At 62.9% G+C, this 54889-nt stretch carries 56 protein-coding genes and 1 tRNA gene (2 of these 57 running past the window's edge); 36 read left to right on the top strand and 21 right to left on the bottom strand.

Going from position 1 to position 54889, the window contains the following annotated elements; genetic code table 11:
* Positions 1–145, top strand: partial view of a class II glutamine amidotransferase gene (locus B2P87_RS14670; RefSeq protein WP_058286854.1) — the 3' portion only. The gene continues 638 nt to the left of window position 1, outside the view; 145 of the gene's 783 nt are visible here — the last part of the coding sequence; the start codon falls outside the window, past its left edge; the stop codon is at positions 143–145.
* A gap of 24 nt (positions 146–169) precedes the next feature.
* On the opposite strand, the gene B2P87_RS14665 is transcribed toward B2P87_RS14670, so the two are convergent.
* From B2P87_RS14665 to B2P87_RS14655, 3 genes are read right to left on the bottom strand one after another with little or no spacing between them, the layout of a single operon-like run.
* Complete coding sequence (locus B2P87_RS14665) at positions 170–1339, bottom strand: HD domain-containing protein (protein WP_141890291.1); 1170 nt, start codon at positions 1337–1339, stop codon at positions 170–172.
* The gene (locus B2P87_RS14660) at positions 1336–1578 is read right to left on the bottom strand and encodes a hypothetical protein (RefSeq protein WP_058286856.1); all 243 of its coding nucleotides are present in this window, start codon (positions 1576–1578) and stop codon (positions 1336–1338) included. The genes B2P87_RS14665 and B2P87_RS14660 overlap by 4 nt, the downstream gene beginning before the upstream one ends.
* Positions 1578–2231: an alpha/beta hydrolase gene (locus B2P87_RS14655; RefSeq protein ID WP_058286857.1), complete on the bottom strand. Its 654-nt coding sequence runs from the start codon at positions 2229–2231 to the stop codon at positions 1578–1580. Before B2P87_RS14655 ends, B2P87_RS14660 begins: the two co-directional genes overlap by 1 nt.
* 187 nt (positions 2232–2418) lie before the next feature.
* On the opposite strand from B2P87_RS14655, the gene B2P87_RS14650 reads away from it, so the two are divergent.
* From B2P87_RS14650 to B2P87_RS14600, 11 genes are all read left to right on the top strand, one after another.
* Positions 2419–2877 carry an Rrf2 family transcriptional regulator gene (locus tag B2P87_RS14650; protein WP_058286858.1) on the top strand — a complete coding sequence of 153 codons (459 nt, stop codon included), beginning with the start codon at positions 2419–2421 and terminating at the stop codon, positions 2875–2877.
* Between the two features lie 129 nt (positions 2878–3006).
* Positions 3007–4050, top strand: a complete 1044-nt coding sequence (locus B2P87_RS14645) for a cysteine desulfurase family protein (protein WP_141890292.1) — start codon at positions 3007–3009, stop codon at positions 4048–4050.
* Between the two features lie 14 nt (positions 4051–4064).
* A complete protein-coding gene (sufB, locus tag B2P87_RS14640) occupies positions 4065–5588 on the top strand; it encodes a Fe-S cluster assembly protein SufB (RefSeq protein WP_141890293.1) in 1524 nt (507 codons plus the stop codon).
* An 8-nt stretch (positions 5589–5596) separates the two neighbouring features.
* Entirely contained in the window at positions 5597–5971 is a 375-nt protein-coding gene (locus B2P87_RS14635; protein ID WP_260013574.1) for a hypothetical protein, read from the top strand.
* On the top strand, positions 5968–6282 hold the full coding sequence (locus B2P87_RS14630; RefSeq protein WP_039183172.1) for a heavy metal-binding domain-containing protein: 315 nt from the start codon (positions 5968–5970) through the stop codon (positions 6280–6282). Before B2P87_RS14635 ends, B2P87_RS14630 begins: the two co-directional genes overlap by 4 nt.
* Before the next feature lie 17 nt (positions 6283–6299).
* Entirely contained in the window at positions 6300–6902 is a 603-nt protein-coding gene (locus B2P87_RS14625) for a hypothetical protein (protein ID WP_244940804.1), read from the top strand.
* A 41-nt stretch (positions 6903–6943) separates the two neighbouring features.
* Entirely contained in the window at positions 6944–7699 is a 756-nt protein-coding gene (gene sufC / locus B2P87_RS14620) for a Fe-S cluster assembly ATPase SufC (RefSeq protein ID WP_058286862.1), read from the top strand.
* Positions 7700–8980 carry a SufB/SufD family protein gene (locus B2P87_RS14615; protein WP_141890296.1) on the top strand — a complete coding sequence of 427 codons (1281 nt, stop codon included), beginning with the start codon at positions 7700–7702 and terminating at the stop codon, positions 8978–8980. It abuts the gene before it with no gap.
* Positions 8980–9465 carry a YIP1 family protein gene (locus tag B2P87_RS14610; protein ID WP_141890297.1) on the top strand — a complete coding sequence of 162 codons (486 nt, stop codon included), beginning with the start codon at positions 8980–8982 and terminating at the stop codon, positions 9463–9465. The genes B2P87_RS14615 and B2P87_RS14610 overlap by 1 nt, the downstream gene beginning before the upstream one ends.
* Complete coding sequence (locus B2P87_RS14605) at positions 9462–10046, top strand: YIP1 family protein (protein WP_141890298.1); 585 nt, start codon at positions 9462–9464, stop codon at positions 10044–10046. Before B2P87_RS14610 ends, B2P87_RS14605 begins: the two co-directional genes overlap by 4 nt.
* On the top strand, positions 10039–11259 hold the full coding sequence (locus B2P87_RS14600) for a cysteine desulfurase (protein WP_141890299.1): 1221 nt from the start codon (positions 10039–10041) through the stop codon (positions 11257–11259). Before B2P87_RS14605 ends, B2P87_RS14600 begins: the two co-directional genes overlap by 8 nt.
* Before the next feature lie 100 nt (positions 11260–11359).
* Here B2P87_RS14600 and tmpB read toward each other — a convergent pair whose 3' ends face one another.
* On the bottom strand, positions 11360–11965 hold the full coding sequence (gene tmpB / locus B2P87_RS14595; protein ID WP_141890300.1) for a (R)-1-hydroxy-2-trimethylaminoethylphosphonate oxygenase: 606 nt from the start codon (positions 11963–11965) through the stop codon (positions 11360–11362).
* 3 nt (positions 11966–11968) lie between these two features.
* Entirely contained in the window at positions 11969–13102 is a 1134-nt protein-coding gene (gene tmpA, locus B2P87_RS14590) for a 2-trimethylaminoethylphosphonate dioxygenase (protein WP_141890301.1), read from the bottom strand.
* Positions 13103–13200: 98 nt separating this feature from the next.
* On the opposite strand from tmpA, the gene B2P87_RS14585 reads away from it, so the two are divergent.
* Positions 13201–14070: a LysR family transcriptional regulator gene (locus B2P87_RS14585; RefSeq protein ID WP_141890302.1), complete on the top strand. Its 870-nt coding sequence runs from the start codon at positions 13201–13203 to the stop codon at positions 14068–14070.
* A 36-nt stretch (positions 14071–14106) separates the two neighbouring features.
* Here the strand turns inward: B2P87_RS14585 and B2P87_RS14580 are convergent, their stop codons facing one another.
* The 3 genes from B2P87_RS14580 to B2P87_RS14570 form a co-directional block, all read right to left on the bottom strand.
* Complete coding sequence (locus tag B2P87_RS14580; protein ID WP_141890303.1) at positions 14107–14439, bottom strand: PilZ domain-containing protein; 333 nt, start codon at positions 14437–14439, stop codon at positions 14107–14109.
* A gap of 103 nt (positions 14440–14542) precedes the next feature.
* Positions 14543–14619 (bottom strand) — tRNA-Arg (locus B2P87_RS14575).
* 169 nt (positions 14620–14788) lie between these two features.
* The gene (locus B2P87_RS14570) at positions 14789–15358 is read right to left on the bottom strand and encodes a YcbK family protein (protein WP_141890304.1); all 570 of its coding nucleotides are present in this window, start codon (positions 15356–15358) and stop codon (positions 14789–14791) included.
* Between the two features lie 348 nt (positions 15359–15706).
* Between B2P87_RS14570 and B2P87_RS14565 the strand changes: the two genes are divergently transcribed.
* From B2P87_RS14565 to B2P87_RS14550, 4 genes are read left to right on the top strand one after another with little or no spacing between them, the layout of a single operon-like run.
* Positions 15707–17332 (top strand): L,D-transpeptidase family protein, encoded by a 1626-nt coding sequence (locus B2P87_RS14565; RefSeq protein ID WP_141890305.1) that lies wholly within the window; start codon positions 15707–15709, stop codon positions 17330–17332.
* Positions 17333–17371: 39 nt separating this feature from the next.
* Positions 17372–18445: a UDP-3-O-(3-hydroxymyristoyl)glucosamine N-acyltransferase gene (lpxD, locus tag B2P87_RS14560; RefSeq protein ID WP_260013562.1), complete on the top strand. Its 1074-nt coding sequence runs from the start codon at positions 17372–17374 to the stop codon at positions 18443–18445.
* A 48-nt stretch (positions 18446–18493) separates the two neighbouring features.
* Positions 18494–18751 (top strand): acyl carrier protein, encoded by a 258-nt coding sequence (locus tag B2P87_RS14555; RefSeq protein ID WP_008556312.1) that lies wholly within the window; start codon positions 18494–18496, stop codon positions 18749–18751.
* A gap of 8 nt (positions 18752–18759) precedes the next feature.
* Positions 18760–19968, top strand: a complete 1209-nt coding sequence (locus B2P87_RS14550; RefSeq protein WP_141890306.1) for a beta-ketoacyl-[acyl-carrier-protein] synthase family protein — start codon at positions 18760–18762, stop codon at positions 19966–19968.
* A 70-nt stretch (positions 19969–20038) separates the two neighbouring features.
* Here B2P87_RS14550 and B2P87_RS14545 read toward each other — a convergent pair whose 3' ends face one another.
* Positions 20039–20713, bottom strand: coding sequence for an invasion associated locus B family protein (locus B2P87_RS14545; RefSeq protein ID WP_058286875.1), 675 nt, complete (start codon positions 20711–20713; stop codon positions 20039–20041).
* Positions 20714–21213: 500 nt separating this feature from the next.
* Here B2P87_RS14545 and B2P87_RS14540 point away from each other — a divergent pair, with 500 nt between their 5' ends.
* Complete coding sequence (locus B2P87_RS14540; protein WP_141890307.1) at positions 21214–22758, top strand: helicase HerA-like domain-containing protein; 1545 nt, start codon at positions 21214–21216, stop codon at positions 22756–22758.
* Here B2P87_RS14540 and B2P87_RS14535 read toward each other — a convergent pair.
* The 7 genes from B2P87_RS14535 to B2P87_RS14505 form a co-directional block, all read right to left on the bottom strand.
* Positions 22745–23422: a DUF2306 domain-containing protein gene (locus tag B2P87_RS14535; RefSeq protein ID WP_141890308.1), complete on the bottom strand. Its 678-nt coding sequence runs from the start codon at positions 23420–23422 to the stop codon at positions 22745–22747. The two genes, B2P87_RS14540 and B2P87_RS14535, sit on opposite strands and share 14 nt — an antisense overlap.
* 23 nt (positions 23423–23445) lie before the next feature.
* The gene (locus B2P87_RS14530; RefSeq protein ID WP_141890309.1) at positions 23446–24768 is read right to left on the bottom strand and encodes a branched-chain amino acid ABC transporter permease; all 1323 of its coding nucleotides are present in this window, start codon (positions 24766–24768) and stop codon (positions 23446–23448) included.
* A complete protein-coding gene (locus B2P87_RS14525; RefSeq protein ID WP_141890310.1) occupies positions 24765–25775 on the bottom strand; it encodes a branched-chain amino acid ABC transporter permease in 1011 nt (336 codons plus the stop codon). Before B2P87_RS14525 ends, B2P87_RS14530 begins: the two co-directional genes overlap by 4 nt.
* Positions 25775–26185, bottom strand: a complete 411-nt coding sequence (locus B2P87_RS14520) for a hypothetical protein (RefSeq protein WP_141890311.1) — start codon at positions 26183–26185, stop codon at positions 25775–25777. Before B2P87_RS14520 ends, B2P87_RS14525 begins: the two co-directional genes overlap by 1 nt.
* Before the next feature lie 3 nt (positions 26186–26188).
* Entirely contained in the window at positions 26189–27019 is an 831-nt protein-coding gene (locus B2P87_RS14515) for an ABC transporter ATP-binding protein (RefSeq protein ID WP_141890312.1), read from the bottom strand.
* Positions 27016–27804, bottom strand: a complete 789-nt coding sequence (locus B2P87_RS14510) for an ABC transporter ATP-binding protein (RefSeq protein WP_058286880.1) — start codon at positions 27802–27804, stop codon at positions 27016–27018. The genes B2P87_RS14515 and B2P87_RS14510 overlap by 4 nt, the downstream gene beginning before the upstream one ends.
* Before the next feature lie 99 nt (positions 27805–27903).
* On the bottom strand, positions 27904–29097 hold the full coding sequence (locus B2P87_RS14505; protein WP_141890313.1) for an ABC transporter substrate-binding protein: 1194 nt from the start codon (positions 29095–29097) through the stop codon (positions 27904–27906).
* A gap of 189 nt (positions 29098–29286) precedes the next feature.
* On the opposite strand from B2P87_RS14505, the gene B2P87_RS14500 reads away from it, so the two are divergent.
* Positions 29287–30390 carry a PQQ-dependent sugar dehydrogenase gene (locus B2P87_RS14500; protein ID WP_141890314.1) on the top strand — a complete coding sequence of 368 codons (1104 nt, stop codon included), beginning with the start codon at positions 29287–29289 and terminating at the stop codon, positions 30388–30390.
* A 20-nt stretch (positions 30391–30410) separates the two neighbouring features.
* On the opposite strand, the gene B2P87_RS14495 is transcribed toward B2P87_RS14500, so the two are convergent.
* Complete coding sequence (locus B2P87_RS14495; protein WP_058286883.1) at positions 30411–31415, bottom strand: GlxA family transcriptional regulator; 1005 nt, start codon at positions 31413–31415, stop codon at positions 30411–30413.
* A 180-nt stretch (positions 31416–31595) separates the two neighbouring features.
* On the opposite strand from B2P87_RS14495, the gene B2P87_RS14490 reads away from it, so the two are divergent.
* Entirely contained in the window at positions 31596–32966 is a 1371-nt protein-coding gene (locus tag B2P87_RS14490; RefSeq protein ID WP_141890315.1) for a class II 3-deoxy-7-phosphoheptulonate synthase, read from the top strand.
* A gap of 141 nt (positions 32967–33107) precedes the next feature.
* Here B2P87_RS14490 and B2P87_RS14485 read toward each other — a convergent pair whose 3' ends face one another.
* Complete coding sequence (locus B2P87_RS14485) at positions 33108–33947, bottom strand: PAS domain-containing protein (protein WP_058286885.1); 840 nt, start codon at positions 33945–33947, stop codon at positions 33108–33110.
* A gap of 238 nt (positions 33948–34185) precedes the next feature.
* On the opposite strand from B2P87_RS14485, the gene B2P87_RS14480 reads away from it, so the two are divergent.
* The 10 genes from B2P87_RS14480 to phoB all read left to right on the top strand — a co-directional run bounded on the left by B2P87_RS14480 (position 34186) and on the right by phoB (position 43820).
* Entirely contained in the window at positions 34186–35082 is an 897-nt protein-coding gene (locus B2P87_RS14480) for a YicC/YloC family endoribonuclease (RefSeq protein WP_141890316.1), read from the top strand.
* Positions 35083–35098: 16 nt separating this feature from the next.
* Positions 35099–35740, top strand: coding sequence for a guanylate kinase (gene gmk / locus B2P87_RS14475; protein WP_058286887.1), 642 nt, complete (start codon positions 35099–35101; stop codon positions 35738–35740).
* On the top strand, positions 35737–36258 hold the full coding sequence (locus tag B2P87_RS14470) for a gamma carbonic anhydrase family protein (RefSeq protein WP_141890317.1): 522 nt from the start codon (positions 35737–35739) through the stop codon (positions 36256–36258). Before gmk ends, B2P87_RS14470 begins: the two co-directional genes overlap by 4 nt.
* 101 nt (positions 36259–36359) lie before the next feature.
* The gene (locus B2P87_RS14465; protein WP_141890318.1) at positions 36360–37400 is read left to right on the top strand and encodes a sensor histidine kinase; all 1041 of its coding nucleotides are present in this window, start codon (positions 36360–36362) and stop codon (positions 37398–37400) included.
* Between the two features lie 206 nt (positions 37401–37606).
* On the top strand, positions 37607–38647 hold the full coding sequence (locus B2P87_RS14460) for a substrate-binding domain-containing protein (protein ID WP_058287278.1): 1041 nt from the start codon (positions 37607–37609) through the stop codon (positions 38645–38647).
* A 109-nt stretch (positions 38648–38756) separates the two neighbouring features.
* On the top strand, positions 38757–40229 hold the full coding sequence (pstC, locus tag B2P87_RS14455) for a phosphate ABC transporter permease subunit PstC (protein WP_141890319.1): 1473 nt from the start codon (positions 38757–38759) through the stop codon (positions 40227–40229).
* Positions 40229–41587 (top strand): phosphate ABC transporter permease PstA, encoded by a 1359-nt coding sequence (pstA, locus tag B2P87_RS14450; protein ID WP_141890320.1) that lies wholly within the window; start codon positions 40229–40231, stop codon positions 41585–41587. Before pstC ends, pstA begins: the two co-directional genes overlap by 1 nt.
* A gap of 14 nt (positions 41588–41601) precedes the next feature.
* Entirely contained in the window at positions 41602–42399 is a 798-nt protein-coding gene (pstB, locus tag B2P87_RS14445) for a phosphate ABC transporter ATP-binding protein PstB (RefSeq protein ID WP_141890321.1), read from the top strand.
* A gap of 17 nt (positions 42400–42416) precedes the next feature.
* Positions 42417–43127, top strand: a complete 711-nt coding sequence (gene phoU, locus B2P87_RS14440) for a phosphate signaling complex protein PhoU (protein WP_058286893.1) — start codon at positions 42417–42419, stop codon at positions 43125–43127.
* A gap of 3 nt (positions 43128–43130) precedes the next feature.
* Positions 43131–43820, top strand: a complete 690-nt coding sequence (gene phoB / locus B2P87_RS14435) for a phosphate regulon transcriptional regulator PhoB (RefSeq protein WP_141890322.1) — start codon at positions 43131–43133, stop codon at positions 43818–43820.
* Positions 43821–43893: 73 nt separating this feature from the next.
* On the opposite strand, the gene B2P87_RS14430 is transcribed toward phoB, so the two are convergent.
* Positions 43894–44805: a LysR family transcriptional regulator gene (locus tag B2P87_RS14430; RefSeq protein WP_141890323.1), complete on the bottom strand. Its 912-nt coding sequence runs from the start codon at positions 44803–44805 to the stop codon at positions 43894–43896.
* A 99-nt stretch (positions 44806–44904) separates the two neighbouring features.
* On the opposite strand from B2P87_RS14430, the gene B2P87_RS14425 reads away from it, so the two are divergent.
* Positions 44905–46125 carry an acyl-CoA dehydrogenase gene (locus tag B2P87_RS14425; protein ID WP_141890324.1) on the top strand — a complete coding sequence of 407 codons (1221 nt, stop codon included), beginning with the start codon at positions 44905–44907 and terminating at the stop codon, positions 46123–46125.
* A 678-nt stretch (positions 46126–46803) separates the two neighbouring features.
* On the opposite strand, the gene B2P87_RS14420 is transcribed toward B2P87_RS14425, so the two are convergent.
* Complete coding sequence (locus B2P87_RS14420) at positions 46804–48354, bottom strand: trimethylamine methyltransferase family protein (RefSeq protein ID WP_058286897.1); 1551 nt, start codon at positions 48352–48354, stop codon at positions 46804–46806.
* A 440-nt stretch (positions 48355–48794) separates the two neighbouring features.
* Here B2P87_RS14420 and B2P87_RS14415 point away from each other — a divergent pair, with 440 nt between their 5' ends.
* From B2P87_RS14415 to B2P87_RS14395, 5 genes are all read left to right on the top strand, one after another.
* Positions 48795–49322: a hypothetical protein gene (locus B2P87_RS14415; protein ID WP_141890325.1), complete on the top strand. Its 528-nt coding sequence runs from the start codon at positions 48795–48797 to the stop codon at positions 49320–49322.
* A gap of 261 nt (positions 49323–49583) precedes the next feature.
* Positions 49584–50165, top strand: coding sequence for an outer membrane protein (locus B2P87_RS14410; RefSeq protein WP_058286899.1), 582 nt, complete (start codon positions 49584–49586; stop codon positions 50163–50165).
* A gap of 298 nt (positions 50166–50463) precedes the next feature.
* Positions 50464–51846, top strand: coding sequence for a cysteine--tRNA ligase (gene cysS / locus B2P87_RS14405; RefSeq protein WP_141890326.1), 1383 nt, complete (start codon positions 50464–50466; stop codon positions 51844–51846).
* Positions 51846–53480: a citramalate synthase gene (gene cimA, locus B2P87_RS14400; protein WP_141890327.1), complete on the top strand. Its 1635-nt coding sequence runs from the start codon at positions 51846–51848 to the stop codon at positions 53478–53480. Before cysS ends, cimA begins: the two co-directional genes overlap by 1 nt.
* Complete coding sequence (locus B2P87_RS14395) at positions 53470–54246, top strand: squalene/phytoene synthase family protein (RefSeq protein ID WP_141892070.1); 777 nt, start codon at positions 53470–53472, stop codon at positions 54244–54246. The genes cimA and B2P87_RS14395 overlap by 11 nt, the downstream gene beginning before the upstream one ends.
* Positions 54247–54311: 65 nt before the next feature.
* Here B2P87_RS14395 and B2P87_RS14390 read toward each other — a convergent pair whose 3' ends face one another.
* On the bottom strand, positions 54312–54889 hold the final stretch of the coding sequence (locus B2P87_RS14390; protein WP_141890328.1) for an MFS transporter. It continues 640 nt past the right edge of the window; the window shows 578 of its 1218 coding nt (coding positions 641–1218); its start codon lies off the right edge, out of view; it ends in the stop codon at positions 54312–54314.

Genomic DNA, 54889 nt, shown 5'->3' with positions numbered 1-54889 from the left:
GAGCAGCAGCATGGGCGGCTGGGCGGTGGTGTCGGAACCGCTGGAACAAACCGGGGAAGCCTGGAACGAGCTGAAGCCGGGCGCCTTTCTGACGCTGACCGGCGACGGAGCGGAAATCGAGCCTTTTCAACCGTTTCTGGAGTGAGGTTCAGCGGCCGGGCGGCTGGTGTTACAGGCGCCCGGTCTCGCGGAACCAGGGTTCGATCGTTGCGCGCACATAGTCCCAAACGCCGGGCGTGCCGCGGCTGACCTTTTCGCCGACGCGGGCGTCAAGCTGCGGCAGGGTCACGTTGTAATCGACCCAGCTGCCGCCGCCGTTCAGCAGGTTCAGCAGAACCGGCTGCACCCGGTCGATGGACTTGGCATAGACCGCATCTGCGCTGCCTGCGGCCTCGAACTCTTCCCAGATCGCGCGCATCAGCCCGCCCTGGTCCGCGGGCAGCAATCCGAACAGGCGGTCAGCTGCGGCCTGCTCCTCGGCGGCAAGCGCCGCAAGCGCGGCGGGATCCACAACCCCGTGAATCGGCGCATCGCCTGCGTCGATTTCCACCAGGTCATGCAGCAGCAGCATTTGCAGCACCCTGTCCACATCGGCGGTATCCGCGCCGTGTTCGGCCAGAACCCAGGCGTAAAGCATGATATGCCAGCTGTGCTCTGCCGAGTTTTCGTGCCGCGAGCCGTCACCCAGCCGGGAGGCGCGGGTGATCAGCTTCAGCTTGTCGGCTTCATTCAGGAAGGGCAGGCGGGCCGTCAGGCGGCTGCAGTCATATCCGGTGTCCTCACCCAGCAGCGCCAGCGCATGATGGAAGGCTTCCGGCAGGTCATGCTCCAGCGCGGCGGCGCGGCCGCCGAACAGGTTCTGGCGGACCACATCGACATGCCAGTCCAGGGGCTCTGCGCCGTACAGGGTCTGAAACACCGGCTGACAATGGTCCAGCCGCTTGGCAAACCGCGCATCCGGGCTTTGCGCCGCTTCGAACTCCTGCCACAGCGTGATGAATTCTGCGCCCTGATCCGCGGGCAGCAGGCCGAACAGCCGGTCTGCCGCAGCCAGTTCCGCCTGCGCCACTGCGTCCCAATCCACCGCGCCGGTGATCGGGTGGTCGCCTGCGTCGATCTCGACCAGATCATGCAGCAGCAGCATCCGGATGGTGCGGAAGACGTTCACCTCCGGCTCTGCGAAGGGCGCCAGCACCAGCGCGTACAGCGCCAGATGCCAGCTGTGCTCGGCTGAGTTTTCGCGGCGGCTGCAATCCAGGATCAGGTTCTGGCGCTCAACCCGGCGCAGCTTGTCAGCTTCCAGCAGGAAGGCGAATTGCGCTTGCAGCCGGACGCTCATGTCTCAGCCCTTGTTTCCAGCTGCGCTTGCAGCGCGGCGACTTTCTTATTGAGAAACTCGCGCGCCTTGCGTTCCGCCAGGCGCACGCGCATCTCCGTGAGGAACGCCTCTTCGAGCGACTGGGAGGCGGCGCCCAGCACCTGGCCCACCTCCACATACAGCCTCTCCTCGCCGCTGGCGTCCTGAACTTTGAGCGTATCGACCGCCAGTTTTTGCGCCAGCGTCTCGATTGTGCTCATCAGCGGGTGGTCTCCGTCAGGCGGCGCTTCACATAGTCGGTCACGGTGCCGATCATCGTGTCCATATACGGATCCTGGAAGAAGTGGTCCGCACCCTCGACCTCGGTATGGGTGATGGTGATACCCTTCTGCTCATGCAGCTTGCTGACCAGGTTGGCGGTATCGGCAGGCGGCGCCACGCGGTCGGCGGTGCCATTGATGATCAGGCCCGAAGACGGGCAGGGCGCCAGGAACGAGAAGTCGTACATGTTGGCCGGCGGGGCGACCGAGATGAAGCCGGTGATCTCGGGTCGGCGCATCAGCAGCTGCATACCGATCCACGCGCCGAAGGAGAAGCCCGCAACCCAGCAATGCTTGGAGTTGGTGTTCATCGACTGCAGGTAATCCAGCGCCGAGGCGGCATCGGACAGTTCGCCCACGCCCTGGTCGTATTCGCCCTGGCTGCGGCCGACGCCGCGGAAATTGAACCGCAGAACCGTGAAGCCCATGTTGTAGAACGCATAGTGGAGGTTGTAGACCACCTTGTTGTTCATGGTGCCGCCGAACTGCGGATGCGGGTGCAGCACGATGGCGATCGGGGCGTCTTTTTCTTTTTGCGGGTGATAGCGGCCTTCGAGGCGGCCTTCGGGTCCGGGAAAGATGACCTCGGGCATGGGCGGTTTAAATCCTAATCTCGTTTTCGGGTCTGCCGGCAGAATACTTGACGGGTTCCGTCAGGCATCTTAGAACGGTTCTAATCAAGGGCGCAGGCCTGGGCCGAACACCGTCAGGGTGAGATACGCACAGACGCGGCGAAGGTCAATGTTTTCGCATCCGTGCCCTGATTTCGAGGAGACATAGATGAAGCTTTCCACCAAGGGGCGCTATGCTATGGTCGCATTGGCCGACATCGCGCTGCAAACGCAGGGCGATCTGGTGCCGCTGGGCGATATTTCCAAGCGCCAGGACATTTCCTTGCCCTACCTTGAACAGCTGTTCGTCAAACTGCGCCGTGCCGGTCTGGTTGAATCGGTGCGCGGCCCCGGCGGCGGCTACCGTCTGGCCAAGCCAGCGTCGGAGATCCGGATTGTCGACGTGCTGTCTGCCGTGGATGAAACGGTGGATGCGATGCACAAGGGGGCCGGTGCCTCCGGGGCGCTGTCGGGCAGCCGGGCGCAATCGCTGACCAACCGCCTGTGGGAGGGCCTCAGCGCGCATGTCTATGTGTTCCTGCACCAGACCCGCCTGTCGGATGTGATCAAGAACGATCTGGCGCCGTGCCCGGCGGTGCCCAGCTTGTTTGCGGTTGTCGATGACTGAGGTGGCCCGCGGAAGGCGCATCCTCCTGTGCCAGGGCAGGGCGCTTCCCGCGCTAAAGCGGCCGGAAAGCTTTGCGCATTCGTGCCGAGCCGCGTATGAGGCGGCAATGATCTGTAAAAAGATGCATCCATGAAACGCGTTTACCTCGACCACAATGCCACTGCCCTTCTGCGCCCCGAGGCGAAGGCCGCGATGATTGCGGCGATGGAGGTTTGCGGCAACCCGTCTTCGGTGCATGCCGAGGGCCGGGCCGCCAAGGCGCTGGTCGAGAAGGCGCGGGCGCAGGTGGCCGCCGCGTTTGGCGCGGACGGGGCGGATATCGTGTTTACCTCCGGCTCGACCGAGGGCGCGTCGCTGGCGCTGGCCGGCCGCGGCCTGCATGGCGCGCCGGTGGAGCATGACGCGGTGCGCGCCTGGACTGTCGAGGATCTGAAAGTGGGGTCCGATTGTGCGGTCGAAATCACTGATCCTGCAGCCTCCACCCTGCAGCTGGCGAATTCCGAAACCGGGATCGTGCAGCGCCTGCCGGACGGTCTGGCGGTAACGGATGCGACCCAGGCCTTCGGCAAACTGCCGGTGGCGTTCAACTGGCTGGGCGCCCGGATGGCGCTGATTTCGGCGCATAAACTGGGCGGTCCCAAGGGCATTGGTGCGGTCGTCATGAAGCGCGGCACCGATCTGCCTGCTCAGATCAAGGGCGGCGGCCAGGAGATGGGCCGCCGGTCCGGCACCGAAAATGTCATTGGAATCGCAGGGTTCGGCGCCGCAGCTGAAGCAGCCGCCAAGGATCTCGCCAATGGTGTCTGGGACAGGGTTGCAGAACTTAGAAATATTCTAGAGAAGGCGCTTGTGTCTGGCGCAAGCCATACTATTTTTGTCGGGAAGGATCAGAAGCGGCTGCCGAACACCCTGTGTTTTGCAACGCCGGGCTGGAAGGGGGAGACCCAGGTCATGCAAATGGACCTTGCGGGATTTGCCATCAGCGCCGGCAGCGCTTGTTCCAGCGGCAAGGTGCGCGCCAGTGCGGTGCTGACCGCCATGGGATATGACGAGGCCACAGCCCAGGGCGCGGTGCGCGTGTCGCTGGGGCCGGAGACAACGGAAGAAGACGTGCTGCGCTTTGCCGAGGCGTGGCTGCAGAAAGAAAAGAAACATCGCGCCCGTGCAGCGTGAGTGAGGAGAAGACGATGGCCGCTTTGGACCAGACCCAAGTCAAGGAAGGTGTTGACCAGGAAACCGTGGACGCAGTCCGCGAGGTTGGCGGTGCTTATAAATACGGCTGGGAAACCGACATCGAGATGGAATACGCCCCCAAGGGGCTGACCACGGATATTGTCCGGCTGATTTCGGAAAAGAACGAAGAGCCGGAATGGATGCTGAAGTGGCGTCTGGAAGCCTACGAGCGCTGGCTGCAAAAAGAAGAGCCCACCTGGGCGATGGTCGAATATCCGGAAATCGATTTCCAGGATCAGTACTACTATGCCCGTCCCAAATCGATGGAAGTGAAGCCCAAGTCGCTGGATGAGGTCGACCCCAAGCTGCTGGCCACTTACGAAAAGCTGGGTATCCCGCTGAAAGAGCAGATGATCCTGGCAGGCGTCGAAGGTGCGGGCCAAACCCCTGAAGAAGGCCGTAAGGTCGCCGTGGACGCGGTGTTTGATTCCGTTTCTGTCGGCACAACCTTCCAGAAGGAACTGAAAGAGGCGGGCGTCATCTTCTGCTCGATCTCCGAAGCCATCCGCGAGCATCCCGAACTGGTGAAGAAATACCTCGGCACCGTAGTGCCGGTCTCCGACAACTTCTATGCCACCTTGAACTCCGCCGTGTTCTCTGACGGCTCTTTTGTCTACGTGCCGCCGGGTGTGCGCTGCCCGATGGAACTGTCGACCTACTTCCGTATCAACGCGGAAAACACCGGCCAGTTTGAACGCACCCTGATTATTGCCGATAAAGGCAGCTATGTCAGCTACTTGGAAGGCTGTACCGCACCTGCGCGCGATATCGCACAGCTGCATGCCGCAGTGGTGGAAATCATCATCGAGGAAGACGCCGAGGTGAAATACTCCACCGTCCAGAACTGGTATCCGGGCGACGAGAACGGCAAGGGCGGCATCTACAACTTCGTGACCAAGCGGGCCGACTGCCGCGGCGACCGCGCCAAGGTGATGTGGACCCAGGTGGAAACCGGCTCTGCCGTGACCTGGAAATACCCGTCCTGCATCCTGCGCGGCAACGAAAGCCAGGGCGAATTCTACTCGATCGCCATCGCCAACAACATGCAGCAGGCCGACACCGGCACCAAGATGATCCATCTGGGCAAGAACACCAAGTCGCGCATCGTGTCCAAGGGCATCTCTGCCGGCAAGGCGCAGAACACTTACCGCGGGCTGGTGTCGATGCACCCGAAGGCCAAGAATTCGCGCAACTACACCCAGTGCGACAGCTTGCTGATCGGCGACAAATGCGGCGCCCACACGGTTCCCTATATCGAGGTCAAGAACAACTCCTCCCGCGTGGAGCATGAGGCGACCACGTCCAAGGTTGACGACGATCAGCTGTTCTACTGCCGCCAGCGCGGCATGGACGAGGAGGAGGCGGTGGCCCTGGTGGTCAACGGCTTCTGCAAGGACGTGCTGCAGGCGCTGCCGATGGAGTTCGCCATGGAAGCCCAGCAGCTGGTTGCGATCTCGCTGGAAGGGTCTGTGGGCTGAACCAACCAATGATGATTGACGGACGGACATATTCCTCAAGGGAGCGCCAGAAAATTGCTCGCACGGCGAGGCGCCGTGTGGGTAGTGAAGTTGCTCTTGTTGCAACCTTCGGGGGGGTGGTTTTGTTCGTAATGCTTTTCTGGTTTGGACCTTACGTGGTTTTTCCTGTTGCCAGCGCTCTCGGAATGACCATTTCCGCGACTGGTCTCGTTCTCGCGTTCGGAACGAGTATTAGTTGTGCTCTTTTGCACGGCTTGAGGCTGAAGAAAAAAGTGAAGAGCGCAAAAGAGCTAGATGCCGCTTTTCTTTATTCGTATGCGCGCAAAAGAGCGGAAGACCTTGAAAGTAAAGAGTATCCAGAACAACAAGAGGCACGTTCATGATCATCACAACCACACCAAACGTCGAAGGCTACCAGATCGCCGAATACAAGGGCATCGTGGTGGGCGAGGCGATCATGGGCGCCAATGTGGTGCGCGATGTCTTTGCCTCGATCACAGACATCGTCGGCGGCCGCTCCGGCGCCTATGAAAGCAAGCTGCAGGACGCGCGCGAAACCGCGCTGGCAGAGCTGGAAGACCGCGCCCGGGCCAAGGGTGCAAATGCGGTTGTGGGCGTCGACCTCGACTATGAAGTGGTCGGGCAGTCGATGCTGATGGTCTCGGCCAGCGGCACCGCCGTGGTGCTGGGCTAAGGGGCCGGGAGTTGGACGTGGCCAAGGACGAGCAGCTGATCGAGCGCCCGGCGCTTACCCTGCCGCCGGAAGAGGCGGAGTGGGTGTGCAGCCAGTACCAGGAGGCAAATGTCATCCTGGAATACGGCAGCGGAGGATCAACCGTGCTGGCGTCTGAGCTGAGCGGGAAGAAGGTCTTTTCCGTCGAGTCCGACAAGATGTGGTACCGCATGATGAAGCGGTACTTGCGTCAGGCCGGGTCCAAGTCCGAGGTGCATCTGCACCACGCCAATGTCGGAAAAACCGGCAAGTGGGGACGGCCGCTGAACAATGATATGTGGCGGCGGTTTCACCAGTATCCGAATTCGGTCTGGGATCTCGATACTTTCGAGGCGCCGGATCTGGTGCTGATTGACGGCCGCTTCCGGGCGGCCTGCTTTCTGACCGCCATGCTGCGCACGGAACGGCCCGTCACCGTGCTGTTTGACGACTACGCGGGGCGGGCGCTGTACAAGCAGGTCGAAAGATGGGTGAAGCCGGTTGAAATCCGCGGCCGCATGGCCCGGTTCGAGCTGCTCCCCGATGAACTTCCGCGCCGGGATCTGACCCAGATCCTGACGCTTTACACCAAAACCTTCTAGGCGCCGACGGCTGCCGGAACAGTACTATGCGAGAGGCAAAAATGCTCGAAATCAAAAACTTGCACGTCAAGCTTGAAGACGAAGACAAGCAGATCCTGAACGGCGTCGACCTCACCGTCGAAGCGGGCAAGGTGCATGCGATCATGGGGCCGAATGGCTCGGGCAAATCCACCCTGTCCTACGTCCTGTCGGGCCGTGACGGATATGAGGTGACGGAAGGCTCTGCCGAGCTGGAGGGCGAAGACATCCTGGAGATGGAGCCGGAAGAGCGCGCTGCGGCGGGCATGTTCCTGGCCTTCCAGTACCCGGTTGAAATCCCCGGCGTCGGCAACATGACCTTCCTGCGCACCGCGGTAAACGCGCAGCGCAAGGCCCGCGGCGAGGAAGAGCTGTCGGCTTCCGACTTCCTGAAAATCATCCGCGCCAAGGCGAAGACCCTGAAGATCGACGCCGACATGCTGAAGCGTCCGGTCAACGTCGGCTTCTCCGGCGGTGAGAAGAAGCGCAACGAGATCCTGCAGATGGCGATGCTGGAGCCGAAGCTGTGCATCCTGGACGAGACCGACTCCGGCCTCGACGTGGATGCGATGAAGCTGGTGGCCGAAGGTGTGAACGCCCTGCGCGACGAAGGCCGCGGCTTCCTGGTGATCACCCACTACCAGCGCCTGCTGGATCACATCAAACCCGACGTGGTGCACATCCTGGCCAATGGCCGCATCGTCAAGACCGGCGGCCCCGAGCTGGCGCTGGAAGTCGAAAACAACGGTTACGCCGGCATCCTGGCAGAGGAGGCGTAAATGGGCCTGCCCGAAGTCAAGCAAAGCGCAACCGAGGCGCGGCTGTCGGCGCTGAGGCTGCCGGAAAGCGGCTGCCTTAAGGCGGCACGCGAGGCCGCGCTGTCGCGGGTTCAGACCATGGGCCTGCCCAGCCGCCGCGACGAATACTGGAAATACACCAAGCCGGACACGCTGGTGCAGGCAGACGCGCCTAAGGCGGCGGTGTTCAACGCGGACGAAGCGCCGATGTTCAGCGCCTTTGAGCGTCTGAATATTGTCTTTGTCGATGGCGTGTTCGATGCCGAGGCCTCTGACGATCTGTCTCTGGAAGGTGTGACCATCGACCGGATCGAGGATATCTGCTGCAAGGATATCCATTGGGCCAAGGACTTGTACGGTGTTCTTGAAGCACGCGGCCAGACCCCGGTCGAACGTCCGCTGGCAGCGCTGAACACCGCCTTTGCCAGTGATGGCGTGGCGATCCGGGTGACTGGCAAGGTCTCCAAGCCGATCAACTTCACCTATGTGCATTCGGACGAAAACTCCGACGCGATCCTGCACCATGTGATCCGCGTCGAGACCGGCGCCGAGGTGACGATCCTGGAAAACGGCCCGGCGGCGTCGCGCTTCAACAAATGCATGGAGATCGACATTGCCGACGGCGGCAAGCTGCACCTGGTGCGCGCCCAGGGCCGTGACCATGAGCGCCGCGCGGCCACCCACTTGTTTGCCCGCCTGGGCACCGAGTCGGTGTTCAAGTCCTTCACCCTGACCGTGAACGGCGTGCTGACCCGCAACGAGGCGGTGATCGAGCTGACCGGCGACGACGCGGTGGCCCATATCGCGGGCGCCTGCGTCGGCGATGGCGATTTCCACCACGACGACACCGTCTTTATCACCCATGACGCGGTGAACTGCGAAAGCCGCCAGGTGTTCAAGAAGGTGCTGCGCAACGGGGCCACCGGTGTGTTCCAGGGTAAGATCCTGGTGAAGGAAGGCGCGCAAAAGACTGACGGATATCAGATTTCCCAGTCGCTGCTGCTGGACGAAGACAGTCAGTTCCTGGCCAAGCCGGAGCTGGAGATCTATGCCGATGACGTGGCTTGCTCGCATGGCTCGACGTCCGGCGCGATCGACGAGGAGGGCCTGTTCTACCTGCGCTCTCGCGGTGTGCCGCATGGCGAAGCGACCGACCTGATGACGCTGGCCTTCCTGGCCGAAGCGGTTGATGAGATCGAAGATCCGGAAATCGCCGCCGACATCGTCTCCCGCCTCGAAGGCTGGCTGGCCCGGCGCCGCTGATGTCCGTCACCACGGATATCCCCGCAACCTACAAGGGGCCGCGCAAGGTTTTTGCGCGGCTTCTGAGCATGGGCGCCCGCGAAGACAGGCTGCTGGTGTTTTTGCTCGCCGGCTGCGTGCTGACCTTTGTGGCACAGATGCCGAAACTGGCCCGCGAGGCGCATCTGACGGGCCAGGAGCTCAATATGCTGCTGGGCGGCGCGCTGCTCGGCATCGTCTTTATCGCGCCGCTGTTTCTGTATGTTCTGGCTCTGGTCGCGCATTGGATTGCCCGCGCCGCGGGCGGGCAGGGTGACGCCTATCGCGCCCGGCTGGCGCTGTTCTGGGCGTTTCTGGCGTCCAGCCCGCTGATCCTGCTGAACGGCCTGGTGGCCGGCTTCATCGGCGCCGGTGCGGCTCTGAACCTGGTGGGCGCGCTGTGGTGCGTTGTGTTCCTGTGGTTCTGGATATCCGGCATGATCCAAGGGTACTGGACAAGATCATGAACGCGCTCGCCGCCTTTGCCCTGCTGACACTCAAGTCCCCGCGCGACGCCGCGATGCAGATCCTGGCGCGCGACTGGCCGCGCGAGGCGCTGTGGACCGCGTTCCTGCTGTCCGTGGTGCTGAACACCAGCGTCTATACTCTGCAGCAGGTGCTGTTCCCGCTGCCGCCGGAGGTTCTGCTGCCAAGGTTTGCGCCCGGGGCCTATTTCGCGGTCATTCTGGTGCTGCAGCTGAGCTTCATTGCGATGCTGACAACCACGGGCCGCTGGCTGGGCGGGCAGGGTGACCTGCCGGCGCTGCTGGCGCTGGTCACCTGGCTGCAGCTTCTGCAGGCCGCGCTGAACGGTGCCATCGTGGCGGTGTTCCTGGTCCTGCCGGCGCTGGCGGCGCTGCTGAACATCGCCGCCAATATCGTTGTGTTCTTTATCCTCTTGCATTTCGTGAATGCGGCGCACAGGTTCGGCTCCGTTTGGCGCTCGCTCGGGGTGGTCCTGATGGCCAGCCTGATCCTGGTGTTTGCCCTTCTCTTCATCGTGGGTCTGATCGGCCCAGCCAATCTGGGACTGCCCGAAAATGTATGACGTCGAAAAAATCCGTGCCGACTTCCCGATCCTCTCGCGCGAGGTGAACGGCAAGCCGCTGACCTACCTCGACAGCGGCGCCTCGGCCCAGAAGCCGCAGGTTGTGATCGACGCGGTGACCAAGGCGTATGCCGAGGAGTATTCCAACGTTCATCGTGGCTTGCACTTTCTTTCTAATCTCGCAACGGAGAAGTATGAGGCGGTGCGCGGCATCATCTCCCGGTTCCTGAATGCGGGCGACGAACACAGCATCGTGCTGAATTCCGGCACCACCGAGGGCATCAATCTGGTCGCCTACGGCTGGGCGATGCCGCGGCTTCAGGCAGGGGACGAGATCCTGTTGTCGGTGATGGAGCACCACGCCAACATCGTGCCCTGGCATTTCCTGCGCGAGCGTCAGGGGGTGGTGCTGAAGTGGGTGGATACCGAAGCAGACGGCAGCCTGGACCCGCAAAAGGTGATCGACGCGATCACCCCCAAGACCAAGCTGGTAGCGGTGACCCAATGCTCCAACGTTCTGGGCACCGTGGTGGACGTGAAGGCCATCACCCAGGGCGCCCATGCCAAGGGGGTGCCGGTGCTGGTCGACGGCTCGCAGGGGGCGGTTCACATGCCGGTCAACGTACAGGACATCGGCTGCGACTTCTATGCAATCACCGGCCATAAGCTCTATGGCCCCTCCGCATCCGGCGCGATTTACATCAAGCCGGAACGCATGGCAGAGATGCGCCCGTTCATCGGCGGCGGCGACATGATCAAGGAAGTCTCCAAGGAGCAGGTCGTCTACAACGATCCGCCGATGAAGTTCGAGGCCGGCACGCCGGGCATCGTGCAGACCATCGGCCTGGGCGTGGCGCTGGAATATATGATGGACCTCGGCCTGGAAAACATCGCCAGGCACGAGGCGGGTTTGCGCGACTATGCGATGGAGCGGCTGACCGGACTGAATTGGATCAACATTCAGGGGCAAGCGCCTGGAAAGGCTGCGATTTTCAGCTTTACTATGGAAGGTGCCGCACACGCCCACGACATCTCCACCATCCTCGACAAGAAAGGCGTGGCGGTGCGTGCCGGCCATCACTGCGCCGGACCGCTGATGGATCATCTGGGGGTCTCTGCGACCTGCCGCGCGTCGTTCGGCCTGTATAACACCAAGGAAGAAGTCGACACGCTGATCAGCGCGCTGGAACTTGCCCACGACCTGTTTGCTTGATCAATACCTCTGATCAACCGGAAACGGCGCCCGATTGGGCGCCGTTTTGCGTTTTCCCGACGGGTGGCAGCCTTGGAACCCCAGGCACCTCAAGACTTGCTCACTTTGCGGACTCTCCCGCGCCCATGTGCTTGTCGACCATTCGTTGCACCATCGGCGCAAAGTGCCAGTAATCCGGGGTCTCCATATCCGCCCGCTTCCCAGCCTCATCCAGATAGCGCACCGCGATGATCTGCTTGAGGTTCGGGTTCTTTTCGAATTCGGCCGCTTCTTGCGGGGTCATCGGCCCGCCCTGCAGGTTCAGCGAATGGATGGAGGCCTCTGACAGCCGATTGAAATATTCCGGTTTCGTGGCGCAGAGGTACCGCTTGGCGGCCACGTGATAGCGCACGCAGTCGGTGATCACTGACGGGAAGAACTGCTCCAGCACTTCGGCGCCGGCCTCTTCGTGAAAGCGGTCTTCGGTGTCGTCCATGGAGAACGTCCCGAACTCGCTGGTGAAATGGCCGATGTCGTGCAGGAGCGCCCCCACGATGATCTCCTCCGGCTGGCCGTTCTGCTCGGCAATTGCGGCGCCTTGAAGCATGTGTTCCGCCATGGTGACTGGTTCCCCCAGATACTCCTCGCCGCCGCGGCGGTCGAAGATGCCGCCGATGAATTCAACGATAGTGTCGCGGGTCAGCTTGCTGACGTCCGGCTTGCTCATGGCTCAGCCCTCCAATTGTGCGTTCAGCACGTTCAGGGATGACAGCAGCCCGTCCTTGTCGGCGTAGCAGCCCTGCAGCCAGCGCGTCCCCGCCCCGGAATAGCCCAGCCGCGCGTGCAGGACACGGGTGTTGTCGACGATAAAGCTTTCCCCCGGCTCCAGCTTGAACGAAACGCCCATCGACGGATCGTCGATGATTTCACCCAGACGGCGGTAGGCGGCGTAATAGGCTTCCATCTTCTCAAACGGGATGTCCGTGAAGGGTGCCGAAGACCGGTTATTGAACCGTACCGCAATCAACTCGCCGTCGGGTGACAGCTCAATCATCGGACGGCGCGCGCGCAGATGCACGCCGTCAGACCCTTTGTATTCAAACCGCGCAGGGTAGCCTGCCAGCAGCGCAAACCCTTCCGGATTTTCCTCGCGCAGACGCTCGGCGGCGCGGAAACCGTCCACCACGATGCTATCGCCGCCCTCGGCCGAGTTTTCCAGGCAATAGAGGATCTGAAGGGAGGGCACCGGATCACGGTAGGGGTTGTCGGTATGCGCCTGCAGGCCCAGGCCGGTGTAGGCGAGGTTGGTGGGGTTCACCTCGGTGCGCACTTCGAAATACTTGCCGTAATTGGTCTCGCGGACAAAACCAAACATCGCGGCGCAATCAATCAGCGCGCCTTCCTTGACCGGACCGTTCACCAGCTTGGCAAAGCCGAGCCGGGCAATCGCGTCCAGCCAGCCGCGTTTCGCCTTGGAGTCCGACTGCACGCTGTTCCAGTCAAACGTCGGGGCAGGCTGGCTGCTGTTCCAGGTCTCGACGCCCGGCGCCGTGCGGCCAAATTCATCTGCTTGATCAACGTCATAGGCGTTTGACTTCAGCCAGTCCCCGGGGAAGATCACAGTCTTGCCCTCGGGCGCGAACGTCACCGTCAGGCTGCCGTCTTCGACCAGCGCGGTGCTGATCCTGGTGTCATCCGGAATGTCGCCAATGGTGATTAGACGCTGGCCGTTGCCAGGGGCGCGGGTCTCGGGATCCAGCGCGTTGTCGCGCAGCCAGATCGCATGAAAACGGCACAACTGGCCGTCGTCGAATGTCAGGGTCAGAAAGCTGCCGGACGCGTCAGCAGTCACGGAACGGGGCATGGGGGTTCTCCGGTTGGCCTTGTTCTCCCTTGTTCTGGTAGCGCGGTTGAGCCATCAAGAGAACGACGGAAATAAGGGCTTTAGAGTTAGGTTTTCTAATGGCTAAGAAAGTCACCAAACAAGGGCTGCCGCCGCTTGATTGGCTCAAGGTGTTTGAGGCAGCAGGGCGGCATGGCAGTTTCACCGCCGCAGCAGAGGAATTCGGCGCCACGCAGGCCGCAGTCAGCCAGCGGATCCGCAATCTCGAGTCCTGGCTGGGCCGTCAGCTCTTCATCCGGTCGGCGCGCGGGGTGTCGCTGACCGTGGACGGCGAAAGCTACCTGCCGCTGGTGCATGATTCCCTGCGCGCGCTGGAGCAAGGAACCGAGAACCTGTTTGGCCAAACCGTCCGGGAGCTGCGGATTGCGGGCTTGCCGTCGCACCTGGAAATGCTTTTGCTGCCGCGGCTTGCAGTCTTTTCTAAAACCTTTCCGGATTTGCGGCTGGTCACTGAAACCGTGCCCCGGCGGCTGGACTTCGAGGCCGCGGACGGCGCCCTGCAGATCCGCTATGGCCGCGGCGGCTGGGTGGGGCGGCAGGAGGCGCTGCTGGCGAATGAGGTGCTGCAGCCGATGACCGCGCCGGGACTTGCTGAGGATTGGCGGCAGCTTCCGGCGATCGAATTGCGCGGCGAGCGGCCGGGCTGGGCGGAATGGTCGCGTGTGACGGGCGAGGCTGCGCCGGAGGCCGGATCACTGTCCGTTGATTCCATGGCCCATGCCCTGCGGGCGGCGCGCCTGGGCCTGGGGGTTGTACTGGGGTCCAGGGTGCTGGCTGCAAACTTGCTGCAAACCGGTCAGCTGGACTGCGCCCGGGCGCCGGAACTGCCTACGATTGATGGCTACTGGCTGACCTGGCCGCCCAGCCTGGGGAAGTCCAAGCGTCAAAGCGAAATACTGACCGCTTTGACCTTTGTCTTGCAGGGGTGATTGGCCCGCCACCTCTGGTGCGGCACGGTCCCCCTTTCAGACCGGGTATTCTCCGGTTCTGGCGAAATAGGCATCCAGCAAAGGTCTCGCCCCGCGTTTGCTGAGAAACGCGAGGCCGATCTTGCCATCTCTGCGCCAGCGCGCTGTTACGGCAAACTCGCCAATTCCGGTAATCGTGACGGATTGCATCTGGGCCAGTTCAAATGGGTCCTGTCCCTCCAGGAGGCGAACGGCAAATCCCTGGTAGCTGATGTTGCAAAGCTGCGCCTCGACCTGTGTGTCCGTCAGATTGATCACGCAGGGCAGGTCAAGCCGAAGACGCGGTGCCGTTGCAATCGCGGGCTGTGAATAAGAACCGATTGTTGCCATGCCATCCTGCCGTAAAATTACGATCAATTTCTTAGGCAGATAGGCAGCTTCCCTTACGAAAGCGTGAAAGGTCCGTGAAAATCAGGCAGCGGAGTAAGGGAAATGGCGCACCTGAGAGGATTCGAACCTCTGGCCTCTGCCTTCGGAGGGCAGCGCTCTATCCAGCTGAGCTACAGGTGCGTTGTTACGGCGGGGTATACCCGTGCTTTGCTGCCTCTGCAACGGGAAAAACTGCCTGTTTCCAATTTCATGAGGTTGAGGTGCAATGGCGCCGGCAGTGCCGCTCGCAGAAAACTAAAAAGCCTGCCCCGGGACGGGCAGGCTTGCATTCTTGCAATACCAGCTGCGGTCAGCCGCGCCAGGTGCGGACAACGCCGCAATCCATATGCACAAAATTCGAACGCTGATACTTGCCCACACCGCCGGCCCGGCAGGCTTCGGCGGCTTTGGCCATCTGCGACACCGAACGAGATGCCAGCCGCAGGTCGGCGGCTTGGCCGCGCATGTGCAGCGAATTCTTGGCCACTCCGCGCGAGCGGCTGCGCAGCATCGCGTTGGTTTTGGGGCTGCGGTAGCCCGACAGCAGCATGTAGGGCTCGTTCACATCCAGAAGATTGTGCGAGGCGGCCATGATGTCGATGGTGCGAAGGTCGATTTCCTTAACATCATCGGTGCGCCAGTCGCGCATGAAGTGATTGATTTCCTTGACCGCGTCTTTGATGTACTGGCCGTCGATCCAGTAGACCATGTCCACACGCTCGCCGGTGCGGCCGGAGTACATGCGAATGCGCCGGATGTCACCGCCGCCGCGCAGGAAGCCTGCTGCATTTGAGAAAGTTGGGGCTGCTGCTACTGCTGTTGCAGCAAAAATACCCAAAAGAGAACGCCGGGAGATCCCCGTGCCCGTGGTTTCTGCCATTGATACTGCGCCGTCCCGTACGCTGTTAGTCCTGCCTAAATGCCCGATGTTACGGGCTCGTCAACGCTCGTAGTTAACGTGCGGCATGTATGGCACAGTGAGAATCCTGTTCCAACATTTCTTTGCCGCACTGTAACGTATGACCGGTTTTTCGGCGATTTCTTGCGCAAAAGGGGAGGGGCATGGAACTTTTCCCCGCGACTGTTGCAGGCGGGTTTCATAGACGCGGCAACACTGCATCAGGGTTAACTTTTCGCGATTGTGAGTGGACAACGCAGGCTGGCATTTACCAGAATTTCAGATAGGCACTGCCAATATTGGAATAATCGGCACAAGGACCGGAGATTTATGACGCGCGCATCCGCTGGATATGTATTGCCGGGACTTAAGGCGGGGCTGTTCGCTCTGGCCATGAGCGGCTTGGCCGGGAGCATGGCCGGGGCCGCGCAGGCGGATATTCCGGCGGCGTTCCGCCAGGCAGTGGCAGAGTCGGCCTCCGCCGATGACGCGGTTGCCAGATTTTACCGGGAGAATGGCTATCAGGCGATCTGGACCGGCGCGGATGAGGCCTCGCGCCAGCGCCGCAGCGCGCTGCTGGCCGCACTGAACGACACCCGCGCCCACGGGCTGCCGGACCGCTCGGCTGAGGTCAACGACCTCCTGCAGCAGATGCAGCAGGCCCGCACCACCCGCGATTTCGGTTTGGTCGAGGCGGCGCTGAGCAGGGCGCTGGTGGATTATGCCACTGATCTGCAGACCGGCCTTCTGGTGCCGTCGCGGATTGATGATGGCATGGTACGCAAGAAGCATACTGTGGATGGCGCCAGCTTTCTGGCCGGTATCCGCGACGCCCAGCCCTTTGCCTATATGCGCAGCCTGGTTCCCGCATCGCCCCAGTACCGTGGCCTGATGCGCGAAAAGCTGCGTCTGGAGCAGGTTCTGGCAGCCGGCGGCTGGGGTCCTGTGGTGCAGGCCAAGGCGCTGGAACCGGGCGAGCAGGGCCCGGCGGTCATTGCCCTGCGCAACCGGCTGATGGCGATGGGCTATCTGCCGCGCAGCGCCGCGCGCAGCTATGACGCCGCGATGGTGCAGGCCGTGCAGAGCTTTCAGTCGGATCATGGTCTTGAAACGGATGGCGTGGCGGGTGCCGGCACCCTGGCAGAGGTCAACAAACCGGTCAGCGACCGCCTGAAATCGGTGATCATCGCGATGGAGCGGGAGCGCTGGCTGACCCCGGACCGGGGCGAGCGCCATATCCTGGTCAACCAGACCGATTTCACCGCCAAGATCGTCGATAACGGCGACGTGACCTTTGAAACCCGCTCGGTCATCGGCAAGAACACCCACGACCGCCGCAGCCCCGAATTCTCAGACGAGATGGAGCATATGGTGATCAACCCGAGCTGGTACGTGCCGCGCTCGATCATCACCAAGGAATATCTGCCCAAGCTTCGGAACAACCCCAACGCCGTCGGCCACATCCAGATCACCGACCGGCGCGGCCGGGTGGTGAACCGAAACTCGGCCAATTTCGCACAGTACACCGCGCGGAACTTCCCCTATTCCATGCGCCAGCCCCCCAGCCGCAGCAACGCGCTGGGACTGGTCAAGTTCATGTTCCCGAACAAATACAACATCTACCTGCACGACACCCCGCAAAAGAGCCTGTTTGCCCGCGAAGTGCGCGCCTTCTCGCATGGCTGCATCCGCCTGGCGCAGCCGTTTGAATTTGCCTATGCGCTGCTGGCGCGCCAGACTGAGGATCCCAAGGCCTTTTTCCACCGCATCCTGAACAGCGGCCAGGAAACCAAGGTCGAACTGGAACAGAAGGTGCCGGTGCATATCATCTACCGGACCGCGGTGGTGTCCAGCAAAGGCCGTGCCGAATTCCGCCGCGATGTCTATGGCCGCGACGCCAAGATCTGGGCTGCACTGGAACGGGCAGGGGTGGTGCTGCCCAGCGTTCAAGGGTAAATACCGGGCCCATACAGGATTATTCTGAAAGGGCCTGCCATGTTCACAATCCGCCAGATCGCCGAGTCCCTGGGCGCCGAAGCCCAGGGCGACCTGGACCTGCAGATTGCAGGCGCGGCTGAACCGCAGGATGCCGAAGCCGGCCAGATTGCCATGGCGATGGCGCCGAAATACGCCGAAGGCCTGAAGGCAGGCAACGCGCAGGCTGCGGTGCTGTGGGAAGGCGCGGACTGGAAGTCCTTCGGGCTTAAGGCCGCCATCTTTGCCCCGCGCCCGCGGATGACCATGTCCGGCGTGACCGCCATGCTGGACCGCGGCCAGGGGTTTCCCTCCGGCATCCACCCCTCCGCCGTTGTCGATCCCAGCGCCGAACTGGGCGAGGGCGTCTCCGTCGGGCCGCTGGCGGTTGTTGCAGCCGGCGCAAAGATCGGCGCGGGGTCCGTGATCGGCCCGCACTGCTATATCGGGGCGGATGCGGTGATCGGCACGGAGGCCCAGCTGCGCGAGATGGTCTCGATCGGCGCCCGCGCCACCATCGGCGACCGCTTCCGCGCCCAGCCGGGCGCGCGGGTCGGCGGCGACGGGTTCTCCTATGTGACGCCGGAAGTGTCGGGCGCCGAAAACGCCCGCAAGACCCTGGGCGATCAGGGCGAGGCCAAGGCGCAATCCTGGGTCCGCATTCATTCCCTGGGGGCCGTCACCATCGGCGATGATGTAGAGCTCGGCTCCAACTGCACAATCGACAACGGCACCATCCGCGACACCGTGATCGGCCACGGCAGCAAGCTTGATAACCTGGTTCACGTCGGCCACAACACCCGCGTCGGCAACGACTGCCTGCTGTGCGGCCAGACCGGGGTGTCCGGCTCAGTGGACATTGGCAACAACGTTGTGCTGGGGGGGCAGACCGGTGTGGTCGACAATATCTTCATCGGCGACGGCGTGATTGCCGGCGGCGGCACCAAGATCCTGTCGAATGTGCCCGCCGGCCGGGTGATCATGGGCTATCCGGGCGTCAAGATGGAGACCCATACTGAGATGTATAAAGCACAGCGCCGCCTGCCGCGTCTGATGCGTGACATCGAATTGTTAAAAAAGGCTGTTTTCAAGTAACGGCCGAATACCTACATCAGCGCCAGGCAGAAAATCGGGGATCCTTACATGAGCACGCAGGACAAGGTCATTGCAATCATTGCCGAACAGGCGGTTCTGGAGCCGTCGGATGTGACCCTCGACAGCACCTTGGAGGATCTTGGCATCGACAGCCTGGGGCTGGTCGAAAGCATCTTTGCCATTGAAGAGGAATTCGACATTTCAATTCCCTTCAATGCCAACGAGCCCGGGAAAAGCGATTTCGACATCTCCACTGTGGCGGCCATCGTCGCGGGCATCGACAAGCTGATCCTGGAAAAGGCCTAAGCCCCCTCATGAAGCGCGTTGTCATTACCGGGGCCGGGACCATCAATGCACTGGGCCATTCCGTGCCCGCCACGCTGGAAGCCATGCGCGAAGGCCGCTGCGGCATCGGCGAGCTGGAATTCCGCGATGTGGAGCGGCTGGCGATCCGCATCGGCGGCCAGGTCCGCGGGTTTGAGGCCGAAGGCCGGTTCAACCGCCAGCAGATGAGCCTGTATGACCGCTTCACGCAGTTCACCCTGACCGCCGCCAAGGAAGCCATCGCGCAGTCCGGGCTGGAGTTTCATGGCGAATTGTCAGCCAAAGCCGGGGTGGTTCTGGGCAACTCCGGCGGCGGCATGCAAACGCTGGATGAGAATTACCGCAGCGTTTACGAGGACGGCAAGAACCGGGTGCATCCCTTTGTGGTGCCCAAGCTGATGAACAATGCCGCGGCCGGCCACGTGTCGATGCAGTTCAACCTCAAAGGCCCCAGCTTCACCGTTTCCACCGCTTGCGCTTCCTCCAACCATGCGATGGCGCAGGCGTTCCAGATGGTGCGCTCGGGCATGAGCCCGGTGATGATCACCGGCGGTTCGGAATCAATGCTGTGCTTTGGCGGCGTGAAGGCCTGGGAGGGGCTGAGGGTGATGTCCAAGGACGCCTGCCGTCCGTTCAGCGCCAACCGCAACGGCATGGTTCAGGGTGAAGGGGCCGGCGTGTTCGTGTTCGAGGAATATGACCACGCCAAAGCGCGCGGCGCAGAAATTCTGTGCGAAGTCATCGGTTTCGCCATGTCTTCGGACGCTGCTGATATTGTCATGCCCAGCAAGCAGGGCGCCGCGCGGGCGATTGCCGGGGCGCTGCAGGATGCCCGCGTCAACGCGTCCGAGGTCGGCTATATCAACGCGCATGGCACCGGCACCGCGGCCAACGACAAAACCGAATGCGCCGCGGTGGCGGATGTGTTCGGCCCCCATGCCGACAGCCTGATGATCTCCTCAACCAAATCCATGCACGGCCACCTGATCGGCGGCACCGGCGCGGTGGAGCTGCTGGCCTGCATCATGGCGCTGCGCGACGGGGTGATTGCCCCGACCATCAGCTATGAGGAGCCGGATCCGGAATGCGCCCTGGATGTGGTCCCGAACGAGGCGCGCGAGGCACGGGTCGATGTGGCGCTGTCCAATGCTTTTGCCTTTGGCGGGCTGAACGCGGTGCTGGCCCTGCGCAGGGTCTGAGGGCCGGCAAACGGAAAACGCCGCGGCCCCCAGGGGCGCGCGGCGTTCCGGTTTCGGGAAGGTGCCAGCGTTACTGCTTGACCACGTCCACCACGTCATATCCTGCGGTGAAGCCGCTCAGCGACAGCTTCATCTCCACCACCTGATCCGGTGCAGGCGCCGGGCGCAGCGACAGCGTGGCTTGCTTGCCTTTCTTGAAGGCGTCGATATCGCCTTGGGTCAGGCCGATCTGCGCCACGCAGCCCAGCTGGTTGCAGAAGGAATAGTTGTAACGCTTGGCCGGTGCGCCGTCGATCGAGATGGTCAGCGCGGCCGGCAGCAGGGTTTCCAGCGGCACGATCACGGTGGCGCCGGCAACCGCCTGGCCGCCTTGCTGGTCAATCCGGAACAGCGACACCTCTGCAATCGGATTGCCTTGCGGACCCGCCAGAACCTGCAGCAGCGAGCAGGGGTCGGTCTCGCTCTCGGTCTTGATGCAGGCCAGATCCCAGTCGCCGTGCTTTTCTTTGGAATAGCGCTGGCCCAGTTGCGGGTCGGTGCTGACCGGTTCGCCAAGATCCAGAATATCGTCCGCGGACGATTCCGCTTTTTCGCCTTGCTCAGCCTGTTGTTCGGACTGTTGGTCAGCCTGTTCTGCGGTTTCCGCCCCGGCGGTCTCCTCTTCCGCCGCTGTTTCCTGCGCTGCCAGCGGTGCGGTCATGGCCAGCAGTGCGGCCAGCGTGATCGGGGTCAGGGACTTCAACATGAATGCCTCATTTTTCTACAGACGCTGCTTTTGCGTGTAACACGCTGCCCGGGCAGTGTCAGGTTAATATCAGGCGATCTGCGGGGAAAACCGCTCAATCTGCCTCAACCATGGAAGTTGCTGATTAAGAACAAAAAAGGGAACCCGCTGGTTCCCTTTTTCGTATTTGCGTCTCCCCGTCGGACTGGCCGACTTAGTTATTGCGTAGGACGTTACGAAAGGGCTGGCCATCGGTCAACATGCAACTTCAAAAAAATGCAGTGCGGCCCTGATTTGGCGAAAATAGCCGGCGATTGCGGCGGGATGCCGGCCGGGGTGCCTGTTTTACAGGCAGCTGCGCTGGAAAAAAGGAGGCCGTGCACAAGGCACGGCCAGTCTGACAGGGAGGAAATGTCCGCCGCGGCAACCGCAAGTGCAGGGGCGGGCAAGATTGACTATCGCACGGAAAAGTTAACGTTGTATTGTTATCCACAGGCAGAACACACAGGCAGGAGCGAGGCATGACAGAACAGGTATTTCTGGGCGGCGGCGGCGAGGATTACGGGACGCCGCAGGGGCTGGCCTTGAAATATGCCAACCGCCACGGGCTGATCGCCGGCGCAACCGGCACCGGAAAGACGGTGACGCTGCAGATCCTGGCCGAAGGGTTTTCCAATGCCGGCGTGCCGGTGATCCTGTCGGATGTGAAGGGGGACCTGTCTGGCCTGGCAAAGGCGGGCTCGGACAGCCACAAGCTGCACAGCGCCTTTACGGCCCGGGCGGAGAAGATCGGTTTTACCGGCTATGGCTACCATGCCTGTCCGGTCACGTTCTGGGACCTTTATGGCGCGCAGGGGCATCCAGTGCGCACCACGGTGGCCGAAATGGGCCCGTTGCTGCTGGCGCGCCTCTTGGAGCTGAGCGAGGCGCAGGAAGGCATCCTGAACATCGCTTTCCGGCTGGCCGACGATGAGGGGCTGCCGCTGCTGGATCTGAAGGACTTGCAGGCGCTGCTGGTCTGGACCGGCGAGAACCGCAGCCAGCTGTCGCTGCGCTATGGCAATGTCTCGACCGCGTCGATCGGCGCAATTCAGCGCCGTCTGCTGGTGCTGGAGAACCAGGGCGGCGCGGGCCTGTTCGGGGAACCTGCCCTGGCGCTGAGCGACCTGATGCGCTGCGATGAGGCCGGCAAGGGCATGGTCAATATCCTGGCTGCGGACAAGCTGATGGCGGCGCCGGGCCTCTATGCGACGTTTCTGCTGTGGCTGCTCAGCGAGCTGTTCGAGGAGCTGCCGGAGGTCGGGGACCCGGACAAGCCGCGGCTGGTGTTCTTCTTTGACGAGGCGCACCTGCTGTTTGACGACGCGCCCAAGGCGCTGATCGACAAGGTGGAGCAGGTGGCCCGCCTGATCCGCTCCAAAGGCGTGGGAGTGTATTTCATCACTCAGAACCCGGCCGACGTGCCGGAGGATATTCTGGGCCAGCTTGGCAACCGCATCCAGCACGCGCTGCGTGCCTTCACCGCCAAGGACCGAAAGAACCTGCGGCTGGCTGCCGGGACCTACCGCGAGAACCCCCGGTTCCCGACCGAGGACGCCATCCGCGAGGTGGGCGTGGGCGAGGCGGTCACCTCGATGCTGCAAAAGAAGGGGGTGCCCGGTGTGGTGGAGCGGACACTGATCCGCCCGCCCAGCACCCAGCTGGGGCCAATCACGGAACAAGAGCGGGCAGCCATTTTGAAAGCGTCCGATATGGCAGGAAAATACGACACCCCGGTGGACCGCCGTTCGGCTTATGAGATCCTGGCGCAGCGGGCGCAAACAGCCGCGCAGGAGGCCGAAACCTCGGAAACCGAGGCCGAAGAGTCGGCGCAGCCGATGGCGCGGGAATTCAACGCCGCCCGCCGCTATTCGGGAACCCGGGTCAGCCGGTCAACCTCGCGCTCTTACCGCGAGAAAGACACCTTTACCTCGGCGATGTCGGAAGCGGTGATCAAGGAGCTGAAAGGGACAACGGGCCGCCGCATCGTCCGCGGAATCCTCGGCAGCCTGTTCAGGGGGCGCTAGGGCGGCGCCTCAGGATAAGCTCCAGCAGCAGCAGCCAGGGCAGGTAAAAGCCCGCATTCATGAACAGATCGAACCCGCCGGTGAACTGCGGGTTCGATGCGGCCCCGCCGGTGGCCAGCGCCCACAGCCCGTATTGAACCCGGTACAGCCAGGACCCCATCGCAAGGACCAGCAGCCGAAGCGCCCACCTGCGGTGGCGGGCGGTCTGGCCTTGCCGCGCCAGGCGGGCGGTTTCCAGGGCCGCGGTCAGCAGCAACAGGCCATAGACCGAAAACCCTATGTCCATCGGCCAGCCGCCAATCGTGCCCTGCCAGGCGGTAAAGGCCAGCCCGCCCGCCGCCGTCACGCAGGCCGCCAGGATAAGAAGGCGGCCCAGCCATCTGTGCAGCGCGGGCAGGCGCCCGCTGAGGCCCAGACCCAGCTGCAGCGGCGCCAGAACTGGCAGGGCGGCCCCGATCAGCATGTGCACAGAGATGGCGGCATTGGACCAAGCAGCGCCCGGAACGAACAGATAGCTGTCTCTCTGCGGGCCGCCGCCCAGCCCCTCGATCCCGAACACGGCGGCGTAATAGCTGAAAGGCGCGGCCAGAAGCGCCAGAAAAACAAGGGCCGCAGCTTTCGCCGCGGCCCCCTTTGCAGTTTTCTTTTGCAGGCTGTGTTGCACAAGAGCGATCCCAAAGCCGTTGCCTATTTCTCCGGGATCAGGCCCCGCGGGCTGAACCTCAGCACCAGAAGCAGGATCAGGCCCATTGTGAACAGCCGCATATGCGAGGCGCTCTCCATCAGATGCCCCTTCAGCGCGCTGCCCTCGGCCATGCCAGAGGTCACCAGCTCCATCAGCAGGATACCCATCGGCTCCACTTTGATCCAGAAGAACCAGATCAGCATGCCGCCCAGCACCGCGCCGAAGTTGTTGCCGGAACCGCCGACGATCACCATCACCCAAATCAGGAAGGTGAAGCGCAACGGGTTGTAGGTGCCCGGAGTCATCTGGCTGTCCAGCGTGGTCATCATCGCGCCGGCAATGCCGCAGATGGCGGAGCCGATCACGAAGATCTGCAGGTGGCGGCGGGTGACGTCCTTGCCCATCGCTTCTGCTGCCGTCTCGTTGTCGCGGATCGCGCGCATCATCCGGCCCCAGGGGCTTTTCAGCGCCATCTGCGCCATCCACAGAAGCGCCAGCAGCACCACCGTGAACATCAGCGCATAGCCCGCCTTCACGTAAACGGTCGAGGCGGTGACAGGGTCCATGCCCCAGCTTGCCGCACGCTCCACAAAGGACGGATCGTTTTGCAGATCCACCTCATAGGGCAGCGGACGGGGCAGGCCGACCACGTTCTTCACGCCGCGCGACAGCCAGTCCTCGTTCTTCAGGACTGCGATGATGATCTCGGCAATGCCCAGCGTGGCAATCGCCAGGTAGTCGGAGCGCAGGCCCAGGGCGGTCTTGCCGATCAGCCAGGCGGCACCGGCTGCCAGCAGGCCGCCAGCGGGCCAGGCCAGCAGCACCGGCAGGCCCAGGCCGCCGATATTGCCCTGCAGCGCGGGGTTGATCGCCTCGACCGAGCCGACCGCCGGATCGAAGATCGCGCGGTAGACGAAGAAGCCCGCGATCAGCACAACGGCCAGCACCAGCGCACGCAGTTTTCCTGCGGGCATGAACTTGGTGATCATCACCGCGGCCACAACCGTCAGCGCGCCCATCACCAGGGCCATCACGATGCTGACGCCGCCCGACGACCAGGCCGCCGGGATCACCGGTGTCGACACCAGCACCACGGCCAGCCCGCCAAGCGCGGTAAAGCCCATGATGCCGACGTTGAACAGCCCGGCAAAGCCCCACTGGATGTTCACCCCGATGGCCATGATGGCCGAGATCAGCCCCATGTTCAGGATCACCAGCGCCGAGTTCCAGGAGCCGGAGAAGAACAGGAAGTCGGTCATGCCTTCCAGCAGGATCATCACGCCGACAAAGACGAAAAGAAGCGTATGTTTCATAGTATCGGTCATACCGCTTTCCCTTTGAAAAGGCCGGTGGGCTTGAACAGGAGGACGACAATCAGGATCGCGAAGGAAACCGCGAACTTGTAGTCGGTGCTGAGGAGCTGAACCAGCCCGTCAGGCGCCAGGCTGTCCGGCAGGCCGTAGGTCAGAACCTTTTTCCAGGCATAGGTGATCGTCACCTCGGAGAAGGCGATGATGAATCCGCCGGCGATGGCCCCGATCGGGTTGCCGAGGCCGCCCACAATGGCTGAGGCAAAGATCGGCAGCAGCAGCTGGAAATAGGTGAACGGCTTGAACGATTTGTCGAGGCCATAGAGAACTCCCGCAATGGTCGCCAGCGCCGCCACGATCATCCAGGTGTACATCACCACGCGCTCCGGGTTGATGCCGGAGAGCAGCGCCAGATCCTCGTTGTCCGAGTAGGCCCGCATCGATTTGCCGGTGCGGGTCTTGTTCAGGAACCAGAACAGCACCGCCACCACGATCACCGCGGTGATCACGGTCAGCGCCTCGGTGGTCTTGATCGCCAGGCCTTCCTGCAGACCGGTGAGCTTCTTGAAGGTCCGCGCCGAGATCACGAAGCGTTCGCCATCGGTAAAGCGCTGATCGCCCGGCCCGATGATGAAGCGCACGATGCCGTTCATCATGAACATCACGCCGAGCGAGACCATGACGAAGATCACGGGCTTCGCCTTTTGCTGGCGGTAGAACCGGTAGACGGTCCGGTCGGTAAGCAGCATCAGCGCAATGGTGCCCAGAATGCCAAACGGCAGCGCCAGCAGCGCGGTCGGCAGCGGCCCTGCGCTCAGCCCCACGGACTGGAACAGCCAGGTGAACAGGATGGTGACCATGGCGCCGAACGCCATGGTGTCGCCATGGGCAAAGTTGGAGAATCGCAGGATCCCGTAAATCAGTGTCACCCCCAGCGCGCCAAGCGCCAGCTGGCTGCCATAGGCCAGCCCGGGGACGATAACAAAGTTGGTAAGCGCCACGAGGGCGTTGAGAAGATCCATCAGGAAGACACCTCTACTGCGCCGCAGGTTCCGACATAAACCATGTAATCCTCATTTCTGAACCGGATGTCCCAGAGGGCTTCGCCTTGCGGGCTTATAGTGATTGTTTCTTTCGAGACGCCTGTCTTGAAGAAGTACTCGACAGCACCGTTATCGAAAGACTTCGCACGGGCCTTATAGTCGCCGCTGCCATCCACGATCACGCGTCCACTGCGTTTTCGGCGAGCAACAGTTACCCGCAAGGACACGTCAGCCCTCTGCATGCCTTCTTTTGTTACTTTTGCAACGTGATCAAAGAGGCAGCTGTGCTGCAGTGGAGCAGCTTGGAGTACGGTGGAATCCGCAAGGATTGCGCCTGCGCTCAAAACACTAAGCAATCCGGCGCGGCGAATTAACAGGGATAAGAACATCTATCACCCCCCCAAGAACGACTTGCGCACTTCGGGATCGGCCAGCAGCTCCTTGCCGGTGCCGGTAAAGGCATTGCGCCCCTGCACCAGGACATAGCCTTTGTCCGCGATCTCAAGCGCTTGCTTGGCGTTCTGCTCCACCATCAGGATCGGCAGCCCGGTGCGGGCGACCTCAATGATGCGGTCGAACAGCTCATCCATCACGATGGGGGACACACCCGCCGTCGGCTCGTCCAGCATCAGAACCTTCGGCTTGGTCATCAGCGCGCGGCCCACCGCCACCTGCTGGCGCTGGCCGCCGGATAGCTCACCGGCCGGCTGGTTGCGCTTGTCGCGCAGGATCGGGAACAGATCATAGACCTGCTCCATCGTGTACCGGAAATCATCGGTGCGGATAAACGCGCCCATCTCCAGGTTCTCCTCCACCGTCATCGAGGTGAAGATGTTGCTGGTCTGGGGCACAAATCCCATGCCCTTGATCACCCGGTCCTGCGGGGTCAGCTGGGTGATGTCCTCGCCGTCCAGCCGGACGGAGCCGGAGCGCACGTTCAGCATCCCGAACACCGCCTTCATCGCGGTCGACTTACCGGCGCCGTTCGGGCCGACGATCACCGCGATCTCGCCCTTGTCGACCGCAATGGTGCAGTCGTGCAGGATGTCCGGACCCCGGCCGTAGCCGCCGGTCATGGTGTCGCCGATCAGGAACGGGCCACCCTCGACCTTGCGGACAGGGCCGCTTTTCAGATGGGCGGGCTGCATCGTGCCCACGCCTTTCAGGTTGGTGATCGAGGCGTCCTTGTTGCCGTGATCGTCCTGGTAGGGGTTGTCGCTCATGCGTCCGCCTCCAGCTTGTCCTTGTTTTTCAGACCGGTGCCCAGATAGGCCTCGATCACATGCTCGTTTGCCTTGATCTCGTCCAGGGTGCCCTCGGCCAGCTTCTTGCCCTCGGCCATGCAGATCACCGGGTCGCACAGGCGGCCGATGAATTCCATGTCGTGTTCGATGACGACGAAGGTGTAGCCGCGCTCCTCGTTCAGGCGCTTGATCGCATCGGCGATGGTATAAAGCAGGGTGCGGTTCACGCCGGCGCCAACCTCGTCCAGGAAGACGATCTTGGCGTCCACCATCATGGTGCGGCCCAGCTCCAGCAGCTTTTTCTGGCCGCCGGACACCTGGCCTGCCTTCAGGTCCGCGATGTGGCTGATGGTCAGGAACTCCAGCACCTCGTCGGCCTTGGCCCGCAGTGCGCGTTCCTCGTCGGCGATCCGCTTGCGGCCGAACCAGGTGTTCCACAGGCTTTCCCCCGACTGCGCGCCGGGCACCATCATCAGGTTTTCCCGGCAGGTCATCGAGGAGAACTCATGCGCGATCTGGAAGGTGCGCAGCAGGCCCTTGTGGAACAGCTCATGCGGGGGCAGGCCGGTGATGTCCTCACCGTCCATTGTGACCCGGCCAGAGGTTGGTTCCAGAACACCCGCGATAACGTTGAAAAGTGTGGTTTTCCCGGCACCGTTCGGGCCGATCAAACCGGTTATGGACCCCTTAGCGATTTCCAGCGAAGCGCCATCCACCGCGTGGAACCCGCCGAAGTGCTTGTGCAAGTCCTCGACGACGATCATGTCATTACATCCCCTGCCGCAGTTTTTGCGGCGTTTTTAATTTGGAACAGCCCGGGCGAAACCCGGGCTGTTCTTTTTTGGTTGCTTTTCCGTTGCTTATCAGCGGAAGCGAAGGGTTTCGTTCTTGCCGTCCTTCACTTCGATCTCGCGGTAGGAGCCTGCGCTCTCACCCGGGCCGATCAGCTCAACACCGGTTGCGCCCTGGTAGTCGATCTCACCGCCAGCGGCGAGGATTTCCAGCGCCTTGCCCAGCTCGCCCGGGTTGATCGGCTCGCCCGGGGCGTTGGCCACGTCCAGGATCTTGCCGACATAATCCGCCGGGTTGGTGGAGTTGGCAGCCTGCATCGCCAGCAGGAACAGCGCTGCTGCGTCATAGGATTCAGACGCATAGGCGGAGGTGCCGTCAAAGCCGCGCTCTTTTGCCATTTCGGCAAAGATTTCCGCGCCTTTGCTGTCGGAACCGGCAATCTGGCCGAAGGAGCCGTCCAGATCCTGGCCGACGTTCTGGGGCAGGGTGTCGCCGATCATGCCGCCGGGCAGGCCAAAGGTTTCAAACGCACCGGAATCCAGCGCGCCCTGGATGATGCCCAGGCCGCCCTGGTCCAGATAGCCCGCAACCACCAGAATGTCGCCGCCAGCCGAGGCCAGCGCGCCGACTTCAGCGGAATAGTCGCCCTTGCCGTCTTCATGCGCGGTCACGATGGTGACTTCGCCGCCAACCTCTTCGAAGGAGGTTTTGATCGCGTCCGCCAGGCCCTTGCCATAATCGTTGTTGGTGTAGGTCAGCGCGATCGAGTTGATGCCGCGCTCCTTCAGGATCTCGGCCATCACCTGGCCTTCGCGCGCGTCCGACGGCGAGGTGCGGAAGAACAGGCCGTTGTCTTCCATGGACGACAGGCCGGGCGAGGTGGCCGACGGCGAGATCATCACCATGCCGTTCGGAATCGCCACGTTCTGCAGGATGGCACCGGTCACACCGGAGCAGTCGCCGCCGATGATGCCGTTCACGCCCTCTGCCACCAGCTTTTCGCCGTTTGCCACTGCCAGGCCGTTGTCGATGCAGCCGGTGTCAGCGCGGACCGGGGTCACGGTGGCGCTGTCCAAAAGCTTGCCCGACTTGGTGACCTCTTCCATGGCCAGCTCGGCGCCGGCACCCATGGCCGGGGCCAGCGATTCAATCGGGCCGGTGAAGCCGAACAGCACGCCCAGTTTCACTTCCTTCGCATGGCCGCCAGCAAATGCGGTGCCAGCCGTCAGCGCAGCGGCCGCAGTGGCCATCAGCAGTTTTTTCATTTGAGAACTCCCATTGTTGGAACAAAAATGTTCACATCGGACCCTAGGCAAGCCGGTTGAAAAAGAAAAGTCTTATTGAACCGGAACAATATTCCTCGGGCCGCCTGTTTCGCGCTGCTCCTCCTCTTGATCCCCGGATGCAGCGCCGGCGTGGATTTACCGCGGAATCAGCAGAAGGAAAAGACCTCAATGTTACAGCTGCTTCGCCCCGTGACGCTTACCCTGGCGCTGATGGCGGTTTGCACGGCCGCGCGTGCAGAAACTCTCTCCAGCAGCCAGGGAACGCTGCGCGTCACCCGGATGGCTGCGGGGTTTGATGTGCCCTGGGCGTTTGCGTTTCTGCCGGACGGCGGCCTTTTGGTGACAGAGCGGGACGGCCAGCTGTTCCATGTGCAGGGCGGGCAAAAGCAGCGCGTCAGCGGCACGCCTGCAGTGGCCGCCGAGGGCCAGGGTGGGCTGCTGGATGTCATGGTGCCGCGCGACTTTGCCAGCAGCCGCGAGGTTTTCCTGACCTACGCCAAGCGCCAGGGGCGCGGGGCCGGCACCGCCCTGGCCGTTGGCAAGCTTAGCCGGGACAATACGCAGCTGAACGGTGTCAGGCTGCTGTTCGAGGCCGCGCCTGGGTCCCGCGGCGGCCGGCATTTCGGCGCCCGCGTGGTGGAGGCGCGCGACGGCACCCTGTTCCTTTCGCTGGGGGAGCGCGGCGACCGCCCCAGCGCCCAGAACCTGCGGCTGCACCAGGGATCGGTGGTGCGGATCAACCGCGACGGCACGGTGCCCGCCAGCAACCCGTTTACCGGCAGGCAAGACGCCCAGCCGGAAATCTGGTCCTACGGGCACCGGAACCCGCAGGGCATGGCGCTGGACCTGCAAGGTAACCTGTGGGTCGCTGAACATGGCGCCAAGGGCGGTGATGAGGTCAACCGTGTCCGCAAAGGCGCCAATTACGGCTGGCCGGTGGTCTCCTACGGGCGCCATTATTCCGGCGCGCGGATCGGCGAGGGCACCGCCAAACCCGGCATGGAGCAGCCGCAGTGGTACTGGGACCCCTCCATCGCGCCCTCCGGCATGATGATATATTCCGGCCGCATGTGGCCTGAGTGGCGCGGCGATGTTTTCGTCGGCTCGCTGAAGTTCGACTACATCGCCCGCCTGTCAGGTGCGCCCCTGAAGGAGGTGGAGCAATTGCAAAGCAGCGAGACAGGCCGCATCCGCGACGTGCAGGAAGCGCCCGATGGCAGCATCTGGTTCGCCTCGGAAACGGAGGGCGCGGTTTTCAGACTGTCCCGTTAGACAGAGCAGTCTGCAGCCGTTCAGGCCTTATACGCCGCCGCCTTGCTGCCGCGCTCGCGGTAGGGGGTGGTGTCGTAATGGGCGCGGTAGCATTTGGAGAAATGCGACGGCGAGGCAAAGCCGCAGGCCAGCGCCACGTTAATCACGCTCATGTCGGTCTGCATCAAGAGGTTGCGCGCCTTCTGCAGCCGCAACTCCATGTAATAGCGCTTGGGCGAGCGGTTCAGGTAGCGGCGGAACAGCCGCTCCAGCTGGCGGGTCGACATGCCCACGTCCTGCGCCAGGATCGACGGGCTTATCGGCTCTTCGATGTTGGCTTCCATCATCTGGATCACCATCGACAGCTTGGGGTGGCGCACGCCGATCCGGGTCGGGATCGACAGCCGCTGGGTGTCCTGGTCGGTGCGGATCGAGGAATAGATCAGCTGGTCCGCCACCGCATTCGCCAGTTCCTCGCCGTGGTCGTTGGCAATCAGCTTAAGCATCAGGTCGATCGACGATGTGCCCCCGGCGGTTGACACCCGGTTGCCGTCGATAACAAACACCGATTTGGTCAGGTCGACCTCGTCGAACTCCTCGGCAAAGCTGTCGGCGTTTTCCCAATGGATGGTGGCCCGTTTGCCGTCCAGCAGCCCGGCTTTGGCCATGGTATAAGAGGCCGTGCACAACCCGCCCACGGTCAGCCCCTTGCGGGCCTCGCGGCGCAGCCAGGCCAGCAGTTTCTTGGTTGTGGCCTCCTGCACGTCAATGCCGGAGCACAGCATCACCACGTCGTCGCGGCGCAGCTCGATCAGATCGTCATCCAGATGAAACGTGGTTCCGGCAGAGCAGGTAACATTCTCGCCGCCTTCGCCCACCAGGGTCCAGGAGTACATGTCCTCGCCATACATCCGGTTTGCGATCCGCAGGCACTCGACAGCCGATGCAAAGGACAGCATCGTGAACTTGTCGAGCAGCACAAAGACAAACCTTCTCGGCTGGCCGGCTTCAAATCCAGAATCAGCAGGCTTGCGTGACGTCTGCATGGCGGGGTCCTTCAAGAAACAAGTCGGGCCGCGGGAGCGGGCTCCGCGGCAGGTCAGAAAACCGTGTTCACAGGATGGACGCCGGGTCAAGTAGGCGCAATTCTAAACTGGCCTCCAAGGTACGGATTTTGTATAGAGCTTCCAATAATTTCTAAAGTCCTCTGATGCGGAGAAAAAGTCATGAGCGAATGGCAAAAATCGGACTGGCGCAGCAAGCCGCGGGTTCAGATGCCGGACTATACTGATCCGGCAGCGCTGAACGCTGTCGAGGCTCAGCTTTCCAAATATCCTCCGCTGGTGTTCGCCGGTGAGGCGCGCCGCCTCAAGCAGCATCTGGGCGCTGCGGGCCGCGGCGAGGCGTTTCTGCTGCAGGGCGGCGACTGCGCCGAAAGCTTCGACCAGTTCAGCGCCGATGCGATCCGCGACACCTTCAAGGTGATGCTGCAGATGGCGATGGTGCTGACCTATGGCGCCAAGGTGCCGGTGGTGAAGGTGGGCCGCATGGCCGGCCAGTTCGCCAAGCCGCGCAGCGCGCCGACCGAAATCATCGATGGGGTCGAGCTGCCCAGCTACCGCGGCGATATCATCAATGAACTCGCCTTCACGCCCGGCGCCCGCATTCCCGATCCCAGCAAGATGCTGCAGGCCTATACCCAGGCCGCCGCAACCCTGAACCTGCTGCGCGCCTTCTCGACCGGCGGTTTTGCCGACATGAGCCGGGTGCATTCCTGGACACTGGGCTTCACCGATGAACAGGAAGTGCAGAAATACAGCGAGATCGCGACCCGCATCCAGGACACCATCGACTTTATGGCGGCTGCCGGGATCAATGCCGACACCACCCATGAATTCTCCACTGTCGAGTTCTACACCAGCCATGAAAGCCTGCTGCTGGAATATGAAGAGGCGCTGACCCGTCTCGATTCCACCTCCGGCAAATGGCTGGCCGGCTCCGGCCACATGATCTGGATCGGCGACCGCACCCGGCAGCCCGACGGCGCCCATGTGGAATTCTGCCGCGGCGTACTGAACCCGATCGGCCTCAAATGCGGCCCGAGCACCACCGCCGAGGACCTGAAGGTGCTGATGGCGCGCCTGAACCCCGAGAATGAAGAAGGCAAGCTGACCCTGATCGCCCGTTTCGGCGCCGGCAAGGCAGGCGAGCATCTGCCGCGGCTGATCAAGGCGGTCAAGGAAGAGGGCGCCAAGGTGACCTGGGTCTGCGACCCGATGCACGGCAATACCATCAAGTCCTCCACCGGTTACAAAACCCGCCCCTTCGACAGCGTGCTGCGCGAAGTGCGCGACTTCTTCGGCGTCCACAAGGCCGAGGGCACCGTGCCCGGCGGCGTGCATTTCGAGATGACCGGCCAGGACGTGACCGAATGCACCGGCGGCGTCCGCGCCGTGACCGAGGAAGACCTGAGCGACCGCTACCACACCGCCTGCGATCCGCGCCTGAATGCCAGCCAGTCGCTGGAACTGGCCTTCCTGGTGGCAGAGGAACTGTCCGCCCTGCGCGCTGCACAGAGCGCCCGTCAGGCCGACTGACACCAGGCAGGCCGCGGGTTCGCGGCCTTCCCGCTAGGCTCCGACACCAAAAAAAGCGCCCCGGGGTTCTCCCTCGGGGCGCAGTCAATTCAAGTGCTATGACCTTGTACTTGAATGAAAACAGCTATGCGGTGCGGCCTGTCAGTCGCGGCTGACCACCAGGCGCAGATGCGGTGCGCCCTTGGGTTTGGCCGGTGCCGCCGCGGGCGCATCCGCCGGTGCCGCGGGTCTGGCCGCGCGGCTGCGCTCCAGCAGCGCCTTGGCCTCATCCAGAATGGACCGCTCCGGCTTGAACCGCGCCTGGGTCTCGGCAAATCCCGGGTTGGGCCGGTTCACATCGCGGCGCTCTTCCTTGGCGGCAGGCGTGGCGGCATCAGGCCGCGGCTTGGCCTTGAATCCGGCGGTGCCGGTTGCCTTGCCGACCGCGCGCATTTCGATCGAGGAGATCGAAAACCGCTGCGAGGTGACCGTTTCGCCGTCATCCGCCACCAGCACACCCAGAACCCGGCTGATGTCACCCAGATCGCTGCGCAGCGGCAGCATCAGCATCCGGGCCTCGCGCGGGCTGCGCAGGCGCGGCGCTTCGATCTGCAGTTCCAGCTCCACGATTGCGGGCGTTTCGAACATATGCTCCATCGCCGAGCTCAGCTGCTTGCGCGCGTCGGTGGTGAAGAAGGCGGTGATCGGCATGCCGCGCACCTCCATGCCGGCCATGCCGTTCACCAGCGACCCGGCCAGGCGGAACCGGGCAATGCCCGGTGCGATCCGTTCCAGGATAAAGGTGTGGCTCAGGATGTTCTCCAGCCCGCGCGGGTCGATCTGGGACCGGCTCGGCACATCATCGCCGCGCCGCAGGGCCGTCCAATAGGCCTCAGCCTGGCGCAGCGGCGACAGCGGCCCGCCTTTGCGGAACCGGTTCATGGAAACAACCTTGTCCTGACTGCTCGTCATCTCAGTGCCGCTGCGGCTGCCAAAAAACATCTCATATCCCCTTCAACCCCGGCGTGCCTTGCGTCCCCATCAGCCAGCGGCTGCGTTAACACTTAGGGCCGGTATGGTTACCCTGAAGTTAAGATGCCACAATCTAATTCAAATTTGGACTACTTCTTTAAGCAATGGTTAACGCGCAGGGCTAGCGGCGTTTATGCGATTGCGCTTGCACCCTATACTTTTGAGACAGTAGAGCTGTCCAACCACCAGCGACGAGAGGGCCTTTCCCATGACCATCCGCAGCATGACCGCCTTTGCCTCGGCGCAGGGCAGCACCGGGCAGCACAGCTGGAGCTGGGAGCTCCGCTCGGTCAATGCCAAGGGGCTGGACATCCGGCTGCGGGTGCCGGATTGGCTGGAAGGCCTTGAAAACCATATCCGTTCGGTTTTGTCCAAGGCGCTGGCGCGGGGCAATGTATCATTGACTCTGCGGATCACCCGGACCGAGGACAGCGCCGCGCAGGTCCAGATCAACACTGCGGTCCTGCAGTCGGTGATCAAGGCCCTGGGCGAGGCGCAGTCGATTGCCGAGCAGAACCGGGTCGGCATCCGCCCGGCCTCCGCCGCGGAGGTGCTGGGCTTCAAGGGCGTGCTGGAACAGGCCGCAATCGACGACGATCCGGCGCCGCTGGTGAAAGCGCTGAGCAAGGAACTGGAAACCCTTGTGGCGGAATTCGTGCAGATGCGCGAGGCCGAGGGCGCTGCGCTTGCCGTAATCCTTAACGGCCAGCTGGAGCAGGTCGCCTCACTGACGGCCCAAGCGGGCGCCCGCGCCGATGAGCGCAAGGTGAAAATGGCCGAGACCTTCAAGGCCAATCTGGCCCGGGTGCTGGACAACGCCGATGGCGCCGATCCGGACCGGGTGGCGCAGGAGCTGGCGCTGATTGCGGTCAAGGCGGATGTCACCGAAGAACTGGACCGCCTCGGCGCCCATGTCGGCGCCGCGCGCGATCTGCTGATCAAAGGCGGCGCGGTAGGCCGCAAGCTCGACTTTTTGATGCAGGAGTTCAACCGGGAGGCCAACACGCTCTGTTCAAAAGCGCAGCACAGCGCCTTGACGGCGGTGGGGCTTGAGCTGAAAACCGTGATCGACCAGATGCGCGAGCAGGTGCAGAACATAGAATAAGAAAAGGAGTGCCCAGATGGCGGACCGCCGCGGCCTTTTGATCATCCTCTCATCGCCTTCGGGCGCAGGCAAATCCACACTGGCCCGCCGCCTGATGGCCTGGGACCCGGGCCTCAAGTTCTCGGTCTCTGCCACCACCCGCGCCCCGCGCCCGGGCGAGGAGCACGGCCGCGAGTACTTTTTCATGTCCGAGGACGAGTTCCGCCAGAATGTGGCCGAAGGCGGCATGCTGGAGCACGCCCATGTCTTCGGCAATTTCTACGGCTCGCCCGCAGGCCCGGTCAGGGACACCATCGAGGCCGGCCAGGACGTGCTGTTCGACGTCGACTGGCAGGGGGAGATCCAGATCCGCAACTCGGACCTCGGCAAGCACGCGCTGTCGATCTTCATCCTGCCGCCCTCGATCCCGGAGCTGCGCCGCCGCCTGGAAACCCGCGCCCAGGACAGCGAAGAGGTGATCGCAAAGCGGATGCAGAAAAGCTGGGATGAGATCAGCCACTGGGGCTATTACGATTACGTGCTGGTCAACGACGACCTGGACCAGACCGAGGCCAAGCTGAAAACCATCGTCGAAGCCGAACGGATGCGCCGGATCCAGCAGCCCAAGCTGCAGGAGCATGTGCGCGCCCTGCAAACCCAATTCGAGGAGCAGTCATGACCCTGTACGCACTTGGAGAAGACAAGCCGCAAATTCATGAGGACACCTGGGTTGCCCCCGATGCCAATCTGATCGGCAAGGTGGTGATGGAGGCGGGGTCTTCGGTCTGGTTCGGCGTCACCATCCGCGCCGACCACGAGGAGATCCGCATCTGCGAAGGCACCAACGTGCAGGAAAACGTGGTGATGCACATTGATGCGGGCTATCCGCTGACCATCGGCAAGAACTGCACCATCGGCCACAAGGCGATGCTGCACGGCTGCACCATCGGCGAAAACACCCTGGTCGGCATGGGCGCCACCATCCTCAATGGCGCAAAGATCGGCAAGAACTGCCTGATCGGCGCCGGCGCGCTGGTCACCGAGAACAAGGAAATCCCCGACAACTCGCTGGTCATGGGCAGCCCCGGCAAGGTGGTGCGGGAGGTTGATGCCGCGCTGGCCGCGAAGCTTACCCAAAGCGCGCTCCACTATCAGGACAACATGCGCCGCTTCCGGGCAGAGATGAAACCGCTGTAATCAGCCGCCGCCTGCCGGATTTTGCGCTGGCTGAACGGGGGTGCCACATGCCGTTTACATCGCGGCGCTAGGCAGGCCGCACTCTCAACGACGGGGATCTGATGACGACGGAGCTGATTGACGGATTTCTTGCGGCCATCCCGCTGCCGGCCGTTCTGGTGGACCAGACAGAGCGGTTCATCGCGGTGAATGCCGATGCCGCAGCGCTGCTGGGGCAGGGCGTGAAGGGGCGCCATTTCGCCACCATCCTGCGCCAGCCCAGCGTGGCCGCCGCCATCGAGGGCTGCCTGCGCGACCGCAGCCCGCGCGTGGCCAAGCATCTTGCCAATGACGGTGCGCAGGATACTACCTTTGCGGTCACCCTGCGCTATGTGCCCGGCATCGGCGCGGTCGCCGGCGGCGCGGTTCTGGCCTGTTTCGACGACGTCACCGAACGCGAGCAGGCAGGCCAGATGCGGCGCGATTTTGTCGCCAATGTCAGCCACGAATTGCGCACGCCGCTGACCGCGCTGATCGGCTTCATCGAAACCCTGCGCGGCCCGGCCCGGGAGGACGCGCAGGCCCGCGACCGTTTCCTGGCGATCATGGAGGGCGAGGCGAGCCGGATGAACCGGCTGGTGGGCGACCTCTTGTCCCTGAACCGGGTGGAAAGCGAAGAACGGGTGCGGCCCAAGCAGACCGTCGATCTGACCGGCCATCTGGCCTCGACTCTCAAGACGCTTCAGCCGGTGGCAGAGGCCCGCGGCGTGCAGATAAATCTGGAGGCTCCGGACGAGGCGGTTTCGGTCACGGGCGATCCGGACCAGTTGCAGCAGGTCTTTACCAATCTGGTTGAAAACGCGGTGAAATACGGCGGCGACCAGGTCCGGGTGGTGCTGAGCCGTACCGACCGCGACCCGGCGGTGCGCGCCGCCGCCGCCCGCGTTCAGGTGATCGACAACGGTCCGGGAATCGACCCTGTCCACCTGCCGCGCCTGACCGAACGCTTTTATCGCGCCGACAGCCACCGCTCGCGCGAGATGGGCGGCACCGGGCTGGGCCTGGCAATTGTAAAACACATCGTCAATCGCCACCGCGGGCGCCTTCGGGTCGATAGCGAATTGGGGCAAGGGTCTGTTTTTACGGTAATCCTCCCTGAATAACCGCCGCCGTAAATCCTCAAAGTGAAAAGCCGCCGCCGGACATCTCCGGCGGCGGTTTGCTGATTCATGACACATTTTTTGCCGCCGGAACCGGGTTTGTCATGAACCTGTTACACTGGTGTCACAAAAGCCTCATCAGCGGCCTCTAGGTGATGCGCCAAGGTCACCGAGGGGTGATCGAACATTGAAAACTCATGGAGACAAAAATGTCCTTTGTGAAACTGACCGCTTCCGCCCTGGCAATTTCCGCCGTTTCTGCCACCGCAGCAGCCGCGCGCGACCAGGTGCAGGTTGCCGGTTCGTCGACCGTTCTGCCCTATGCCTCGATCGTGGCTGAGGCCTTTGGCGAGAACTTCGACTTCCCGACCCCGGTTGTGGAATCCGGCGGCTCCTCCGCGGGCCTGAAGCGGTTCTGCGAAGGTGTCGGCGAAAACACCATCGACGTCGCCAATGCGTCGCGCAAGATCAAGGACAAGGAAATCGCCGCCTGTGCCGAAAACGGCGTGACCGACATCATCGAGGTCCGCATCGGTTATGACGGCATCGTGTTTGCCTCCGACAGCAGCGCCGACGCCTTCGAATTCACCCCGTCCGACTGGTTCCTGGCGCTGTCCGACAAGATCCTGGTCGATGGCGAACTGGCCAATAACCCGAACACCACCTGGGCCGACGTGAACCCGGATTTCCCGGCTGTCGACATCCAGGCCTTTGTTCCGGGCACCAAGCACGGCACTCGCGAAGTGTTCGAAGACAAGGTGATCCTGGCGGGCTGCGAGGAAACCGGTGCCTTTGAAGCCTTCAAGGAAGCCAATGGCGGCGACAAGAAAGCTGCTGAAAAGGCCTGTATCGCCCTGCGCACCGACGGCAAGTCGGTCGACATCGACGGCGACTACACCGAGACCCTGGCCCGGATTGAGTCCAACAAGGACGGCATCGGCGTCTTTGGCCTGGCCTTCTATGAAAACAACACCGACAAGCTGCAGGTTGCGACCATGTCCGGAGTTGTGCCCTCGACCGAGAGCATCGCATCCGGCGAATACCCGGTGTCCCGCCCGCTGTTCTTCTACGTGAAGAAAGCCCACATCGGCGTGATCCCGGGCCTGAAGGAATACGCTGAATTCTTCGTCGCCGACGAAGTTGCAGGCGAAGACGGCCCGCTGGCCGAATACGGCCTGGTCGCGGACCCGGAACTGGCCGAGACTCAGGAAACCGTCGCAAACGAAGCCGTCATGGGCGGCAACTCCTAAGGCTTCGCGCTGATCTAAGATTTGCCGGGGCGGAGCCTTCTGCCCCGGCGCTGTTTTTCCCGGTCCCCGACGCTGTTTCCCTTTCCGTCACCGCCTAACGGAGCCCTCCATGCCCACTTTCTGGCTCGTTGTTCTCCTGCTTGCGCTGTCCGCAGCGGGTTTCTACCTGGGGCGCAGCCGCGCGCTCAGAACCGCCGGGGGCGATGCAAGAGACCTGCATTCGCTGCCGTCCTATTATGGCTACCACGTTGCGCTGGCCGCGTTTGTGCCGGCCATCGCGGTGCTGGCCGTCTGGCTGCTGGCCCAGCCGCTGATTATCGAGAACCGCGTCTCGAGCATGATCCCGGCAGAGGCCGTGCCGGAAAACACCACCATCGGCCTGGTGATGAGCGACGTGCGCCGGGTTGCCGAAGGGCTGGATCTGGCGGTGGAGCAGGGCCTCTTGACCCGCCGTGAGGCGCGGGATGCCGCAGGCGGCGGGCAGGACCTGCGCGCCCTGATGGGCGAGGTTGGCGTTGCCCTCGGCTCTGACGTGCGCCCCGAGGTGCTGAGTGCCGCCCAGTCCTACCGAAACCTGTCCCATACCGGCAAAACTGCAATGACCGTGGTTGTCGCGCTGCTGGCGCTTGGCGGCTTTGTCTGGGCCTACGGCCGCACGCACAAGGACTTCCGCGCCCGCAACGTGGTGGAGCGCGGCGTGCTGGCGCTGCTGATCCTGGCGGCTTCGCTGGCGATCCTGACCACCGTCGGCATCGTCCTGTCGATGCTGTTTGAGACCAAGAACTTCTTCGGCCTGCACTCCTGGACCGACTTCTTCTTTGGCTCCACCTGGGCCCCTAACTTCCGCGGCGGCAGCGACCTGTCGATCCTGCCGCTGTTGTGGGGGACGCTTTACATTTCCTTCATCGCGCTGCTGGTGGCGGTGCCGGTGGGCCTGTTTGCTGCCATCTACCTGTCCGAATACGCCAGCGGCACGGTGCGTTCCTTCGCCAAGCCGCTGCTGGAGATCCTGGCAGGTATCCCGACCATCGTTTACGGCCTGTTTGCGCTGCTGACCGTGGGCCCGGCGCTGGCGAACCTGTTCGCCAAGGGCGGCCTGCTGGGCGTCGAATGGATGGCCGGTGCCACCTCGGTGCTGACGGCTGGGCTGGTGATGGGCGTTATGCTGATCCCCTTCGTCTCCTCGCTGTCGGATGACATCATCAACGCGGTGCCGCAGGCGCTGCGCGATGGCTCGCTGGGGCTGGGCGCCACAAAATCCGAAACCGTGCGCCAGGTGGTGATGCCGGCCGCGCTGCCGGGCATCGTCGGTGCGGTGCTGCTGGCCGCGTCGCGCGCCATTGGCGAAACCATGATCGTGGTGATGGGGGCAGGGGCGATTGCCAAGTTCTCTGCCAACCCGCTGGAATCGATGACCACCATCACCACCCGCATCGTCAGCCAGCTGACCGGCGACACCGACTTTGCCAGCCCCGAAACCCTTGTTGCCTTCGCCCTGGGCCTGACCCTGTTTGTCCTGACCCTCGGCCTGAACGTCCTGGCGCTCTATATCGTGCGCAAATACCGGGAGCAGTATGAATAATGACTGACCTCAGCCAATCCCCCGCAGGCGCCGCGCCCCGCAAACACGGCGGGTCGTTGCTGCAACAGACCCCGCGCACCAGGAAGCGCAACGCAGCCGAAGCACGGTTCCGCGGCTATGGCATCGCCGCCATCACCGCAGGTCTGGTCATGCTGCTGGTCCTGGTGACCACCATTGTCAGCAAGGGCACCGGCGCGTTCCAGCAAACCTTTGTGACGCTCAATGTGGAGCTGCTGGAAAGCAAGCTCGACAAGAAGGGGGAGCGCAACATCGAGGACATCAAGAAGGTCACCACCTTCGGCTATGCCCCGATCATCAAGGGCGCGATGGAGGCCACGGTTGAGGAGCTGGGCATCGACACCAGCCTCAAGGCCAAGGACCTGGCCGGCGTGCTGTCCAAGGACGTGGCCGCGCAGCTGCGCGACTACGTGATCGCCAACCCGGACCAGATCGGCCAGACGGTGGAGTTCCGCTTTCTCGCCTCCAGCCGCGTGGACGGCTACCTGAAGGGGCGAGTCACCCGCGACAGCATCGTCAACGACAAGAACATCTCTGCCGAACAGCTTGATCTTGTTGATGCTTTGGCCACCGCCGGTGTGCTGGAGAAGACCTTCAACCTCGACTTCATCACCGGCGCCGACGCCTCTGACGCCCGCCCCGAAGCCGCAGGCATCGGCGTCTCCATGCTGGGCTCGCTGTTCATGATGTTTGTGGTGCTGGCGCTGGCGCTGCCGATCGGCGTTGCGGCCTCGATCTACCTTGAAGAATTCGCGCCGCAGAACTGGCTCACCGACATGATCGAGGTGAACATCTCCAACCTCGCCGCGGTGCCGTCGATTGTGTTCGGCATCTTGGGCCTTGCGGTCTTCATCAACTACATGCACCTGCCGACCTCGGCGCCGCTGGTGGGCGGTCTGGTGCTGACGCTGATGACCCTGCCGACCATCATCATCTCCACCCGCGCTTCGCTGAAATCGGTGCCGCCGTCGATCCGTGACGCTGCCCTCGGCGTCGGCGCCTCGAAAATGCAGGCGGTGTTCCACCACGTGCTGCCGCTGGCCGCGCCCGGCATCCTGACCGGCACCATCATCGGCCTGGCGCAGGCGCTGGGGGAAACCGCGCCGCTGCTGCTCATCGGCATGGTCGGCTTCATCGCCTCCAACGCGCCGGAAACCATTGCCGACGGCCTGCTCGCGCCGAACTCGGCGATGCCTGCGCAAATCTACGAATGGGCCAAACGCGCCGACCCGGCCTTCTATGAACGCGCCTGGGGCGGCATCATCATCCTTCTTCTCTTCCTGGTGACCATGAACACGCTTGCCGTGATCCTGCGCCGCCGCTTTGAACGCCGCTGGTAAGGGGGCATAGTGCAATGAACGACATGACCTTGATGGATAACACCGTGGACACTCACAACATCAAAATCGCCGCCAAGGACGTGAACGTCTTTTACGGCGACACCCACGCAATCAAAGACGTGAACGTCGAGATCGAGGACAACACCGTCACTGCCTTCATCGGTCCCTCCGGCTGCGGCAAGTCCACCTTCCTGCGCTGCCTGAACCGGATGAACGACACCATCGGCACCTGCAAGGTGACGGGCGATATCCTGCTGGATGGCGAGGATATTTACGACAAGCGCGTCGATCCGGTGCAGCTGCGCGCCAAGGTCGGCATGGTGTTTCAGAAGCCGAACCCGTTCCCCAAGTCGATCTACGACAATGTGGCCTATGGCCCGCGCATCCACGGCTTGGCGAGAAACAAGGCGGAACTTGATGAAATCGTGGAGAAATCCCTGCGCCGCGGAGCAATCTGGGATGAGGTGAAGGACCGTCTGGACGCTCCCGGCACCGGTCTTTCGGGCGGCCAGCAGCAGCGCCTGTGCATTGCCCGCGCCGTCGCGACGGAGCCTGAAGTGCTGCTGATGGACGAACCCTGCTCGGCGCTGGATCCGATTGCGACCGCCCAGGTCGAAGAGCTGATTGACGAGCTGCGCGCCAGCTACTCGGTGGTGATCGTCACCCACTCGATGCAGCAGGCCGCGCGCGTCAGTCAGAAAACCGCCTTCTTCCACCTCGGCAACCTGGTGGAATTCGGCCCCACCGGCCAGATCTTCACCAACCCCGAAGATCCGCGCACCGAAAGCTACATCACCGGCCGGATCGGCTGATCTATAGGAATTTCAACATGGCAGAGCAGCATATAGCATCGGCATTCGACCGCGACCTGGAGGCAATTCAGGCCCGGATCATGAAAATGGGCGGCCTGGTCGAGGACGCCATCCGCGAGGCGGCCCGCGCGCTGGAAACCCGCGACGAGGAACTGGCGCTGACCGTGCGCCAGGGCGACAAGGCCATCGACGGGCTGGAAGAGCTGATCAACGAGGAAACCGCCCGTCTGATCGCCTTGCGCGCGCCCGCGGCCTCTGACCTGCGGCTGGTGCTGTCGGTGATGAAGATCGCCGGTAACCTGGAACGCATTGGCGACTATGCCAAAAACATGGCCAAGCGCACCGCCGTGCTGGCCCAGGGCCCTAACATCAGCGAAGGCGCCGCCGCCCTGCGCCGGATGGCGCGCGAGGTTGAGCGGATGCTCAAGGATGCGCTTGATTCCTACATCCAGCGCGACGTGGAGCTGGCCCGCGACGTGATCGAGCGCGACCGCGATGTGGACCAGATGTACAACGCCCTGTTCCGCGAATTCCTGACCCATATGATGGAAGACCCGCGCAACATTTCGGCCTGTATGCACTTGCATTTCATCGCAAAAAACACCGAACGCATGGGTGACCACGTGACCGCGATTGCGGAGCAGGTGATCTATCTTGTGACCGGCGAGAAACCGGAGGAAGACCGCAAGAAAGCCGACACCACCTCGACAACACCGCAGGAGATCTGACCGATGGCTGCCGATCAGCCCACCGTTCTTGTTGTTGAAGATGAAATGGCCCAGCGGGAAGTGCTGGCCTACAACCTCGAAGCCGATGGCTTTCGCGTGCTGCGCGCCGAACATGGCGAGGAAGCGCTGCTGGTGGTCGAGGAGGACATGCCCGATATCATCATCCTGGACTGGATGATGCCCAACCTCAGCGGCATCGAAGTGTGCCGCCGGCTGAAGACCCGTCCGGAAACCCGCAATATTCCGGTGATCATGCTGTCGGCCCGCTCGGAAGAGGTCGACAAGGTGCGCGGGCTGGAAACCGGCGCCGATGATTACGTGGTGAAACCCTATTCGGTGATTGAGCTGATGGCCCGGGTGCGCACCCAGCTGCGCCGGGTGCGGCCCTCCACGGTCGGTGTGCGGCTGGAATACGACGACATCGTGCTGGACGCGGAAACCCACAAGGTCAGCCGCGCCGACAGTCCGCTGAAGCTGGGGCCGACGGAATTCCGCCTGCTCTCCACCTTCATGGAGAAGCCGGGCCGGGTGTGGAGCCGCGAGCAGCTCTTGGACCGGGTCTGGGGCCGCGACATCTATGTCGACACCCGCACTGTTGACGTTCACATCGGGCGGCTGCGCAAGGCGCTGACTCAGCATGGCGGCAGCGACCCGGTGCGCACGGTGCGCGGCGCGGGCTACGCGCTCGGCTGAAGCGGCATCGGGGGGTGTACAGGCGGTGCACAGGGGGTGCATGCATGTCACCCCCTTGTTTTCCGGCCGCCGGTCAGCGCGGCAGCGGATCTTCCGGCTGCGCCTGTTCCGCCAGCCACTCCCGGAACTTGACCAGCGCAGGCGCGCCGGATTTCCGCTCCGGCCACACCAGGTAATAGGCGCCGGAGGTCTCCGAAGCCTCCGGATGCAGCGCCACCAGACGGCCCGTCGCCAGGTCCTGTTCCACCAGGTAATCCGGCATCAGCGCCACCCCGAGGCCATGCAGCGCGGCCTGGGTGATGGTTGCGAATTGATCATAGATCGTGCCGCTCAGCCCGTCATTCGCGGCAATTCCCAGCCGGGCGAACCAGTCGCGCCAGGCGGTCGTCCGGGTTTGGATGTGCAGCAGCGGCAGCTTCAGTATGTCCTTTGGGTCCGCAACCGTCCGCCCATCCAAAAGCCGCGGCGCGCAGACCGGCAGCAGCTGTTCGTGCTTCAGCAGCAGGGATTGCGTGCCGGGCCACTCGGCATTTCCAAAATGAATAGCCGCATCAAAGGGTTCCGTGGCGAAATTAAAAGGCTCCAGCCGGGTGGACATGTTGATCGTCACATCCGGGTGCAGCCGGGCAAAGTCCGGCAGCCGCGGCATTAGCCAGCGCATTCCGAAGGCGGGCAGAATGGCCAGGTTCAGCGTCCCGGCCAGCGGTGCGGCCTGCAATCGCAGGGTGGATTGCACGATCTGGTTCAAGGCCTGCCGGATCTCCGCCGCGTAATCCTGCGCCTCTGTGGTCAGCATCAGCCGCTTCTGGTCCCGCTGCACCAGCTCCATCCCCAATTGCCGTTCCAAGGTCTGCAACTGGCGGCTGACGGCGCCCTGCGTCAGCGCCAGTTCGTCAGCCGCGGCGGAGGCGCTGCCCAGCCGGTCGAGCGCTTCCAGCGCGCGCAGGGAGGGGATGGAAGGCAGGAATTTTCGAGGTACGGACATATATGAGTGATTGTCATAGTTTCTTGCGAAAGTCTCGCTGTTTTTTCCGTTCACCTGCCGTTAGGGTTTGTCCAAACCGCGAACCATTGAGGTGACAAGATGACCGAAAAACCCGCGCTGCGCGCCAAAGACGCCCCGGATCTGGGCCGTTTCAACTGGGAGGACCCGCTGCGGCTGGAGGACCAGCTGACCGAAGATGAACGGATGATCTCCGCTTCGGCCCGCGCCTACGCTCAGGAGAAGCTTCAGCCGCGCGTGCTAAGTGCTTATGAAAACGAGGAAACAGATCCGGAAATCTTCCGCGAGATGGGCGAGATGGGCCTGCTGGGCACCACGATTCCGGAAGAATACGGCGGCCTTGGCGGCGGCTATGTATCCTATGGCCTGGTCGCGCGCGAGGTGGAGCGCGTCGACAGCGGTTACCGGTCTATGATGTCGGTGCAAAGCTCGCTGGTGATGTATCCCATCTACGCATACGGCAGCGAGGAGCAGCGCCAGAAATACCTGCCAAAACTTGCCTCTGGTGAATGGATCGGCTGCTTTGGCCTGACCGAGCCGGATGCCGGCTCCGACCCTGCCAGCATGAAGACCCGGGCCGAAAAAACCGAAAGCGGCTACCGTCTGACCGGATCCAAGATGTGGATCTCCAACGCGCCGATTGCAGATGTTTTTGTGGTCTGGGCCAAATCCGAAGCTCATGGCGGCAAAATCCGCGGCTTCGTGCTGGACAAGGGCCTGAAGGGCCTGAGTGCGCCGAAGATCCAAAACAAGGCCTCCTTGCGCGCGTCGATCACCGGCGAGATCGTAATGGACGGGGTGGAAGTTGGCGAAGACGCGATTTTGCCGCATGTTCAAGGGCTTAAAGGGCCTTTTGGCTGTTTGAACCGGGCCCGTTACGGCATCAGCTGGGGCGCCATGGGCGCGGCAGAGGCGTGCTGGCACGCGGCGCGCCAGTACGGGCTGGACCGGACCCAATTCGGCCGGCCGCTCGCCAACACCCAGCTGTTCCAGCTGAAGCTCGCCAACATGCAGACCGAAATCACCCTGGGTTTGCAAGCGTCCCTGCGGGTCGGGCGGCTGATGGATGAGGCCAATGCGGCGCCGGAGATGATCTCGATCGTCAAGCGCAACAACTGCGGCAAGGCGCTGGAGATTGCCCGTATGGCCCGCGACATGCACGGCGGCAATGGCATCAGCCTGGAGTTCAACGTGATCCGCCACATGGTGAATCTGGAAACCGTGAACACCTATGAGGGCACCCACGACGTTCACGCCCTGATCCTAGGCCGCGCCCAGACCGGTTTGCAGGCCTTCTTCTGAAGATCAAACGCAGCGCGGGGAACCGTCTCGCGCTGCGTTTTTGCATTCCAGTCTTGCAAACTTGCAATCCCGGTCTGCCCGGTGATTTTCGCAAAGGTTAGTGGCCTGGTTTGACGGGTCAGCTGCCGGGCTATCGGATCCAAAAATCTTACTACAACACCGGTGACTGCCCCATGGATTAAGGCCTTTTGGCCTTGCGGCAGATTTCTTGGTTAAAGTCCTGGGATTGACACTGCAGCAGTTCTGGCCCCGCCGGCTGAATCCGCCCCTTGCCTTGCGTTTTTTCGGGCTAACATTTTCGCGCCTGTCTGGCGCAGGAGTCTTGCGTTCTTCAAGGTGTCCGAAGCAGTTTCGTGCAGTTCGCGTGGTGCGCTTTGCAAAAACGCAATTTCAAATTGCGCAATTGCACTGGAAAACTTGCAAGGCCGAGCCCGCCAGACCTCACGTCTCATTGCAAATATCAGCCTTTTAACAAAAGGTTATCACGGATTGTCAGGCTGTAAAAGCCGATAATGCGAGGCCTGATGAGTTTCTGATGATGCGCCCGGCGAAGCGGGAGGGGGCGGGCGAAATCGCCAGCGAGGTTATCCGGCAAGCTGCGGGTGCGGACCGTTGCGGACAGGCCGGCACAAAAAAACGGGCCGGAATATCCGGCCCGTTTGCAAGCGGTACTGGCGGTTATGCCGGCAGGTGGATGTTGAATTTCGCGCGGATTGCCATGTCGGTGGCGGCGTCGAACCGGGCGGCGGCGCGCTCAGACAGGATCTTCTCCTTTTTGGCAATCGCCTTCTCGATCAGGTCGGGCTTGTCGCGCTCCGCCCATTCCTTGGGCGAGGTCCGGTCGCCCAAGTCCGGATAGACATAGTCCATCTGCATCCGGCTGAGCGTCTGATCGGTGCCCAGATAGTGTCCGGGCCCGCCCAGGCAGGTCGCGCGCATCTGGTCCAGGGCCAAGGTTTCCTCGTTCACTTCGATGCCGCGCACGCAGCGCTGCGCCTGGCCCAGCAGGTCGTTATCCAGGATCAGCGATTCATGACAGAAGCCCAGCAGCGAGGCATGCATGCCCGCGGCCTCATACACCATATTGAGGCCAGACAGGCCTGCCATCACGGCAGAACACATCTGCTCCCATCCTGCCTGCATGTCCGGCAGTTTAGAATCCGAGGCCCCCGCGGCGGCTCCGCCGGGCAGGTCATAGAACTTGTGCATCTGGGCGCAGCCCGCGCTCAGCAGGGCCTGTTCGCCGGAGCCGACGGACATTGCCCCGGTCCGCAGATCCAGGCCAAAGGGCCAAGTGCCAAAAATCGCGGGAGCGCCGGGCGTTACGGCGTTTACGTAAACCAGTCCGGCAAGGCATTCCGCCACCGCCTGCGCGATTGCGCCGGCAATGCTCGAGGGGGCGGTAGCGCCTGCCATGCCGGCCGACAGCAGCAGCACCGGCATGCCGCCCTTGATGCATTCCTCCATCACCTGGCAGGATTCCGTGGCGAATTTCATCGGCGGAACCACGAAGCAGTTGGAGTTCGACACAAAGGGGCGTTCGCGCCACTTGTCTTCGCCGCCGGCAATCATGTGCAGCAGCTCCAGCCCGGGTTTCACGAAATCGGGTTCGGTAAACGAAACGCCCACATGTTTGGTGGTCCCCGCAGTGGTCGCATAGATCGAGTTCAGATCCATCTCGCAGTTGTCGGCAATGTCCCGGCACACCATCGGGCGCTGCACAAAGTGGATGTTGTCGAGCTGGTCGCAGATGCGCGCGGCGTCGTGCAGGTCCTGCACGGTGGAATCGCGGTAGGTCTTGCCATGCACGTCCACCATGCTGACCGCGGCGCCCGCGGTTCCGTAATGGACGCGGCCGCCGGACAGCTGCAGGTCGGACTTGCCGTCCCGGCTGCAAAGGGTGATGGACCGGTTTGCCTTTGCTATCGTGTCCTCGACCAGCGCGCGGGGGAAGCGGATGCGGCCGTCGCCGCCCAGGGTGCAGCCCGCTGCGGTCAGGTAGCTGATGCCGCTTTGCGGGGCGTCGGCGAGGCCGATTTCTTCCAGCGCGGTCAGCGCAGTTTGGTGGATCTGCTCCATGTCCCGCTGGCTGAGCAGTTTGAGGGCGGTGCTTTCCATCCCTGGGCGCACGGGGCGCAGATGATCCGGCAATGCGGCAGCCCGGGCTGCACGGCGCGCGTTGCGCCCGCCGCTGCGGCTGGCGCGGGTGGAGGAGGCTTGGTCGTTCATGAATGGGAGCCTTTCAGGTGGGTGAGCAGGAATTGCGTGACTTCCGGCTCAGCTCGGCCGCCCTCTGGCCGCACGCCCGCGCGCCGCCCCGATGGTGCGGCAGATCAGGCTGACAAGGCAGCGTTCACCCTGCATGCAGTCTCCCCCTGTTTTGCCGCAGAGTGCCAGTCCTGGGCGGGGTTTCTAGCCTGTTAGCGACCAGGGTGAAAAAAGCGACATGAATTTCACCGGGTGCGGAGGCGGCCTCTGCGGATCCTTGAAGCGGCAGCTTTAAGTAAATGTTTCTACTTTTAATGGTGTGCCTTCGATTTTTGACGCTATGCGGGGCAGGCGGATGTTGGCAGGATGCGCTTGGGAACCGAATATTAAGCATTAATGGCGATACTGGAGGTTCCGGGGACGGCGCGCTGAAACGGCGCATTTCGAGAAGGCAAAGCGACATGCCGAAGGTTAGGAAAACCGCACTCTCTCAGGCCTTTGCAGCGGGCCTTACGCTGGCGCTGGCTGTTGGCCAGCCGGGGTCGGCGGAAGAGTGGGCCCGGCCGCTGTTCAGCAACCAAATTCGTGCCGTATCCGGCATAGGAACTGGCACAGGCGCCGCGGAGCCGCAGGCGTTTCAGCTGGCCTTCCTTCATGAATTCGGCAGCTTAATCCTGGGCGGCACGGTTTCGTCCAACCGCTCCGGCATTTTGACACGGGCCGTTCAAGCGGAAGAAACGCACCAGCTGCGCCTGCATGCCGGCTACGACTTCGGACCGGCGACAGGTGTTGTCACCCTTGGCGGGGTGCAGGCCGAAGGCTCCGGGGGCAGGCGGCAGGGAACGCTGTTCGGCTTGGGGATGCGCGTTTCTCTCAACCGGGCGCTGCAGCTGCGAGGCGAAGTGCTGCATCACGAAGCGGGGCCCAGGGACGGCAGCGGCCGCCCGCGCGGCGAGACGCTGTCTGTAAGCGCAGCCTTCCGGTTCTGACGCGCGCCGCCGCTCAGAATGGCCAAAAGCCGGGTAAACCGCGCCAGACCGCCGCTAGGTGCGCGCAGGTTAATTTCAATGGCTTAGTGAAATTCCGTTCGCCGCCGCCGGCGGAAAAGCGCACGCGGCAAGGGAATTTCGGCCAGTCATTGCCAATTCAAGAGAACGTGAGCCGGAGGCACTGGAAGTTCGGGTGCGGAGTCCTTTTGTAAGCTCCAACGGCGCACAACCTGCGCCGGGACTGCAAAAGGAGAAGTCTGAATGACTCGTTTCGTAGCTATGACAGCCATCGCAGCCGTAATGGGCAGTGCAGCGTTTGCCGGCAACATCAGTGAACCGGTGGTGGAACCCGCGCCGGCACCGGCCCCCGTGCCAGTGGCCAATGATGGCGGCGACTGGACCGGTTTCTACCTGGGTGGCCAGATCGGCCAGCTGGATGTGGACGCAACCAACGGAGCCTCGGGTGATGATGCCGCTTATGGTGTCCACGCAGGCTACAACTATGACTTCGGCCGTTTCGTCCTGGGTGGCGAACTGGATTATGATACCACCGACGTCGATCTGGGCGGCGGCGCAACCGTTGACTCGGTCGCACGTGCCAAGGTGAAAGCCGGTTACGACTTCGGCAACGTCCTCGCTTATGTCACCGGCGGTGTGGCTGAGGCTGACAGCTCGCTGGGCAGCGAAACCGGTGAGTTCTACGGCGTCGGCCTGGCCTATCAGGTCACCGACCAGTGGCAGATCGGCGGCGAAGTGCTGGAGCATGAATTCGACGATTTCGGCAACTCCGGCGTTGGCGCGGATGCCACCTCGGTTTCGCTGCGCGCGTCGTTCAAGTTCTAATCTGACGCACACGCTGGCGCGGCGATGCTTTTCCGCCGCGCCGCTGGCCGCCCGGTCTGTACCCAAGGCAGACGGGGCGGCCTTTGCCGTCTGAGGCAAAAGACTTGGCGGGGCCGGCGGCCCGTGCTAAGCAGCTTTCATGAACCAGAAATGCGCCACCATCATTTGCTGCATTACCTGCTGACATATCAGCGGGCTGGTTTCTGTCGTTTTCATTTCCCTGACAACTTGCTAAGCCCGCGCTGCGCGCAAAGGGTGATGCCGGCCATCATGAGCTGGGCATGGGAAAGGAACGGGCATGGGAACCAAGGACACAGTGATCAAGCTGCACAACACAAAGACCCGCAAGAAAGAGGTTTTTGAGCCGATCGACGCCAGCAACGTGCGGATGTATGTCTGCGGCCCCACGGTGTATGACCGGGCGCATCTGGGAAATGCCCGGCCGGTGGTGGTCTTTGATGTGCTTTACCGGTTGCTGCGCGAGGTTTATGGCGCGGATCACGTGACTTACGCCCGAAACTTCACCGACGTTGACGACAAGATCAACGCCCGCGCCGCCGAAAGCGGCCGCCCTATCGGCGCCATTACCGCGGAAACCACCCAATGGTTCCTGGACGACATGGGCGAACTTGGCGCGCTGGAGCCCAGCCACATGCCGCGGGCAACGGAGTACATCCCGCAGATGGTGGCGATGATCGAGGATCTGATCGCCAAGGGTCACGCCTATGCCGCGGAAGGCCATGTGCTGTTCGCCGTCGACAGCTGGAAGGACCGCTACGGAAGTCTGTCAGGCCGGTCCGTCGATGACATGATCGCCGGCGCCCGGGTCGAGGTTGCGCCCTACAAGAAGAACCCGATGGATTTTGTGCTGTGGAAGCCCTCCACCGATGACCTGCCGGGCTGGGACAGCCCCTGGGGCCGCGGCCGGCCGGGCTGGCACATCGAATGCTCGGCGATGTCCTATGAACTGCTGGGCGAGACCTTTGACATTCACGGCGGCGGCAACGACCTGATGTTCCCGCACCATGAGAATGAAATTGCGCAAAGCTGCTGCGCCCATCCGGAGGGTGACTTTGCACGGTTCTGGCTGCACAACGAGATGCTGCAGGTGGAAGGCAAGAAAATGTCCAAATCCCTGGGCAACTTCTTCACCGTGCGGGATCTGCTCGACCAGGGCTACCCGGGCGAGGTGATCCGGCTGGTGTTCCTGCAGACCCACTACCGCAAGCCGATGGACTGGACTGACAGGAAGGCCAAGGAGGCCGAGGCGACGCTGCGCAAGTGGCGGGCGCTGACCGCGGGCATCGAACCCGCGTCCAGCGCTGCTGCCGCGGTCCTGGAGGCGCTGGCGGATGACCTCAATTCCGCGGGCGCCATTGCAGAGCTGCACAAGCTGGCAGCGGCCGGCGATGCGGCGGGCCTGCTGGCCTCGGCACAGATGCTGGGACTGTTGACCGATGAACTGGGCGCCTGGGCGTCCTCACCCTCGATTGACCTGTCGGCCTTTGCGGAGAAGCTGTTTGAGACGCGCCAGAAGGCTATGGAAAGCAAGGACTTTTCTGAGGTTGATAGGTTGAAGGCGGCCTATGTTGAGGCAGGGCTTGAAGTGCGGATGAGCAAGACCGGCGTTGAATTGGTGCCGGGTGCAGGGTTTGACCCCGCCAAGCTGGAGGCGCTTTGATGGCCAGGGAACGGCTCTATCTTTACGACACCACGCTGCGCGACGGGCAGCAGACCCAGGGCGTTCAATTCTCCACCGCGGAAAAGAAGCAAATCGCGCAGGCACTGGACAAGCTGGGTGTCGACTATATCGAAGGCGGCTGGCCGGGCGCGAACCCGACCGACAGCGCGTTTTTCGGCGAAGCGCCGGAAACCCGCGCCACGATAACCGCCTTCGGCATGACCAAGCGGGCCGGGCGGTCGGCGGAGAACGACGATGTGCTGGCAGCGGTGATGAATGCCGGCACCCCTGCGGTCTGTCTGGTCGGCAAAAGCCACGACTACCACGTGACCCACGCGCTGGGGATCACGCTGGAGGAGAACCTCAGCAACATCCGGGCCTCAGTGGCCCATATCGTGGCGCAAGGGCGCGAGGCCCTGTTTGACGCTGAGCATTTCTTCGATGGCTACAAGGATAACCCGGACTATGCGCTGGCGGCGTGCCGGGCCGCGCTGGAGGCCGGGGCGCGCTGGGTGGTGCTGTGCGACACCAATGGCGGTGCGCTGCCGGCCGAGGTGAGCCGCATCGTCACAGAGGTTGTAGGAGCCGGAATTCCGGGTGAGAAACTGGGCATACATACCCATAACGACACGGAAAATGCGGTGGCGTGCTCATTGGCCGCGGTGGACGCCGGGGCGCGGCAGATCCAGGGCACCTTAAACGGCCTGGGCGAACGCTGCGGCAATGCCAACCTGACCGCGCTGATCCCGACGCTGCTGCTGAAGGAGCCCTATGCCAGTAAGTTCGACACCGGCGTGAGCCTGAAGGCGCTTGCTGGCCTCACCCGGATCAGCCGGATGCTGGATGATATCCTGAACCGGGTTCCGGTGCGGCAGGCAGCCTATGTGGGGGCGTCGGCCTTTGCCCACAAGGCGGGGCTGCATGCCAGCGCGATCCTCAAGGATCCGTCGACCTATGAGCATATCGAGCCGGGCAAGGTCGGCAACGCGCGGGTGATCCCGATGTCGAACCAGGCCGGGCAGTCGAACCTGCGTAAGCGGCTGACCGACGCTGGCCTGATCGTTGAAAAGGGCAACCCGGCGCTGGCGCGGATCCTGGAGCGGATCAAGGAGCGCGAGGCGGAAGGCTATTCCTACGATACCGCGCAGGCCTCGTTCGAGCTGCTGGCGCGCGCAGAGCTGAACCAGTTGCCGGACTTCTTTGAGGTAAAGCGCTACAAGGTCACGGTCGAGCGGCGCAAGAACAAGTACAACCGGATGGTCAGCCTGTCCGAAGCGGTTGTGGTGGTCAAGGTTGATGGCGAAAAACGCCTGTCCGTGAGTGAATCGCTGGACGAAACCGGCAGCGACCGCGGCCCGGTGAACGCGCTGGCCAAGGCCTTGATCAAGGACCTGGGGCGCTACTCGGCACAGCTGGAGGACATGCGGCTAGTCGACTTCAAGGTGCGGATCACCCAGGGCGGCACCGAAGCTGTGACCCGCGTCATCATCGACAGCGAGGACAGCCAGGGCCGCCGGTGGTCCACGGTGGGCGTTAGCCCGAACATCATCGACGCCTCGTTCGAGGCGCTGCTGGACGCCATCCGCTGGAAGCTGGCGCATGACTGCACGGCCGGGCAGGCGGATGCAGTTTGACGCCGACCTGACGGCCTGCGCGGAGCTGGTGCAGAAAAGCGATCCGGACCGGTTCTTGGCCGCCATGGCCGCACCGGTCCAGGCGCGGCCGCTGCTGTTTGCGCTTTATGCGTTTAACATCGAGCTGGCCCGGGCGCCCTGGGCCAGCCAGGAAAGCATGATTGCCGAAATGCGGGTGCAATGGTGGCGCGACGTCGGAGCGGAGATCGCGGATGGCAAGCCCGTCCGGCGGCACTACGTTACGACCCCGCTGGCGCGGTGTCTGAAGCCGGACTTGGCGGCCTGTATCGACGGTATGGCAGAGGCGCGGCGCTGGGACATCTACAAGGACCCGTTCGAGGATCAGGCCGCCTTTGACAGCTATATTGACCGCACCAGCGGGTCGCTGATGTGGATGGCGGCGGCGTCTCTGGGGCAGGCGGATGAGGCGGTGGTGCGTGATTTTGCCTATGGCGCCGGTGTCGCCAATTGGCTGCGTGCGATTCCGCAGCTGGAGGCCCAGAAGCGGATCCCGCTGCTGGACGGCACCCTTGAAGGCGTGCAAGCTTTGGCGCGTAAGGGATTGGAAAAGATATGCAAATCCCGCATGGGTGGCGCGAAGGTTTCGAAACAGTCGGGCGCTGCGCTGCTGGCGGGCTGGCAGGCGGAGGGCCTGCTGAAACAGGCGATCCGGCAGCCGGAACGGGTCGCTCAGGGCGCGCTTGGGCAGAGCGAGTTCCGGCGCAGGGCCGGCTTGATGTGGCGCACCGCCCTGGGGCGCTGGTAGAAAAGACCGGATCCAAAGAAAAAGGCGCCTCCCGGGGCGCCTTTTTCGGTTTTCGGGATACGTTGTCAGGCTTCTTTGGGCCGCAGGACCAGCCACATCAATGCGCCGCCTGCCAGCACCAGGAAGGGGGCCATGGCCATGTTTACCGCGTTCCAGCCATCCACCGGGCTGCCGCCCGAGCAGTTCATCAGCCCGCCAGACGCCAGCGAGGCCATAGTGACACCGCCAAAGACCAGCAGGTCGTTAAGCCCCTGCATCCGGCCGCGCTCATAGCTTTCATGGGCGCCGGCCAGCATGGTGGTGGCGCCGATGAAGCCGAAGTTCCAGCCGATACCCAAGAGCACTAGCGCAATGAAGAAATTTTCCAGCTCAACACCTTGCAGCGCGACGGCACCGGCGCCTGCGAGGATCACCAGACCGGCGGAGACGATTTTCTCTACGCCGAAACGGGCAATCAGGTGGCCTGTAAAGAAGGACGGCACATACATCGCCAGCACATGCCAGGTGACCACGTCCGCGGCGTTGCCCTCAGTGAAGCCGCAGCCGACCACGGCCAGCGGTGTCGAGGTCATCACCAAGTTCATCAGCGCATAGGAGACCATCGCGCAGATCACCGCCACCGCGATCACCGGGGTCTTCAGAA

The sequence above is a fragment of the Leisingera sp. UBA4491 genome (assembly GCF_002388965.1).
GTDB classification, from domain to species: domain Bacteria; phylum Pseudomonadota; class Alphaproteobacteria; order Rhodobacterales; family Rhodobacteraceae; genus Leisingera; species Leisingera aquaemixtae.
Note: the sequence above shows the minus strand (reverse complement) of the source record. Positions and strands in the feature narration are given on the sequence as shown.

What these genes read in the sequence shown, in the direction of transcription:
- B2P87_RS14665 (WP_141890291.1), bottom strand. Translation starts at nt 1,339, where the DNA reads ATGAGCGTCCGGCTGCAAGCGCAATTCGCCTTCCTGCTGGAAGCTGAC.
- B2P87_RS14660 (WP_058286856.1), bottom strand. Translation starts at nt 1,578, where the DNA reads ATGAGCACAATCGAGACGCTGGCGCAAAAACTGGCGGTCGATACGCTC.
- B2P87_RS14655 (WP_058286857.1), bottom strand. Translation starts at nt 2,231, where the DNA reads ATGCCCGAGGTCATCTTTCCCGGACCCGAAGGCCGCCTCGAAGGCCGC.
- B2P87_RS14650 (WP_058286858.1), top strand. Translation starts at nt 2,419, where the DNA reads ATGAAGCTTTCCACCAAGGGGCGCTATGCTATGGTCGCATTGGCCGAC.
- B2P87_RS14645 (WP_141890292.1), top strand. Translation starts at nt 3,007, where the DNA reads ATGAAACGCGTTTACCTCGACCACAATGCCACTGCCCTTCTGCGCCCC.
- sufB (WP_141890293.1), top strand. Translation starts at nt 4,065, where the DNA reads ATGGCCGCTTTGGACCAGACCCAAGTCAAGGAAGGTGTTGACCAGGAA.
- B2P87_RS14635 (WP_260013574.1), top strand. Translation starts at nt 5,597, where the DNA reads ATGATGATTGACGGACGGACATATTCCTCAAGGGAGCGCCAGAAAATT.
- B2P87_RS14630 (WP_039183172.1), top strand. Translation starts at nt 5,968, where the DNA reads ATGATCATCACAACCACACCAAACGTCGAAGGCTACCAGATCGCCGAA.
- sufC (WP_058286862.1), top strand. Translation starts at nt 6,944, where the DNA reads ATGCTCGAAATCAAAAACTTGCACGTCAAGCTTGAAGACGAAGACAAG.
- B2P87_RS14615 (WP_141890296.1), top strand. Translation starts at nt 7,700, where the DNA reads ATGGGCCTGCCCGAAGTCAAGCAAAGCGCAACCGAGGCGCGGCTGTCG.
- B2P87_RS14610 (WP_141890297.1), top strand. Translation starts at nt 8,980, where the DNA reads ATGTCCGTCACCACGGATATCCCCGCAACCTACAAGGGGCCGCGCAAG.
- B2P87_RS14605 (WP_141890298.1), top strand. Translation starts at nt 9,462, where the DNA reads ATGAACGCGCTCGCCGCCTTTGCCCTGCTGACACTCAAGTCCCCGCGC.
- B2P87_RS14600 (WP_141890299.1), top strand. Translation starts at nt 10,039, where the DNA reads ATGTATGACGTCGAAAAAATCCGTGCCGACTTCCCGATCCTCTCGCGC.
- tmpB (WP_141890300.1), bottom strand. Translation starts at nt 11,965, where the DNA reads ATGAGCAAGCCGGACGTCAGCAAGCTGACCCGCGACACTATCGTTGAA.
- tmpA (WP_141890301.1), bottom strand. Translation starts at nt 13,102, where the DNA reads ATGCCCCGTTCCGTGACTGCTGACGCGTCCGGCAGCTTTCTGACCCTG.
- B2P87_RS14585 (WP_141890302.1), top strand. Translation starts at nt 13,201, where the DNA reads ATGGCTAAGAAAGTCACCAAACAAGGGCTGCCGCCGCTTGATTGGCTC.
- B2P87_RS14580 (WP_141890303.1), bottom strand. Translation starts at nt 14,439, where the DNA reads ATGGCAACAATCGGTTCTTATTCACAGCCCGCGATTGCAACGGCACCG.
- B2P87_RS14570 (WP_141890304.1), bottom strand. Translation starts at nt 15,358, where the DNA reads ATGGCAGAAACCACGGGCACGGGGATCTCCCGGCGTTCTCTTTTGGGT.
- B2P87_RS14565 (WP_141890305.1), top strand. Translation starts at nt 15,707, where the DNA reads ATGACGCGCGCATCCGCTGGATATGTATTGCCGGGACTTAAGGCGGGG.
- lpxD (WP_260013562.1), top strand. Translation starts at nt 17,372, where the DNA reads ATGTTCACAATCCGCCAGATCGCCGAGTCCCTGGGCGCCGAAGCCCAG.
- B2P87_RS14555 (WP_008556312.1), top strand. Translation starts at nt 18,494, where the DNA reads ATGAGCACGCAGGACAAGGTCATTGCAATCATTGCCGAACAGGCGGTT.
- B2P87_RS14550 (WP_141890306.1), top strand. Translation starts at nt 18,760, where the DNA reads ATGAAGCGCGTTGTCATTACCGGGGCCGGGACCATCAATGCACTGGGC.
- B2P87_RS14545 (WP_058286875.1), bottom strand. Translation starts at nt 20,713, where the DNA reads ATGTTGAAGTCCCTGACCCCGATCACGCTGGCCGCACTGCTGGCCATG.
- B2P87_RS14540 (WP_141890307.1), top strand. Translation starts at nt 21,214, where the DNA reads ATGACAGAACAGGTATTTCTGGGCGGCGGCGGCGAGGATTACGGGACG.
- B2P87_RS14530 (WP_141890309.1), bottom strand. Translation starts at nt 24,768, where the DNA reads ATGACCGATACTATGAAACATACGCTTCTTTTCGTCTTTGTCGGCGTG.
- B2P87_RS14525 (WP_141890310.1), bottom strand. Translation starts at nt 25,775, where the DNA reads ATGGATCTTCTCAACGCCCTCGTGGCGCTTACCAACTTTGTTATCGTC.
- B2P87_RS14520 (WP_141890311.1), bottom strand. Translation starts at nt 26,185, where the DNA reads ATGTTCTTATCCCTGTTAATTCGCCGCGCCGGATTGCTTAGTGTTTTG.
- B2P87_RS14515 (WP_141890312.1), bottom strand. Translation starts at nt 27,019, where the DNA reads ATGAGCGACAACCCCTACCAGGACGATCACGGCAACAAGGACGCCTCG.
- B2P87_RS14510 (WP_058286880.1), bottom strand. Translation starts at nt 27,804, where the DNA reads ATGATCGTCGTCGAGGACTTGCACAAGCACTTCGGCGGGTTCCACGCG.
- B2P87_RS14505 (WP_141890313.1), bottom strand. Translation starts at nt 29,097, where the DNA reads ATGAAAAAACTGCTGATGGCCACTGCGGCCGCTGCGCTGACGGCTGGC.
- B2P87_RS14500 (WP_141890314.1), top strand. Translation starts at nt 29,287, where the DNA reads ATGTTACAGCTGCTTCGCCCCGTGACGCTTACCCTGGCGCTGATGGCG.
- B2P87_RS14495 (WP_058286883.1), bottom strand. Translation starts at nt 31,415, where the DNA reads ATGCAGACGTCACGCAAGCCTGCTGATTCTGGATTTGAAGCCGGCCAG.
- B2P87_RS14490 (WP_141890315.1), top strand. Translation starts at nt 31,596, where the DNA reads ATGAGCGAATGGCAAAAATCGGACTGGCGCAGCAAGCCGCGGGTTCAG.
- B2P87_RS14485 (WP_058286885.1), bottom strand. Translation starts at nt 33,947, where the DNA reads ATGTTTTTTGGCAGCCGCAGCGGCACTGAGATGACGAGCAGTCAGGAC.
- B2P87_RS14480 (WP_141890316.1), top strand. Translation starts at nt 34,186, where the DNA reads ATGACCATCCGCAGCATGACCGCCTTTGCCTCGGCGCAGGGCAGCACC.
- gmk (WP_058286887.1), top strand. Translation starts at nt 35,099, where the DNA reads ATGGCGGACCGCCGCGGCCTTTTGATCATCCTCTCATCGCCTTCGGGC.
- B2P87_RS14470 (WP_141890317.1), top strand. Translation starts at nt 35,737, where the DNA reads ATGACCCTGTACGCACTTGGAGAAGACAAGCCGCAAATTCATGAGGAC.
- B2P87_RS14465 (WP_141890318.1), top strand. Translation starts at nt 36,360, where the DNA reads ATGACGACGGAGCTGATTGACGGATTTCTTGCGGCCATCCCGCTGCCG.
- B2P87_RS14460 (WP_058287278.1), top strand. Translation starts at nt 37,607, where the DNA reads ATGTCCTTTGTGAAACTGACCGCTTCCGCCCTGGCAATTTCCGCCGTT.
- pstC (WP_141890319.1), top strand. Translation starts at nt 38,757, where the DNA reads ATGCCCACTTTCTGGCTCGTTGTTCTCCTGCTTGCGCTGTCCGCAGCG.
- pstA (WP_141890320.1), top strand. Translation starts at nt 40,229, where the DNA reads ATGACTGACCTCAGCCAATCCCCCGCAGGCGCCGCGCCCCGCAAACAC.
- pstB (WP_141890321.1), top strand. Translation starts at nt 41,602, where the DNA reads ATGAACGACATGACCTTGATGGATAACACCGTGGACACTCACAACATC.
- phoU (WP_058286893.1), top strand. Translation starts at nt 42,417, where the DNA reads ATGGCAGAGCAGCATATAGCATCGGCATTCGACCGCGACCTGGAGGCA.
- phoB (WP_141890322.1), top strand. Translation starts at nt 43,131, where the DNA reads ATGGCTGCCGATCAGCCCACCGTTCTTGTTGTTGAAGATGAAATGGCC.
- B2P87_RS14430 (WP_141890323.1), bottom strand. Translation starts at nt 44,805, where the DNA reads ATGTCCGTACCTCGAAAATTCCTGCCTTCCATCCCCTCCCTGCGCGCG.
- B2P87_RS14425 (WP_141890324.1), top strand. Translation starts at nt 44,905, where the DNA reads ATGACCGAAAAACCCGCGCTGCGCGCCAAAGACGCCCCGGATCTGGGC.
- B2P87_RS14420 (WP_058286897.1), bottom strand. Translation starts at nt 48,354, where the DNA reads ATGAACGACCAAGCCTCCTCCACCCGCGCCAGCCGCAGCGGCGGGCGC.
- B2P87_RS14415 (WP_141890325.1), top strand. Translation starts at nt 48,795, where the DNA reads ATGCCGAAGGTTAGGAAAACCGCACTCTCTCAGGCCTTTGCAGCGGGC.
- B2P87_RS14410 (WP_058286899.1), top strand. Translation starts at nt 49,584, where the DNA reads ATGACTCGTTTCGTAGCTATGACAGCCATCGCAGCCGTAATGGGCAGT.
- cysS (WP_141890326.1), top strand. Translation starts at nt 50,464, where the DNA reads ATGGGAACCAAGGACACAGTGATCAAGCTGCACAACACAAAGACCCGC.
- cimA (WP_141890327.1), top strand. Translation starts at nt 51,846, where the DNA reads ATGGCCAGGGAACGGCTCTATCTTTACGACACCACGCTGCGCGACGGG.
- B2P87_RS14395 (WP_141892070.1), top strand. Translation starts at nt 53,470, where the DNA reads ATGCAGTTTGACGCCGACCTGACGGCCTGCGCGGAGCTGGTGCAGAAA.